Below are 52,735 nucleotides of genomic sequence, written 5' to 3' on the forward strand. Positions count from 1 at the left end.
ACAAGGCGGTGCAGCTGAAGGTGCCGGTCCTGGACGAGGACGGCTTCGCCGTCCTGCTGGAACAGGGGCCGGAGGCGGCGGCCGAAGTTGCCCTGTCCACGGAGCAGTAACGGTTGAACCCGGCCCGATGGGCGCATATCAGATGCATACGGGTGGCTGGGGCGCATTCGGGCAACCGTCGACGACCGCTGCCCGTACACGCCTTCAGCGGCCTACTGTTGAGATGTGCGCCTGCCGTGCCCAGCTGCGGTCGGGGCATCCCTTCGCTCCGAGGAGCAAGGAAGGGCGAGGGGAAGGGTTTTCCAGCGCGGGGCCGTCGAGGGCAGTCGTCGGGTGACGGACCGCGTGGCGTGGGCACCGCCGGCTGTGAGAGGGACGGAATGGAACCGACCGAGAGTGCCGCCCCGCACTCACGGCTGCGCCGGACGGCCGGCGCATGGCGCGGGTGGGCGGCACGGACCGCGGATCGCCCGGGCGCGGGCACCGGGCGGGAGACCACGGACGGCGGCGCCCGGCGCGACGGCGGGCACGCCGCGGGGCCGGCCGACCCCGACCAGGAACGGCACGCTTCCTGGCCCGCGTTGCCCGCGTCGGTGGTCGCGGCCGCCGCCTTCGTCCTCGGAGCCGGCTTCTACCGGGCGTTCACCGGCGGGCACGCCCTCTTCCCGTCCGGCACCGTGGGCTGGTCCCTGGCCGTGCTGACCGGCATCATCGTCGGCCACCTGGTGGCCCTGGGCCGCGCCCGCTGGTGGGGCGGCACCGGCTCCGGCGCCGCCCTCACCCTCGCCGTGCTGCTGCTGTACGGCTGGGTGCCGGCCGGCATGGTCAGCCTCACGGTCGTCGTCCTGGTCGGTGTCGCCCGCCGGGGCCGCTGGCGCCAGGGCGTGCTGCACGGCGCGGTGGACATCCTCGGCATCGCGTCCGGTGCCCTGGTGCTGGCCGCGTTCGGCCGGATCCCGAGCGTCGAGAGACCCTGGAGCCCCGACACCTGGACGCTCTACACCGCGCCGGGCGTGGTGCTGGTCGCGGTCGCCTACCTCCTCGTCACCCGCGTGCTGCACTGGTATCTGCACGCCCCGCGCGGCGGACTGCCCACCGTCGCCCGCACCGCCCTGGTCAGACAGGGACTGGTCGCCGTCGCCCTGCTGGGCATCGCCCCGCTGGTGTGCGTGGTGGCCGTCGCCAAGCCGCTGCTGCTGCCGCTGTTCTCCATTCCGCTGATAGCCCTCGACTCCACCCTGTGGATGGCCAGGGCCCGGGCGGAGGAGCAGTTGCGCGATCCGCTGACCGGGCTGCCGAACCGGCAGTGGCTGCAGGAGCGGATCTGGACCGCGCTGGACGACGCCGAACGCATCGGCGCCCGCTCCGCGCTCATGCTGATCGACCTCGACCGGTTCCGGTCGGTGAACGACACCCTGGGGCATCTCGCCGGTGACCGGCTGCTGTTGCAGATAGCCGACCGGCTGCGGCTCGCCCTGCCGCGCGGAGCGGAGGCCGCGCGGCTCGGGGGAGACGAGTTCGCCGTCCTGCTCCCCGTCGCCGACTCCACCACGTCCGCGACCCGCGTCGCCCGCGGCCTCGTCTCGGCGCTCAGCTCACCGCTCGACCTGGACGGCCTCACCCTGGTGCTGGAGGCCAGCGCGGGCGTCGCCGTCTTCCCGGACCACGCGCTCGACGCCGAGGGGATGCTGCGCCGCGCGGACGTGGCGATGTACCAGGCGAAGAGGGACCGCACGGGCGTCGAGGTCTACGAGTCCAAACGGGACTCCAACACCCCGGACCGCCTCGGCCTCCTCGGCGACCTGCGCCGCGCCCTCGACGCGCACGAGGTCGAACTGCACTACCAGCCCAAGGTCCGCTTCGACGGACAGGTCGCCGGACTGGAGGCGCTGGTCCGCTGGGTGCACCCCGAGCGCGGGAGGGTGCCGCCCGACGAGTTCATAGCGATAGCCGAGTCCTCGGGGCTGATGCCGCACCTCACCGAGTACGTGCTGGAGACCGCGCTCGGCCAGGTGGCGCGGTGGCGCTCCCAGGGCCTGTTCGTGCCGGTCGCCGTCAACGTCTCCCCGCGCGACGTGCACACCCCCGGATTCGCCGGCTCCGTCGCCGCGCGCCTCGCCCGCCACGGCGTCCCGGCGGGTGCGCTCCAGCTGGAGATCACCGAGCACGTCCTGCTGGAGGACCCGACCCGCGCCGCCGACACCCTCGCCGCCCTCACCGGGCACGGCGTGAAGATGTCCCTCGACGACTTCGGCACCGGCTACTCCTCCCTGGTGCATCTGCGGCGGCTGCCGGTCAGCGAGCTGAAGATCGACCGCTCGTTCGTGGCCCGGCTCGCGGTGGACGCCGAGGACGCGGAGATCGTGCGCTGCACGGTCGACCTGGCGCACTCCCTCGGCCTGCTGGTCGTCGCCGAGGGCGTCGAGGACGACGAGACGTGGGAGCGGCTGCGCGATCTGCGCTGCGACGCCGTTCAGGGCTGGCTGGTGGCCGCCGCCATGCCCCCCGAGGAGACGACCGCCTGGCTGCGGGCGCGCGGCTCGCGCGGCTGGCAGCGCCCGAGGGCGGCGCTCCCGGCCGCCGAGTGACCCGGTGACGCCCTGAGCAGCTCCCGCGGGTGCCGCACGGAAACCGATGCACGGGCACGGCCCCCCGACCCATAGGATTGGGGGCTAGTCGTCACATGCCCGTCTGTCGCGCGACGCCCGGCACGCACGCTCGCCGCGTTGCCGAATCGCCCACGTGGCTCCGCCACGAGGGCGCTCCGGCGCCTTGCGATCGCACGCACCGGACGACGCGCGACCCGCCCTTCGGGCGGACGACGGGAATGTGACGACTAGCCCCCCGCCAAACCACACACACTCACCCAGAGGATCGCTGCATGCCTGGCATCACGCGCGAGGAGGTCGCCCACCTCGCCCGGCTGGCGCGTCTGGAGCTGAAGCCCGAAGAGCTCGACCACTTCGCGGGACAGCTGGACGACATCATCGGCGCGGTCGCCCGCGTCAGTGAGGTCGCCGACCAAGACGTACCGCCGACCTCGCACCCGCTCCCGCTGACGAACGTCATGCGCGAGGACGAGGTCCGTCCCTCGCTCACCCCCGAGCAGGCGCTCTCCGGCGCCCCGGCCCAGGAGCAGCAGCGTTTCAAGGTGCCGCAGATCCTGGGGGAGGACTAACCGCCATGACGGACAACGTCAACATCATCAAGCTCACCGCCGCCGAGACCGCCGCGAAGATCGCCTCCGGCGAGCTGACGGCCGTCGAGGTCACCGAGGCCCACCTGGCCCGGATCGAGGCCGTCGACGAGAAGGTGCACGCCTTCCTGTACGTCGACCGCGAGGGTGCCCTCGCGCAGGCCCGCGCCGTCGACGAGAAGCGGGAGCGCGGCGAGAAGCTGGGCCCGCTGGCCGGCGTCCCCCTCGCGCTGAAGGACATCTTCACCACCGAGGGCGTGCCCACGACCGTCGGCTCGAAGATCCTCGAGGGCTGGATCCCGCCGTACGACGCGACGCTCACCAAGCGGCTGAAGGCCGCCGACGTCGTCATCCTCGGCAAGACCAACATGGACGAGTTCGCCATGGGGTCCTCCACCGAGAACAGCGCCTACGGCCCGACCGGCAACCCCTGGGACCTCACCAAGATCCCCGGCGGCTCCGGCGGCGGCTCCTCCGCCGCGCTCGCCTCCTTCCAGGCGCCCCTCGCCATCGGCACGGACACCGGCGGCTCCATCCGCCAGCCGGCCGCCGTCACCGGCACGGTCGGCGTCAAGCCGACGTACGGCGCGGTGTCCCGGTACGGCATGGTCGCCTTCTCCAGCTCGCTGGACCAGGGCGGTCCCTGTGCCCGTACGGTCCTCGACGCGGCCCTGCTGCACGAGGTCATCGCCGGGCACGACCCGATGGACTCCACCTCCATCGACGCCCCCGTCCCGCCGGTCGTCGAGGCCGCCCGCAACGGCAGCGTGCGGGGCATGCGCGTCGGCGTGGTCAAGCAGTTCCGCGGCGAGGGCTACCAGGCCGGCGTCATCCAGCGCTTCGACGAGTCCGTCGAACTGCTGAAGGAACTCGGCGCCGAGATCGTCGAACTGGACTGCCCGTCCTTCGACCTGGCGCTGTCGGCGTACTACCTGATCGCGCCCTCGGAGTGCTCCTCCAACCTCGCCCGCTTCGACGGCCTGCGCTACGGCCTGCGGACCGGCGACGACGGCACGCACTCCGCCGAGGAGGTCACCTCGCTGACCCGTGAGGCGGGCTTCGGCCCCGAGGTGAAGCGCCGCATCATGCTCGGCACGTACGCCCTGTCGAGCGGCTACTACGACGCGTACTACGGCTCCGCCCAGAAGGTCCGCACGCTCATCACGCGCGACTTCGAGAAGGCCTTCGAGCAGGTCGACGTGATCGTCTCGCCGACGACGCCGACCACCGCCTTCCCGATCGGCGAGCGCGCCGACGACCCGATGGCGATGTACCTCGCCGACCTGTGCACCATCCCGACGAACCTCGCGGGCAACGCCGCCATGTCGCTGCCCTGCGGTCTGGCCCCGGAGGACAACCTCCCGGTCGGCCTGCAGATCATCGCCCCGGCACTGAAGGACGACCGGCTCTACAAGGTCGGTGCGGCCGTCGAGGCGGCCTTCGTGGAAAGGTGGGGCCACCCGCTGATCGAGGAGGCTCCGTCGCTGTGAGCAAGGCAATGTCGAAGGCCAAGGGCTTCAAGAAGTCGAAGTCCGGTCTGTACCTGTCCATGGCCACCACCGCGTTCGGTGCGGTCAACGTCGTCAAGCAGGCCAAGAAGGCCCGCGGGGAGAGCGACACGCTGCGTCTGATCGACGCCGCCGTCTCCGCCACCGCGATCGTCACCGGCCTCGCCATCCTCTACCGCGAGCTGAAGCGGCTGGGCGACGACGACGTCCTGCTGGGCTGAGAGGGAAGTTTCACCGTGACCACCACGACCGACCTGGTGTCGTACGAGGACGCACTCGCGTCGTACGACCCCGTCATGGGCCTCGAGGTCCATGTCGAACTCGGCACCAAGACCAAGATGTTCTGCGGTTGCTCGACCGCGCTCGGCCAGGACGCCAACACGCAGACCTGCCCGGTCTGCCTCGGCCTGCCGGGCGCGCTCCCGGTCGTCAACGCGACCGGTGTCGAGTCCGCCATCAAGATCGGCCTCGCGCTGAACTGCGAGATCGCCGAATGGTGCCGTTTCGCCCGGAAGAACTACTTCTATCCGGACATGCCGAAGAACTTCCAGACCTCTCAGTACGACGAGCCGATCGCCTTCAACGGCTACCTCGACGTGCAGCTGGAGGACGGGGAGACCTTCCGCGTCGAGATCGAGCGCGCCCACATGGAGGAGGACACCGGCAAGTCGACGCACGTCGGCGGCGCCACCGGCCGTATCCACGGCGCGTCCCACTCCCTGCTGGACTACAACCGCGCCGGCATCCCGCTCATCGAGATCGTCACCAAGCCGATCGAGGGCGCCGGCGAGCGCGCCCCCGAGGTCGCCAAGGCGTACGTGCGTGAGCTGCGCGAGGTCATCAGGGCGCTCGGCGTCTCCGAGGCCCGTATGGAGATGGGCCAGATGCGCTGCGACGTGAACCTGTCGCTGCGCCCGCACGGCACCGAGAAGTTCGGCACCCGCTCGGAGACGAAGAACGTCAACTCGCTGCGGTCCGTGGAGCGCGCGGCCCGTTTCGAGATCCAGCGGCACGCGGCCGTGCTGTCGTCCGGCGGCACGATCGTGCAGGAGACCCGGCACTTCCACGAGGACACGGGGTCGACGACCTCGGGCCGCGTGAAGGAGGAGGCCGAGGACTACCGGTACTTCCCCGAGCCGGACCTGGTGCCGGTCGCCCCCTCGCGCGAGTGGGTCGAGAAGATCCGGGCGGCCCTGCCCGAACTCCCGCTGGCCCGCCGCACCCGGCTGCTGGCCGAGTGGGGCGTCTCCGCCACCGACATGCAGGCGATCCTCAACGCCGGCGCGCTGGACCTGATCGTCGCCACGATCGACGCCGGTGCCGACGCGGCCTCCGCCCGCAAGTGGTGGATGGGCGAGCTGGCCCGCAGCGCCAACGAGTCCGGCAAGGCGCTCGACGAGCTCTCCATCACCCCCGAGCAGGTCGCCCGGGTCACCGAGCTCGTCGCCAAGGGCGACCTGAACGACAAGCTCGCGCGTCAGGTCATCGAGGGCGTCCTCGCGGGCGAGGGCACCCCGGACGAGGTCGTCGACAAGCGCGGTCTGAAGGTCGTCTCCGACGAGGGCGCCCTGACGACCGCCGTCGAGGAGGCCATCGCCGGCAACCCGGGCATCGCGGACAAGATCCGCGGTGGCAAGGTCGCCGCCGCCGGCGCCCTGGTCGGCGCGGTCATGAAGGCCACCCGCGGTCAGGCCGACGCGGCCCGCGTCAAGGAGCTGATCCTGGAGAAGCTGGGCGTCACCGAGGGCTGAGCCCGCGGCAGGACACCCCGAGGGGGACGCACCGGCATCCGGTGCGTCCCCCTCGTCGTCACAGGCGGCGCCCCACCACACGGACGAAGCCCAGCGTGCGCCCTTCGTCCCGGCGCACCATCTCGGCGACCTGGCGGGCCATCGTGCGGTGGAACTCCTCGGGGCTCTCCTCGGCAACCACCTCGCACCACAGCAGCCAGTCCCGCCAGCCGTCGTCCAGCCAGTCGGCGGCCTCGACCTCCACGGCACCGCTGCGGGTCCAGTGGCGCCGCCACCAGGCCGCGCTGTGGAAGCACCAGTACGCGGGCTCCCAGTACGGCCGCAGGTGCTCCGGCGGCTCCACGCCGTCCAGCTCCTCGCGCAGCGCGGGGACGACGACGCCGATCCGTCCGCCGGGACGCAGCAGCCGGGTCAGGGTGGGCAGGTAGAGATCGTCGGTGCCGAAGTACTGGTAGGCGTCGACGCTCACGATCGTGTCGAAGCAGCCGTCGGCGAACGGCAGGTCGTGCGCCTCGGCCTTGACGGGCAGCACCCGGTCGGCGAAACCGGCCTCGGCGACGCGGCGCGCGTTGTCGCCGGGCTCGATCCACAAGTCGGCGGCGGTGACCTGAGCGCCGTACTCCCTGGCCAGGAAGACGGAGGTCATGGCCCGGCCGCAGCCCAGGTCGAGGACGCGGGCGTCCGGGCGCAGGGCGTCCAGGCCGAGGGCGGGCGCCAGCCACTCCAGCAGCCAGAGGGCGTTCGGCCCCATCTGGTTGTCGACGACCCAGCGGGGGTCGTAGTGGTTCGCGCGGGTGTAGCGGGGGTGGGTCAACCGTTCGGTGAGGTGCTCGCTCGAGGGGTCCATGTATTCCTGTCCAGAGAAGTTCCCGGTGTGCCAGGGCGATTCTGTGAGAGGCACCACCTGCGACGACACAATCGCCGTTACTGTGCTGTGACCTTCCTCCCATTGCTGTGAACAACCCCACGATCGCGGCAAACGATCATTTTCAACTGCAAGAGTTGCTTCACATCGCTCATGCGTTCTTTGCGGGCTGTTCACTCCATGAACGACTGTTCCCGGTCAAAGATCCACACATCGTCCCCCTGGGAGCACGTCCGTGGCAGCTCTTGCACGCTGGTGTGTCCAACGCCGCCTCGTCACCGTACTGCTCTGGCTTCTCGCCTTCGGCGGGGTGACCGCGGCCGCCGCCGTCACGGGCTCCGCGTACTCCAACGACTACGAGGTCCCCGGCACCGAGTCGGGCCGCGCCACCCAGCTGCTGCAGGAGGGCTTCCCCGGCCTCGGCGGCGACACCGACAGCATCGTCTGGCACACCACGTCCGGCACCGTCCGCGCCGGCGCCGTCGAACAGACCATGACCCGCACCCTGGACGACATCGCGCACCTGCCCGGCGTCGCGTCCGTGGACGGCCCCTACGGCAAGCAGGGCGCCGCCCGGATCAGCGAGGACGGGCACACCGCCTACGCCACCGTCACCTTCGACGACGGCGCCGAACACCTCGACGCGGGCGAGGCCCGCGCCGTCGTGGACACCGCGAAGGCCGCGGAGACCGACGGACTCCAGGTCGAACTCGGCGGGTCCGCCGTCGCCCTCACCGAGTCACCGGGCGGGCACACCGCCGAGATCGTCGGCGTGGCCGTCGCCGCCGTCGTGCTCTTCCTCGCCTTCGGCTCGCTCGCCGCCTCGCTGCTGCCCATCGCCACCGCCCTGGTGAGCGTCGGCACCGCCTACGCGGGGATCGCCCTCCTCGGGCACGCCATGACGGTCGCCGACTTCGCCCCCATGCTCGGCATGCTCGTCGGGCTCGGCGTCGGCATCGACTACGCCCTGTTCATCGTCACCAGACACCGCCGCGGCCTCAAACGCGGCCTGCCCGTGACCGAGTCGATCACCAACGCGGTGGCCACCACCGGGCGCGCGGTGGTGTTCGCGGGTGCCACGGTGTGCATAGCCCTGCTCGGCATGCTGATCCTGCGGCTGAGCTTCCTCAACGGCGTGGCGATCGCCGCCTCCCTGACCGTCGTCCTCACCGTCGCGGCCTCCGTGACCCTGCTGCCCGCGCTGCTGTCCCTCATCGGCATGCGCGCCCTCAGCCGCCGCGAGCGGCGCCGGCTGGCCGAGCACGGCCCCCAGCCCGAACTGCCCACCGGGCTCGCCGCCCGCTGGTCCGCCTTCGTGGAACGCCACCCCAAGGCGCTCGGCGCGCTCGCCCTCGCCGTCATCGCCGTCCTCGCCCTGCCCACCCTGGGGCTGCGCCTCGGCACCTCCGACCAGGGCAACAACCCGGCCGGCTCCACCACCCGCCAGGCCTACGACCTCCTCGCCGACGGCTTCGGACCCGGCGTCAACGGGCCGCTCACCCTCGTCACCGAGGTCGGCGGCGCCGAGGACAAGCTCGCCCTGGACAACCTCGACGCCACCCTGCGCGCCACCGAGGGCGTCGCCGCGGTGACCCCGGTGACGTACAACGCGCGCAGCGACACCGCCTATCTCACCGTGGTCCCCGAGTCGTCGCCGCAGTCCCACCGCACCAGCGACCTCGTGGACAGGCTGCGCGACGACGTCCTGCCACGCGCCGAGACCGGCACCTCCCTGGACGTGCAGGTCGGCGGGATGACGGCCGGTTACGACGACTTCGCCGACGTGATCGTCGGCAAGCTCCCCCTCTTCGTCGGCGCCGTCATCGGCCTCGGCTGTCTGCTGCTCCTGTTCGCCTTCCGGTCCGTCGGCATCCCGCTGAAGGCCGCCGTGATGAACGTGGCCGCCGTGGCCGCCGCCTTCGGTGTCGTCGTCACCGTGTTCCAGTGGGGCTGGGGGAGCGAGCTGCTGGGACTGGGCCGGGCCGGGCCGATCGAGCCCTTCCTCCCCGTGATCATGGTGTCCGTGCTCTTCGGGCTCTCCATGGACTACCAGGTCTTCCTGGTCAGCCGGATGTACGAGGAGTGGCTGGAGACCGGCGACAACCGGCGGGCCGTCCGCGTGGGCCTCGCCGAGACCAGCCGGGTGATCAACTCCGCCGCGGTCATCATGATCTCCGTGTTCCTCGCCTTCGTCCTCAGCGGCGACCGCGTGATCGCCATGTTCGGCATCGCCCTGGCGGCCGCCGTCGCCCTGGACGCGTTCGTGCTGCGCACCCTCCTCGTCCCCGCCCTCATGCACCTCCTCGGCGGCGCCAACTGGTGGCTGCCGCGCTGGCTCGACCGGCGCATGCCCCGCATCAGCATCGAGCCGCCCGAGTGCCGGGCCGCCCATGAGAGGCTCACCGACGTCGTGGCGGAACTCGAGAAGGAGCAGAGGGACGATGTACGCGATATCCCTGGGTGACGACGGAGCCGAGCTGAGGCCGCTGGAACCGTGGCACGCCGACGAGTTCCTGGCCCACCTGGAGCGCGGCCGGGAGTTCATCGGACGGTTCATCCCGTTCGGCTCGACCGCCACCGACCCGGCGTCCGCCCGCGCGACGCTCCAGCGGTACGCCGACCTGCGCGCCGCGGACAGTGCCTCGTACCACGGCATCTGGCTGGACGGGAAGCTCGTCGGCGGTGTCCTCACGCTGCACTTCGACGCCGCGGCCGGCACCTGCGAGGTCGGGTGCTGGCTGGAGCCCGCCGCGACCGGGCGCGGCCTCGTCACCCGCGCCATGCGGGTGCTCATCGACTGGGCCGTCGAGGAACGCGGCATCCACCGCGTCGAATGGGTCGCCGCCGCCGGCAACACCGCCAGCCTGGACGTCGCCCGCCGCCTCGGCATGACCCGGGACGGCGTCCGCCGTGAGGCCCACCTCTATGGTGGGATGCGCCACGACCTGGAGATCTGGTCGATCCTCGCCCCGGAGTGGCGCGAAGCACGCGTGCGTACCGCGCACAGCGATCATTAAGACACCTCTCAGGAAGCGTCCGTACGGTGCCAGACATGGGAACGAAGACAGTGGACGAGACCGTGGCCGCGGCCAAGACCGACGACGAGACCGTGGACGCCACCGAGGCGGCCGAGGCCCAGGCCGACGCCGTCGCCGGTGACGAGCCCGAGGAGGTGGCCGCCGAGGCGACGGAAGCGGCGCCCTCCTTCGTCGGCCAGGGCGCCGCCGCGGTGGTCTCCGCCGCGCTCGGCCTCGTGTCCCTGACCGGCGGCTGGATCGGCACGGTCGCCGCCGCCCGCGAGACGCTCATCGGCCAGCTGGAGACGTCGTCCCAGGCGAACGTGGCCACGCAGATCAAGGCGGTCTACGGGAACGCCTGGCAGACCTCCGCGCTGGTGGCCGGCCTGTTCGCGGTGGTCGCACTGGTCGTCGGCGTCGTGGTGCTCGCCCGGCCCGCGTTCGGGGCCCCCGGCCGGCCGCAGCCCGCCTGGATCAAGTCGGTCGCCTGGGGCGGTGTCGCCCTCGGCGTGATCGGCCTGCTCCTGGCCGTCCTCAAGTACACCGACGCGCTGCTCGGCCTGCCCTCGGCGGGCTGAGTCACCGCGGATCGAAGGGGCCTCAGGGGCCGCCGTAAGCACCTTAGACGGCGCCCTGAGGCCCCTTCGCCATGTCTAAGGCACCCGCAGGCCCGGCAAGATGCGGAACTCTCCCGATGTGGCGGACCCCCCTGGGAGACGAAGGTGGAGACATCGCAGAAAGCGATGACAGCCGGGATCCACCAGGGGGAGACCACCATGTTCGACCACGAGATGCACCACCTCCGCACCGACGATCTGATCCGCCAGGCCGAGCACGAGCGCCTGGTCCGCGAGGCCGTCCGGGTCCGCCGCGCCGAGCGGCGCGCCGCCCGGCGCCCCGCACGGAACGCGGAGGACACGCCCTCGCATACCGCCCACCCCGGCCACCGGCGAGCCGCACGCCCCGCGTGAGGCCGCCGGAGGCCGGGCCCGGGCCCGGCACCGGGAAAACCGGTGCCGTGCCACCCGCGCCGCGTGCGATGCTCGGGCCTGTGGAGAGCCGCTCCGTAAGTCCCGTGTTCGTCGGCCGCACAACCGAGTTGGAGACGTTGGACGACGCGCTCGCCCGTGCCACCACGGGCGAGCCGCAGGCGTTGGTCATCGGTGGTGAGGCCGGCGTCGGCAAGACCCGCCTCGTCGAGGAGTTCGCGACCGCGGCCGCCCGCGCGGGCGCCGTCGTGGCCCTCGGCGGCTGCGTCGAGATCGGCGCCGACGGCCTGCCGTTCGCCCCCTTCTCCACCGCACTGCGCGCCCTGCGCCGCCAACTGCCCGAGGAACTGGCCGCGGCCGCCGCCGGACAGGAGGACGAGCTGGCGCGCCTGCTGCCCGAGGTGGGGGAGACCCCCGCCGGGCTCGGCGCCGACCGCTCCGGCGAGGAGGGCATGGCCCGCCTCTTCGAACTGACTGCCCGCCTCCTGGAGCGCCTCGCCGCCCACCGCACGGTCGTCGTCGCCCTGGAGGACCTCCACTGGGCCGACGCCTCCACCCGGCACCTGCTCACCTACCTCTTCCGCACCCTGCGCACCGGCCGCCTCGTCGTCCTCGCCACCTACCGCAGCGACGACATCCACCGCCGGCACCCGCTGCGCCCGCTCCTCGCCGAACTCGACCGGCTGCGCACCGTCCGCCGCATCGAGCTGGGCCGCTTCACCCGCGACGAGGTCGGCTGCCAGATCGCCGGCATCCTCGCCCGCCAACCCGACCCGGCCCAGGTCGACGCGATCTTCGAACGCTCCGACGGGAACGCCTTCTTCGTCGAGGAACTCGCCGTCGCCGCCCACGAGGGCGGCTGCACCGGCCTCACCGACTCCCTGCGCGACCTGCTCCTCGTCCGCGTCGAACGGCTGCCCGAGAGCGCCCAGCGGATCGCCCGGCTCGTCGCCGAGGGCGGCTCCACCGTCGAGTACCGGCTGCTCGCCGCCGTCGCCGACCTCGCCGAGGACGATCTGATCGAGGCGCTGCGGGCCGCCGTCAACGCCAGCATCCTCACCGTCGCGCCCGGCGACGACGGCTACCGCTTCCGGCACTCCCTCGTCCGCGAGGCCGTCGCCGACGATCTGCTGCCCGGCGAACGCTCCCGTCTCAGCCGCCGCTACGCCGAGGCTCTCGAAGCCGACCCGACGCTCGTCCCGGCCGGCGAGCGCGTGATGCGGCTGGCCAGCTACTGGTACCACGCGAACGAACCGGCCAAGGCCCTGCCCGCCGTCCTCGACGCCGCCGTCACCGCCCGCCGCCGGCGCGCCCACTCCGAGCAGCTCCGGCTGCTGGAACGCGCGATGGAACTGTGGGACGCCACCCCCGCCGACATCCGCGCCACCCTGCGCCCCGTCGACTACACCGAGGCCTACCCGCCTCCCCTGGCCGCGCGGAGCGGCGCCTCCACCGAACCCGCCGCCGCCCCGCTGCGCTACCTCGACCTGATGGCCGAGGCGGCCGTCGCCGGACGCCGTTGCGGGGAGCGCGAACGCGCCCTGAAGATCACCAAGCGGGCCCTGCACCTGCTGGAGGAGGACCACGACCCGCTGCGCGCCGCCTGGTTCTGGATCCAGCGCTCCCGGCTGGTGCAGGCCCTGGCCCGTGGGGACGGCTGGAAGGAGATCGGCACCGCCCAGGACCTCGTCCGCGGCCTGCCCCCGTCCGAGGTGCACGCCGAGGTGCTCGCCACCGCCGCCAGCTGGTCCATGCTGCGCGACCCCGGCCCCGACGCCGTGTCCGCCGCCGAGCGGGCCGTGGAGTACGCGCGCATGGTGGGCGCCGAGGACATCGAGCTGAACGCCCGCCTGACCCTCGGCGGACTCATGGTCGAGGCCGGGGACGGCGCCGGGCTCGACCAGATGCACGAGGTCAAGGAAGCGGTACTGGAACGCGGCCTCATCTCCGTGGTGGGCCGCAGCCATGTGAACCTGCCGTCCGTCCTGGAAGGCGTCGGCCGCTCGGCGGAGGCCGTCGCCATCCTCCGCGAGGGACTGCGGCTCACCCAGGAGTGGGGCCTGCGCGACTCCGAGGCCTGGGTGTGGGTGAACCTCGCCGAGTCCCTGGTCTCCCTCGGCCGCTGGGACGAGGCGGCCGAGGCCGCCGTCGGCGCCCAGCGTGCCAGCCAGTCCGCCAAGCCGCGCGGCGGCGCCGCCAAACGCCTGGCCCAGCTCGCGCTCGACCGCGGCGAGACCGCCGAGGCCGCCCGCCACCTCGCCGCCGCGCGCGCCTCCTACGGCACCCACGACCCGATGCCCCAGCACAACCTCCCCATGTCCCACCTCGCCCTCGGGATAGCCGCCGCGGAGGGCCGCCTCCTCGACGCCCGCGCGGAGGCCGACCGGGTCCTCGACGCCGGCTTCCCGCCCGGCACCCAGCGCTACGTCTGGCCCTTGCTCCTGGACGCCGCCGTCGCCGAGGCCGACGCCCGCGCCGTGCCGTCGCCCGGTGGACGTGACGGACGCAGCGCCTTCCTGGGGCGCCTCTTCGACGCCGTCCGCACCCTCGCCACGGGGGCGCCCGTCTGGCTCGCCTACGACCGGTGGACCCGCGCGGAGCTCGCCCGGGCCGAGGACCGTACCGACCCCGACACCTGGTCCGACGTGGTCACCGCCTTCGAGTCCCTGGAACGCCCCTACGACCTCGCCCGGGTCCGCCACCGCCTGGCAGAGGCGCTGCTGAGCGCGGGCGGCGACGACGAGCGCGCCCGCGCCACGGAACTGCTCCGGCTCACCCGGGCCACGGCCGTCCACCTGGGCGCCCGCCCGCTCGCCGAGGCCACGACCCTGCTGGCCCAGCGGGCCCGCCTGAGCCTCACCACCGCCCCGCCCCCCGCCGGCCCGGCCGACACCCTCGGCCTCACCAGCCGCGAGCGCGATGTGCTGCGCCTGGTCTCCGCGGGCCGCACCAATCGCCAGATCGCCGAGGAGCTCTTCATCTCCCCGAAGACCGCGAGCGTCCACGTGTCGAACATCCTGGGCAAGCTCGGCGTCTCCGGCCGGGGCGAGGCCGCCGCGGTGGCGCACCGGCTGAGGCTGTTCCCGGTGGAGACGCTCACCTCCACAACGCGGGCCTGAGGCATACGCTCTAAAGGACGCCGGTCGTAGGAGGTCCTGTGTTCAACGCGTTCGAAGAGCTCTTCGCGCCGGGCCGGAAGCACGAGCGCGACGAACAGAAACGCCTGGAACTCTCCCGCGAGGACGTCGGGGACAACGACCCCGGCCGCGGGCCGATAGACCTCGCCTCCGGAAAGGTCGTCGTACGGCGTACGGAGCCGGCGCCCCCCGAGGAGGACGACGAGGACGGCGGTCGCCTCAGCTCACCTTGAGCTCCAGGATGCGGTCGTCACCGGCCTTGGGGTCGCCCCTTCCGTCGGTGTTGCTCGTCACCAGCCACAGCCTGTCGCCGCCCGCCGCCACGACCGTCCGCAGCCGGCCGTACTCGCCCTTCAGGAAGGGCTGGGGGTCGGCCGACGCCTTGACGCCGTCGAGCGGGACGCGCCACAGGGTCCGTCCCTTCAGCCCCGCCATCCACAGGGAGCCCTTGGCGTGGGCCAGCCCGCTGGGGGAGGCGTCGTCGGTGGCCCACTGGGCCAGCGGACTGTGGAAGTCCTTGTCGTCGGTCATGCCCTCGGCCTCGGGCCAGCCGTAGTTGTCGCCGGGCTTGATCGCGTTCAGCTCGTCCCAGGTGTCCTGACCGAACTCCGAGGCGAACAGGCGCTGTTCACGGTCCCAGGCCAGGCCCTGCACATTGCGGTGGCCGTAGGAGTACACCGGGGAGTCCGGGAACGGGTTGCCCGGGGCCGGCTCTCCCTCGGGGGTCATCCGCAGGATCTTGCCGCCCAGCGACTTCCTGTCCTGGGACAGCCCGGTGTCTCCGCTCTCGCCGGTGCCCGCGTACAGCATCCGGTCCGGGCCGAAGCCGATCCGACCGCCGTTGTGGATGTAGCCCTTGGGTATGCCCTTGAAGATCGTGTCCGGGGCGCCCAGCTGCTCGCCGGCGGGCCGCCCGGCGTCGTACAGCATCCGCACGATGCGGTTGTCCGAGGCGGAGGTGAAGCAGGCGTAGATCATGCGGTCGGCCGCGAAGTCCGGGGACAGCGCTATCCCCAGCAGCCCGCCCTCGCCGGCCGGCGACACCCCGGGCACCTCGCCCAGCTCGGTCTTCCTCCCGGTCTTCGGGTCGACACGGGTGATCGTGGCCTCGTCGCGGGAGGACACCAGCAGGTCGCCGCCCGGGATCGGGGCCAGGCCCCAGGGGGTCTTCAGGCCCTCGGTGACCGTGCGCACCACGGACACCGTGCCCTTCGCGGGCGGGGTCGCGGTCGCCCGCGCGCTCGGCGGCGCCCCGGAGCCGGCAGTGGCGCTCGGAGTCACGCCCCCGTTCTTCCCCGGCGCGTCACCGTCGCCGGACGAGCATCCGGCCGTCAGCAGGAGTGCGGCGGCGGCCAACACGGCCGACACGGCTCGATGTTGCACGATCACGGTCCCTTCGACGCGGCGGGTCTCACTCTTCATACACCGCCCGGGCCCCACGGGTTCCCGATCTCCTGGGACCGGTTCACCGATCATCGATCACGGGTTGCGGGGTTCGGCCCGCCGGGGCGGCCCCGCCGTCAGTCCCAGGATCCCCGTGCCCTGGGCAGCTCCGCCACCTCGGCCAGGTCCTCGCTCGTCAGCCGCAGCCCCTCGGCCCCGGCGTTCTCCGTGACCCAGCGCTCCCGCTTCGCCCCCGGCACCGGCACCACGTGCCGCCCCTGCGCCAGGACCCACGCCAGCGCCACCTGCGCCGGCGTCACCCCGTCGCCGTGCCGGGCCGCTATCCGGCGCAGCCCCACCACGATCGGCTGGTTCGCCGCCATCATCTCGGCGGTGAAGCGGGGGTGCCGGGCGCGCACGTCGTCGGGCTCGAAGCCCTGGCCCGGGGTGAGGGTGCCGGTCAGGAAGCCGTTGCCCAGCGGCATCGCGGCCAGGAAGCCGACCCCGCGGGCCTCGCACCACGGCAGCAGCGTCTCCAGCGCCTCGGGCGACCACACCGACAGCTCGGCCTGCACCGCGCTCACCGGGAAGACCTGCTGCACCCGCTGGAGCTGGCGGATCGTGGCGTCGTGCAGGCGTGCGCCGGACCGCCGTCCGCCGCGGGCGCCGACCGCGCACAGCCCCAGCGCCCGCACCTTGCCGGCCCGCACCAGCTCGGCCATCGCGCCCCAGGTCTCCTCGACGGGCACCTCCGGGTCGGCGCGGTGCAGCTGGTACAGGTCGATGACGTCCGTCTGCAGCCGGCGCAGCGAGGCGTCACACGCCCTTCTCACGTAGCCGGGGCGGCCGTTGGCCACGATGTGCTGCTCACCGACCAGCAGGCCGACCTTGGTCGACACGAAGGCGTCCGGCCGCCGCTCCTTCAACACCCGCCCCACCAGCAGCTCGTTGGTGAACGGGCCGTACATGTCGGCCGTGTCCAGCAGCGTCGTGCCCAGATCGAGAGCGCGGTGCGCCGTTCTCAGCGACTCCTCGCCCCGCTGCCGAGACGAGCTGTAGGCCCAGCTCATCGGCATGCAGCCGAGGCCGACGGCTCCCACCGCGAGTGCGCCCGCGCCGATCGTCCTGCGCTCCACCTGGCCGTGACCCTCCCTCTTCCGGCACCCCAACCTAACCTCTGCACACCAGTTCGCCTGACATAGCCTCCAGGCATGACTGCTGACGTGTGGCTCCCCTTCCGGCCGGACGACATCGACGGCCTTCCCGCAGGTCCGGCGTACCGCTTCTGGGACGGCGACAAGGACTACCCCGCCGATCCCGCGGACTGCGCGTTCTACGTCGTGCCCTATATGAAGGCGTCCGCGGTCGGGCAGCGCCCTCTGCCCGAGATGGCCGCCGTGGAGGTCGTGCAGACGCTGTCCGCCGGCACCGACCACGTGGAGCCGGGCCTCAAGCACCTGCGGCCCGGCGTGCGCCTGTGCAACGCGCGCGGGGTGCACGAGGCGAGCACCTCCGAACTCACGCTCGCGCTGATCCTCGCGTCCCTGCGCGGCATCCCCGACTTCGTGCGGGCGCAGGAGAAGGGGGAGTGGCGCGGCGGATTCCGGCCCGCGCTCGCCGACAAGAACGTGCTCATCGTGGGATACGGCTCGATCGGCGCCGCCATCGAGGACCGGCTCGTCCCCTTCGAGGTGGCGCGGGTGGCGCGCGTCGCGCGCTCGGCGCGCACCACGGCGCGCGGCCCCGTGCATCCACTCACCGATCTGTCCGCCCTGCTCCCCGACGCGGACGTCGTCATCCTGTCCACGCCCCTCACGGAGGCCACCCGGCACCTGGTCGACGCCGGTTTCCTCGCCCGCATGAAGGACGGCGCGCTCCTGGTCAACGTCGCCCGCGGCGGCGTCGTGGACACGAAGGCCCTGCTCGCGGAGGTGGAGACCGGCCGCATCACGGCGGCCCTGGACGTCACCGACCCCGAGCCGCTCCCGCCGGCGCACCCCCTGTGGCGGGCTCCCGGCGTCCTGATCAGTCCGCACGTCGGAGGACCCACCTCGGCGTTCCTGCCGCGCGCGAAGCGGTTGCTGGTGGACCAGTTGACTCGTTGGGTGAACCGGGAGCCCTTGCGGAACGTGATCCTTACGACGGGCGCGAACCGCGCGTGACGCCCACCGGCCGACCGCGCGCGGGGTGACGCGCACGCCGCCACGCAACAAGCCGGAAATCCGCTTCGAGTACCGTCCGCAACCCTTCGGAAGCGGTCCGTACGCGCATATGCGCTGGTCGTCACGGAGAGTAGAGATGCTATGTCCCTGAGTGACGAGACTGGTGTATCGTCCGGACAGGGGCTGCGCCGCGCACCGTTCGGCGCCGGGGACGGACAGACCAGATGTATGAGGGGGGCGACGGGCGATGCACGGCCTATGGACGATCGATCCGACGCTGCGGGAGCGCCGACGGCGACCCTGGCGGACGGCCGCCCGCGGACGCGGCCACCAAGGCGGTCACGGCTGCCGTCACGGTCAGCAACAACGCGGGCCCGGCGGCCGGAGGCGGCAGACCCGCCCGCCCCACCGGGACCCGCGGGACCCGCGAGCGGCGCACACCGGGAGGGACCGGTGAGCTCGCCACCGCCCTCCCCGACGCGCGTCGACGGAGTGCGGAACCGGCGCACACCGCGGCTGACCCTGCCGAGCCCTCTGTTCGGCTCGGCCCTCGCCCAGCAGTGCGTGCTGGCCCTGGTGTGCGCGGCCTACGCCGTCGGGGCCGCGGTCGGCTGGGGCTCGGAGCGACTCGCCCTGATCATGGGGGACTTCGGGCTGGCCGCGGCCGCGGCCGTGGCCGCTGTCTCCTGCTTCCGCTACGCCCGCAGCCGCCGCATCCGCTTCCGGCCCGCCTGGCTGCTGTTCGCGCTCTCCTCTGCGATGGCCGCCCTCGGCAACCTGGTCTGGGGGTGGTACGAGGTCGTCCTGGAGCGGCCCGTGCCGACCCCCTCGTACGCCGACGGGTTCTTCCTGTGCTTCGCGCCGCCCGCCATCGTCGGCCTCCTGGTGCTCGCCAAACGGCCCGTGACCAAGGCCGGCTGGGTCTGCCTGGGCCTGGACGCCTGGCTGATCGGCGGCTCGCTGCTGACGCTGGCCTGGAGCCTCGCCCTCGCCCAGGCCGCCAAGTCCGAGGGCCCGAGCGTCGCGCACACCGCGCTCTCGCTCGCCTACCCGCTGCTGGACATCGCCCTGGTCAGCATGGTGCTCGCCCTGCACTTCCGGCGCTCCTCGACCAACCGCACCGCGATCAACACCGCGATCGGCGCGCTGGCCCTGACCGTGATGTGCGACGCCCTCTTCACCTCACCGCTGCTCCACCACACGTACCAGTCGGGGCAGTTGCTCGACGCCGGATGGTTCGCGGGCTCCCTGCTCCTCGCCTACGCGCCCTGGGCGGCGCCCCGGCGCGGACCCGCCGACGCCGGGCGCGAGGAGGGTGCCGGGCACTCCCGCGTGGTCCACGAGCACCTGCCGGGGCAGCGGGGCGCCGGCCACCACCACCATCACCCTGCCCCGCAGCCGGCCCCGCAGCCGGGCGACCAGCCCCGGTACCCGCTCACCCGGCCCATCGCCGGCTCGCTGGCCGCGCTCACGCCCTACCTCGCCGCCGCCGTCTGCACCCTGGGCATCCTGTACAACGTCCTCAACGGCCGCAGCGTCGACCACGTGGTACTGATCACCGGCGGCACCGTGGTGCTCGCCCTCGTGGTGCGCCAGGGCATCATGCTGCTCGACAACATCACCCTCACCCAGGAACTGGCCCAGAAGGAGAACCACTTCCGGTCCCTGGTGCAGGGTTCCAGCGACGTCATCATGATCGCCGCGCCCAACGGCATCCTGCGGTACGTCTCCCCGGCCGCCGCCGGGGTCTACGGCCGCTCCGCCGAGGAGCTGGTGGGCTCGGAGCTGGCCGGCCTCATCCACCCGGAGGACCTGGGCTGCGTGGTGCACGAGGTGCGCCGCTTCCTCGCCGCCAGCCCGCTGGAGGAGCCCACCACGCGCATCGAGTGCCGGTTCCGCTCCGGCGACGGCGGCTGGCTCAACGTCGAGTCGACGGTCAACCGGCACCACGGCGGCCTGATCTTCAACAGCCGGGACGTCACCGAGCGCGTCCGCCTGCAGGCCCAGCTCCAGCACAACGCCGAGCACGACCCGCTCACCGACCTCCCCAACCGCGCCCTGTTCACCAAGCGCGTGCAGCAGGCCCTGTCCGGCCGCCGCGCCACCGACCGGGGCGCCGCCCTGCGCAACACGGCGGTGCTCTTCATCGACCTCGACGGCTTCAAGGGCGTCAACGACACGATCGGACACCAGGCCGGGGACGAGCTGCTCGTCCAGGCCGCCCGCAGACTCCAGGACGCGGTCCGCGGCGGGGACATCGCCTCGCGGCTGGGCGGCGACGAGTTCGCGGCCCTGATCACCGGGGACGGCACCCGCGACCGCGCCGCCCGGGAACGGCACATCCTGGAGCTCGCCGACCGCCTCAGGGTGACGCTGTCCCAGCCCTACCTCATCGACGGCAACGATGTCCGCGTCAACGCCTCCATCGGCGTCGCCTTCGCCGAACCGGGCCTGGGTGCGGGGGAGTTGCTGCGCAACGCGGACCTGGCCATGTACCGGGCCAAGGCGGGCGGCAAGGGGCGCGTCGAGCTGTACAAGCCGCAGATGCAGCAGGACGTCGTCCGCAAGGCGGAGCTGGCCACGCGTCTGCGGGCCGCGCTGCACGACGGCGAGTTCGCGCTGCTGCACCAGCCGGTGGTGTGCCTGGAGACCGGCCGGATCGCGTCGGTCGCCACGCAGGCGCGCTGGCGGTCCTCGCAGGGGGTGCTGTTCACGCCCGCCGAGTTCCTGCGGGTGGCCGAGGACAGCGACAAGACCGCCGAGCTGGGCCGCTGGATGCTGGAGGAGGCCGTCGAGCAGGCGGCCGAGCGCACCGCGACCGGCCACGCGGTCCCCGTCGCCGTACGGGTGGGCGCGCGCCGTCTGCTCGACCGGTCGATGCCGCTCGGCTCCGTGGAGACCCTCCTGACCCGCTACGGGCTGCCGTCCGGGTCGCTCGTCCTGGAACTGGCCGACCTCGACCCGCGGATCCCGCTGGAGGAGCTGGAGCGCCGGCTCAGCGGTCTGCGCCGGCTCGGCGTCCGGATCGCCCTGGACGGCTTCGGCAGCGGCTACGCGGCCATCACCGCCCTGCGCAGGCTCCCCGTCGACGTGCTCAAGCTCGACCGGGGCCTGGTCGAGGGCGTCGTCGAGTCCGCCCGGCTGCACAAGATCACCGGCGGGCTGCTGCGGATCGCGTGCGACCTCGGACTCCAGTCCGTGGCCGACGGCGTGGACCTCCCCGAGCAGGTCGTCGCGCTGCGCTCGATGGGCTGCACCCACGGGCAGGGCATGGCCTTCTCCGGTCCGCTGGACGAGTACCGGCTGCGCCGGGCGCTCACGGCCGGCCACTACCCGGTACCGAACGGCCCCGTCGAACCCGCGTTCGTGGGCGGCGCGCGTGAGCCCGCCGAACGGGGTACGGGGAGGTACACCGGAGGGGTGCCCGCCGTCCTCGGGGGCGGGACGGGGCTGCGCTCACATAATGAGACTCCCGTCCCACCCACTTGACACCGGGTGCGCGCCGGGGGGAGGGTCAGTGCCATGCGCACCCGAATTCTCGTACTTGGAAAGCGCGTCGGCTGAAGCTGGTGACGTCCGGACCGACCCGGAATCCCAGCGACCCACACCCGGCGCGCTCCCCTCGCTTGCCTTATGGCACGAGGGGTTTTTTGTTGCACCAGCACCTGTGATGCAACGCCGAAACTCCGCCTAAACCTCGCCAAAACCCTCAGCATCGAGAAGAGAATGCCGATGACCGAGCAGGCCTCCGGGGCTCACCCACAGCCCCGGCCCCGATCCGGAGGACAGCAGTCCATGCCCGAGCACGTCACGGGTGCGCAGTCCCTCATCCGCTCGCTCGAGGAGGTCGGCGCCGACACCGTGTTCGGCATCCCCGGGGGCACCATCCTGCCGGCGTACGACCCCTTGATGGACTCCACCCGCGTCCGCCACGTGCTGGTCCGCCACGAGCAGGGCGCCGGCCACGCGGCCACGGGGTACGCGCAGGCCACCGGCAAGGTCGGGGTGTGCATGGCGACGTCCGGTCCGGGCGCCACCAACCTGGTCACGCCGATCGCCGACGCGCACATGGACTCGGTGCCGCTCGTCGCGATCACCGGTCAGGTCGTCTCCAAGGCGATCGGCACGGACGCCTTCCAGGAGGCGGACATCGTCGGCATCACCATGCCGATCACCAAGCACAGCTTCCTCGTCACCAAGGCGGAGGACATCCCCCGGACGATCGCGCAGGCGTTCCACATCGCCTCCACCGGCCGCCCCGGACCCGTCCTGGTCGACATCCCCAAGGACATCCTCCAGGCGAAGACCACCTTCACCTGGCCGCCCGTCATGGACCTGCCCGGCTACCGGCCCGTCACCAAGCCCCACGCCAAGCAGATCCGGGAGGCCGCCAAGCTCATCACCTCCGCGAAGCGCCCCGTCCTCTACGTCGGCGGCGGCGTCCTCAAGGCCGGCGCCACCGCCGAGCTGAAGGTCCTCGCGGAACTCACCGGAGCGCCCGTCACCACCACCCTGATGGCGCTCGGCGCATTCCCCGACAGCCACCCGCTGCACGTGGGAATGCCGGGCATGCACGGTTCGGTCACCGCCGTCACCGCGCTGCAGAAGGCCGACCTGATCGTCGCCCTCGGAGCCCGCTTCGACGACCGCGTCACCGGCAAGCTGGACAGCTTCGCCCCGTACGCCAAGATCGTCCACGCCGACATCGACCCCGCCGAGATCGGCAAGAACCGCGCCGCCGACGTGCCGATCGTCGGTGACGCCCGCGAGGTCATCGCCGACCTCGTCCAGGCCGTGCAGAAGGAGCACGCCGACGGCCACCGGGGCGACTACACGGCCTGGTGGAACGACCTCAGCCGCTGGCGCGACACCTACCCGCTCGGCTACGACCTGCCCCAGGACGGCTCGCTCTCCCCGCAGCAGGTCATCGAGCGCATCGGCCGCCTCGCCCCCGAGGGCACCGTCTTCGCGGCGGGCGTCGGCCAGCACCAGATGTGGGCCGCGCACTTCGTCCAGTACGAGAAGCCCGCCACCTGGCTGAACTCCGGCGGCGCCGGAACGATGGGCTACGCGGTGCCGGCCGCCATGGGCGCCAAGGCCGGCGTCCCGGAGCGGACCGTCTGGGCGATCGACGGCGACGGCTGCTTCCAGATGACCAACCAGGAGCTCACCACCTGCGCCCTGAACAACATCCCGATCAAGGTCGCCATCATCAACAACGGCGCCCTCGGGATGGTCCGCCAGTGGCAGACGCTGTTCTACAACCAGCGCTACTCCAACACCGTGCTGCACTCCGGCCCGGACGACGTCAACCCGCAGGCCAAGGGCACGCGCGTGCCGGACTTCGTCAAGCTCGCCGAGGCCATGGGCTGTGTCGGCCTGCGCTGCGAGTCGCCGGACGAGCTCGACAAGGTGATCGAGGAGGCGAACTCCATCAACGACCGCCCCGTCGTCGTCGACTTCATCGTCCACGAGGACGCCATGGTGTGGCCGATGGTCGCCGCCGGCACCTCCAACGACGAGATCATGGCCGCCCGGGACGTCCGCCCCGACTTCGGCGACAACGAAGACGACTGAGCGAGAGAGACGTAAAAGATCATGTCCAAGCACACGCTCTCCGTCCTGGTGGAGAACACGCCGGGCATCCTGGCCCGGATCGCCGCCCTGTTCTCCCGGCGCGGCTTCAACATCGACTCGCTCGCGGTCGGTGTCACCGAGCACCCCGACATCTCCCGCATCACCATCGTGGTCAGCGTCGAGGACTTCCCGCTCGAGCAGGTCACGAAGCAGCTCAACAAGCTCGTCAACGTGCTGAAGATCGTGGAGCTGGAGCCCGGTTCGGCCGTTCAGCGTGAACTCGTTCTGGTGAAGGTCCGCGCCGACAACGAGACCCGCTCCCAGATCGTCGAGATCGTCCAGCTGTTCCGCGCCAAGACCGTCGACGTCTCCCCGGAGGCCGTCACGATCGAGGCCACCGGCTCCAGCGACAAGCTGGAGGCCATGCTGAAGATGCTGGAGCCGTTCGGCATCAAGGAGCTCGTCCAGTCCGGCACGATCGCCATCGGCCGCGGCGCCCGATCGATCACGGACCGGTCGCTGCGCGCCCTGGACCGGTCGGCGTAGGACGCCGTCCGGGCGGCCGGGTCAATCCGGCCGCCCGCATTCCGAGACCCCGAGACCTCCCTCACCCCCACCGTCATACGGTGGGACGCAACACCTGCACCCAAGGAGAGAACCCAAAGTGGCCGAGCTGTTCTACGACGCCGACGCCGACCTGTCCATCATCCAGGGCCGCAAGGTCGCGGTCATCGGTTACGGCAGCCAGGGCCACGCCCACGCGCTGTCGCTCCGCGACTCGGGTGTCGACGTCCGCGTCGGTCTGCACGAGGGCTCCAAGTCCAAGGCGAAGGCCGAGGAGCAGGGCCTGCGCGTGGTGACCCCCTCCGAGGCCGCCGCCGAGGCCGACGTCATCATGATCCTGGTCCCGGACCCGATCCAGGCCCAGGTCTACGAGGAGTCCATCAAGGACAACCTCAAGGACGGCGACGCCCTGTTCTTCGGCCACGGCTTCAACATCCGCTTCGGCTTCATCAAGCCCCCGGCCGGCGTGGACGTCTGCATGGTCGCCCCCAAGGGCCCGGGCCACCTGGTGCGCCGTCAGTACGAGGAGGGCCGCGGCGTCCCGTGCATCGCGGCCGTCGAGCAGGACGCCTCCGGCAACGCCTTCGCGCTCGCCCTGTCGTACGCCAAGGGCATCGGCGGCACCCGCGCCGGCGTCATCAAGACGACCTTCACCGAGGAGACCGAGACCGACCTGTTCGGTGAGCAGGCCGTCCTCTGCGGTGGTACGGCCGCGCTGGTCAAGGCGGGCTTCGAGACGCTGACCGAGGCCGGCTACCAGCCGGAGATCGCGTACTTCGAGTGCCTGCACGAGCTGAAGCTGATCGTGGACCTCATGTACGAGGGCGGCCTGGAGAAGATGCGCTGGTCGATCTCCGAGACCGCCGAGTGGGGCGACTACGTCACCGGCCCGCGGATCATCACCGACGCCACCAAGGCGGAGATGAAGAAGGTCCTCGGCGAGATCCAGGACGGCACCTTCGCGCAGCAGTGGATGGACGAGTACCACGGCGGCCTGAAGAAGTACAACGAGTACAAGCAGCAGGACTCCGAGCACCTGCTGGAGACCACAGGCAAGGAGCTGCGCAAGCTCATGAGCTGGGTGAACGAGGAGGCGTAAGCCTCAGGGCGACAGGGCCGGAGCAGCCGCTCCGGCCCTCTTGTCCATCTCGTCCGACCACGGACGGGTGATCCTTCCACAGGGGCGTGAGACCGCCCCCGTCACGGCACTACACTGCCGTACTACATACGCGTCAGGCCCACAGCGTCGTGCGTCTTCCACGCGGCTAGCAACCCTCCACCGCCTGCGGCCGTCGGGACGGCCGTCCGCAATGGACTTGTGAGGACTCACGTGAGCTCGAAACCCGTCGTACTCATCGCTGAAGAGCTTTCGCCCGCGACCGTGGACGCGCTTGGTCCGGACTTCGAGATCCGGCACTGCAACGGCGCGGACCGGGCCGAGCTGCTGCCCGCCATCGCCGACGTGGACGCGATCCTGATCCGCTCCGCGACCAAGGTCGACGCCGAGGCGATCGCCGCCGCGAACAAGCTGAAGGTCGTCGCACGAGCCGGCGTCGGCCTGGACAACGTCGACGTCTCCGCCGCCACCAAGGCCGGCGTGATGGTCGTGAACGCCCCGACCTCCAACATCGTGACCGCCGCCGAGCTGGCCTGCGGTCTGCTGCTCGCCACCGCCCGGAACATCCCGCAGGCCAACGCCGCGCTGAAGAACGGCGAGTGGAAGCGCAGCAAGTACACCGGCGTGGAGCTGGCCGAGAAGACGCTCGGCGTCGTCGGCCTCGGCCGCATCGGCGCGCTCGTCGCCCAGCGCATGTCCGCCTTCGGCATGAAGGTCGTCGCCTACGACCCCTACATCCAGCCGGCCCGCGCCGCGCAGATGGGCGTCAAGGTGCTGTCCCTGGACGAGCTGCTGGAGGTCTCCGACTTCATCACCGTCCACCTGCCGAAGACCCCCGAGACGGTCGGCCTGATCGGCGACGAGGCGCTGCGCAAGGTCAAGCCGAGCGTGCGCATCGTCAACGCCGCGCGCGGCGGCATCGTCGACGAGGAGGCGCTGTACTCCGCCCTCAAGGAGGGCCGCGTCGCCGGCGCCGGTCTCGACGTGTACGCCAAGGAGCCGTGCACGGACTCCCCGCTGTTCGAGTTCGACCAGGTCGTCAGCACCCCGCACCTGGGCGCCTCCACCGACGAGGCCCAGGAGAAGGCCGGCATCGCCGTCGCCCGCTCGGTGCGCCTCGCGCTCGCCGGTGAGCTGGTCCCGGACGCGGTGAACGTCCAGGGCGGCGTCATCGCCGAGGACGTCAAGCCGGGCCTGCCGCTCGCCGAGCGCCTCGGCCGTATCTTCACGGCGCTGGCCGGTGAGGTCGCGGTCCGTCTCGACGTCGAGGTGTACGGCGAGATCACCCAGCACGACGTGAAGGTCCTGGAGCTGTCGGCCCTCAAGGGCGTCTTCGAGGACGTCGTCGACGAGACCGTTTCGTACGTCAACGCCCCGCTGTTCGCGCAGGAGCGCGGCGTCGAGGTGCGGCTGACGACCAGTTCGGAGTCGGCCGAGCACCGCAACGTGGTCACCGTGCGCGGCACGCTCGCGAACGGCGAGGAGGTCTCGGTCTCCGGCACGCTGGCCGGCCCCAAGCACCTCCAGAAGGTCGTCGCGGTCGGCGAGTACGACGTGGACCTCGCGCTGGCCGACCACATGGCGGTCCTGCGGTACGAGGACCGGCCCGGTGTCGTCGGCACCGTGGGCCGCATCCTCGGCGAGGCCGGTCTCAACATCGCCGGCATGCAGGTCTCGCGGGCCGTCGCCGGCGGCGAGGCGCTGGCCGTCCTCACCGTCGACGACACGGTGCCCGCCGGCGTGCTGGCCGAGGTCGCGGCCGAGATCGGCGCGACGTCCGCGCGTGCGGTGAACCTGACCTGAGCCGACGGGCCGGGACGGCTGTCCCGGCCCGCCCCGGCGCCCCGGAAGGGCTGCGTCCTCATACGCCGGACGGGCTGAGCGTGCTCGGCTCGTCCGGCGTTTCGCATGCCCGCTCCCGGGGCTCGACCCGCCGCAGGGTGAGGGCCGCCAGCACCGCCGCCCCGGCCAGCACCACGGCCCCGGCGATCGCCGCGCCCTGCATCCCGCTGGTGAACGCCTCCCGCGCGGCCGCCGCCAGTCCCGGCACCCGGTCCGCGACGGTGAGTGCGCCGCCCAGCGTCTCCCGGGCCGTGTCCGGCGCCGACGCGGGGACCTCGTGGCGGTAGACCGCGGCACCGACGGAACCGAGCACGGCCATGCCCATCGCCCCGCCGAACTCGCTGGACGTCTCCATCAGGGAGGACGCGGCGCCCGCCCGCTCCACCGGAACGGTGCCCAGCGCCAGGTCCATGATCTGGGACATCACGACGACGGCGCCGACGGCGAGGATCGCGCTGGACGCGAGCACCACGGCCATCGAGTCGGTGCCGGCCAGGGACAGCACCCCGAAGCCCGCCGAGGCCACCGCGAAGCCGACCGTGACGACATGGGCCCGGGGCACGCCCCGGCTCACCAGCGCCCCGGCGACGGGGGCGGCCGCGCCGATCGGCACGGACGGCAGCAGCGCCCACAGGGCGGCCTCCAGGGCGCTCTTGCCGAGCACCGACTGCAGGTACTGCGTGGTGAAGTAGGCGGACCCCATCACACCGAACGCCGAGAGCAGGTTCAGGGCGACCGAGGGCGCGAAGCCCCGCCCCCGGAACAGCGCGGGGGAGATCATCGGCGCGGCGGCCGTGCGCTGGCGGTGCACGAACAGGGCGGCGAAGAGCAGGCCGACGGTGATCGAGACGACGTAGCGGACGTTCCAGCCCTCGGAGGGGATCTCCTTCAGCCCGTAGATCACGGGCAGCACCGCGGCCAGCGACAGGGGAACGCTCAGCAGGTCGAAGCGGCCGGGGCGGGCCGTCCGCGACTCGGGGAGCAGCAGCGGGCCGAGGACCAGCAGCAGGGCCATCGCGGGCAGGTTGACCAGGAAGACCGACCCCCACCAGAAGAACTCCACCAGCACACCGCTCAGCACGGAGCCCAGGGCGATGCCCGCCGTCATCACGCCCGACCACAGCCCGATCGCCTTCGCGCGCTGGCCGGGGTCGGTGAACATCGCGCGCAGCATGGCCATGGTGGACGGCATGAGGGTCGCGCCGCCGACGCCGAGGACCGCGCGCGCCGCGATCAGCAGCTCGGCGCTGTCGGCGTAGGCCGCCGTCAGCGAGGCCGCGCCGAAGGCGGCGGCGCCGATGAGGAGCAGCCGGCGATGCCCGACGCGGTCGCCGAGCGAGCCCATCGTCATCAGCAGTCCGGCGAGGACGAAGGCGTAGATGTCGAAGATCCACAGCTGCTGGGTGCCGCTGGGCCGCAGGTCCGCGCTGATCGCCGGGATGGCGAAGTAGAGGACGGAGACGTCCATGGAGACCAGCAGCAGCGGCAGCATCAGGACGCCCAGGGCGGTCCATTCACGGCGCCCGGCACGGGCGGGAGCAGGGGTGGTGCTCTTCGGTTCGGAAGTCATGACCGTGAATGTACGCACGTCTTAAACGCTTGTCTAGAACGAATGTATAGGACGGTCGTATAGGACACCTGTATGGATCGGCTGTAGGGTGAGCCGCATGGGACACCGTGAGGATCTGCTCGAAGGCGCCAAGCGCTGCCTGCTGGCGAAGGGGTTCGCGCGCACGACGGCGCGCGACATCGTCAAGGAGTCGGGGACCAACCTGGCCTCGATCGGCTACCACTACGGCTCGAAGGAGGCGCTGCTGGCGGAGGCGTACCTGGCCCTCGTAGGTGAGCTGTCCGACGCCTTCGACGGGCAGGGGAGCGGGGGCGTCACGGCCCCGCCGGGCTCCCTGGAGCGGTTCCGCGAGGTGTGGCACAACATCATCGGCACCATGCGCGGGCCCGGATCGATGTGGCGGCTCAGCATCGAGATCGTGGCCATGGGGGACCAGATGCCCGCCGTGCGCGAGCATCTCGCACAGCAGCAGCGGGAGGCCGAACGGGCCCTCGTCGCCCTGTTCATGGGCCTGCCCGAGAAGGACATCCCCGACCGGACCCTGGACACGGTCGGCCGCTTCTACACCACCTTGATGACCGGCCTCATCGCCCAGTGGCAGTTCGACCCCGACCGCGCCCTCGACGCCGACGCGCTCACCGAAGGGCTCGGCATGGTCATCGAAGCCGCCGGCCAGGCGGTGCCGGACACCGCCTAGAGCCGCACCGCCTTCAAGGCCATGTGCAGCAGCAGCCGGTCCTCGCCGTCGTCCAGGTCGAGGCCGGTGAGCTGTTCGACGCGGGAGAGGCGGTAGTACAGGGTCTGGCGGTGGATGCCGAGTTCGGCGGCCGTGCGGCCCGCCTGGCCCGCGCGGTCCAGGTAGACCTCGGCGGTGTGGGCCAGTTCGCGCTGGGCGGGGGAGAGGAGCGGGGCGATCGCCGCGTCGCGGGACGCCTCCGGGGCCAGTGCCGTCAGCAGGCGGTACGGGCCGATGCGCGACCACTCGGCCACCGGGCCCAGCCGCGGTTCCGCCAGCGCCGCGCGGGCCGCCGCCGACGCCTCCCGCCAGGACGCGGCCAGCTCGGCGAGCCCGGTGCGCGGTTCGCCGAGGCCGGCCGCCGGGCGGGCCGGACCCGTGCCGTCCTTCAGCAGCCGGGCCGCCGCCGCGTGCGCCGCCGTCCGCACGTCCGCCGAGCGCAGCCGGACGAGCACGGCGAGGCTGTGCCCGGCCGAGCCCCAGGGGACCGTGCACAGCGCGGTCGCGTGCGGGACCGTCCGCACCGACGGGGCGTCGTCCGGGTCCGCCGAGGCCCAGGGGGCCACGCAGACCACCGTGTGGACGCCGTCCGCGCGCGAGCCGAGCGCCGTGCGCAGCTCGGCCACCGCCATGTCGCTCTGCCAGCCGCGCTCCGCGGTCAGCACCGCGCGCAGCTCCCGGCTGAGGTCGGCCCCGTGCTGCGCCTCGTCCGCGAGCAGCGCGCCGATCCGGGCGGTCACCGCCATCGCGTCGTCGAGCTGCCGGTCGGTGGGGCCGGGATCGCCGTCCAGCAGCCACACATAGCCGAGGACGACACCCCGATGGCGTACCGGGAGGCAGATCCGTGCCCGGTAGACCCCGGCCTCCGGGGTGCGCGGGATACGCACCGGACCACTCGCACGGGTGATGCCGAACCCCTCGAACCAGGTCCGGACGGCCGCCGTGGAACGCCGGGTCAGGATCGAGCGGGTGCGCACGGGATCCAGGGCCGACGCGTCGAGCTCCCCCTCGCTGTCGTACGCGCCGAACGCGATCAGCTCGAAGTCGCGGTTCTCCAGCGTCGCGGGGGCGCCCAGGAGCTCCGAGATCTCGTCCACGAGCTCCTGGTAGTCGGCCTTGTCTGCGGGCGTCACCCAGGCATTCTCCCTCATCCGTCCCTAGCCTTCATACATCTGTCTGAGATCTCCGGCACGGATGCGTGACAGCTGTCGATGGCCGACGATCGGAGGGATCCCTAGGTTTCACGGTGGTTCTCCGTGCCGTACCCGAATGGTCGGGTAGCGGCCGCCTTTCGTTGTCTGTGGAGGTGCCCCGTGCTGGGTCCCGTGATTCTCGCCGCGTCTCGCAGCGACCGGATGCGACGCCTGATCTCGGCGGCCCCGGTGACGAAGCAGGTCGTCGACCGGTTCATCCCCGGCGAGACCGTCGACGAGATCGTGCCGATCGTCCAGGAGCTCACCGGCAAGGGCCTGGAGCTGACCATGGACGTCGTCGGCGAGGACATCACCCGCCCCGAGCAGGCCGCCGCCGCCCGGGACGCCTATCTGCGCCTCATCGACCGGGTCAAGGACCTGGAGCTCGGCGAGCGCGTCGAGATGTCCGTGAAGCTCTCCATGTTCGGCCAGGCGCTCGAAGACGGCCACGAGCTCGCCCTGGCCAACGTCCGCCCCGTCGTCGAGGCCGCCGCCGCCATCGGCACGACGGTCACACTGGACGCGGAGGACCACACCACCCTCGACTCGATGTTCGCCATCCACGAGGAGCTGCGGAAGGACTTCCCGGGGACCGGCTGCGTCATCCAGGCCTACCTGTTCCGCACCGAGGACGACGCCCGCCGCCTCGCCGCGAACGGCAGCCGGGTGCGCCTGGTCAAGGGCGCCTACAAGGAGCCCGCCGAGGTCGCCTTCCAGCGCAAGCAGGACATCGACAAGGCGTACGTCCGGATCCTGCGGATCCTGATGGAGGGCACCGGGTACCCGATGATCGGCTCCCACGACCCGCGACTGATCTCCATCGGACAGGAGCTCGCCCGGCGCGCGGGGCGCAAACTGGACGAGTACGAGTTCCAGATGCTGTACGGCATCCGCGGCGACGAGCACCTGCGGCTGGCCGCGGAGGGCCACCGCATGCGCGTCTACACGGCCTACGGCACCGACTGGTACGGCTACTTCATGCGGCGGCTCGCGGAGAAGCCCGCCAACCTGCGGTTCTTCGTCCGCTCCATGGTCAGCAAGGGCTGAGCCACCGCACCGCGGCCCCACCCCCGGCCCCTGCACAACGGCTCGATATACACGCTCAGTAAGGAGTTACGGAACCCATGGACGCTGTGACCCAGGTCCCCACCCCCGTCAACGAGCCGGTGCACGGCTACGCCCCCGGCTCGCCCGAGCGCGCCCGGCTGGAGGCCAAGCTCAAGGAGCTGGCCGAGAACCCGATCGACCTGCCGATGACCATCGGCGGTGAGAAGCGGATGGGCGGCGGCGAGCGGATCGACGTCGTGCAGCCGCACAACCACAAGGCCCGCCTCGGCACCTTCGGCACCGCCACCCAGCAGGACGCCCAGGACGCCATCGACGCGGCCCTCGCCGCCGCCCCGGCCTGGCGCGCGATGTCCTTCGACGACCGCGCCGCGATCATCCTGCGCGCCGCCGAGCTGCTGGCCGGCCCGTGGCGCGAGACGCTGGCCGCCTCCACGATGCTCGGCCAGTCCAAGACCGCCCAGCAGGCCGAGATCGACACCCCCTGCGAGCTCGTCGACTTCTGGCGCTTCAACGTGAAGTACGCCCGCGACCTGCTCGCCGAGCAGCCCCCGGCGAACTCCCCGGGTGTGTGGAACCGCCTCGACCACCGCCCGCTGGAGGGCTTCGTCTACGCGATCACGCCGTTCAACTTCACGGCGATCGCGGGCAACCTGCCGACCGCGCCCGCGCTCATGGGCAACGTCGTCGTCTGGAAGCCGTCCCCGACGCAGACCCACGCCGCCGTGCTGCTGATGCAGCTCCTGGAGGAGGCCGGGCTGCCCAAGGGCGTCATCAACCTCGTCACCGGCGACGGCATCGAGGTCTCCAAGGTGGCGCTGGAGCACCGCGACCTCGCGGGCATCCACTTCACCGGCTCGACCAAGACCTTCCAGTACCTGTGGAAGACGGTCGGCAACAACATCGAGAAGTACCGCTCCTACCCGCGCATCGTCGGCGAGACCGGCGGCAAGGACTTCGTCGTCGCCCACCCGAGCGCCGACCGCGCGGTCCTGAAGACCGCCCTGACCCGCGGCGCCTTCGAGTACCAGGGCCAGAAGTGCTCGGCGACCTCCCGGGCGTACATCCCGGCGTCGATCTGGAACTCGGGCTTCAAGGAGGAGTTCGCGGCCGAGGTCGACTACCTCACCATGGGTGACGTCACCGACCTGTCGAACTTCATCGGCGCCGTCATCGACGAGCGCGCCTTCGCCAAGAACAAGGCCGCCATCGACCGCGCCCAGGCCGACCCGTCCTGCACGATCGTCGCGGGCGGCTCCTACGACGACTCGGTCGGCTACTTCGTCCGCCCGACCGTCATCGAGTGCTCCGACCCGGAGAACGAGGTCTTCACGACCGAGTACTTCGGCCCGGTCCTCGCCGTCCACGTCTACGAGGACGACAAGTACGAGGAGATGCTGGACCAGATGGAGTCGGTGTCCGCATACGCGCTGACCGGCTCGGTCATCTCGACCGACCGCGCGGCGACCGCGCACACCATGGAGAAGCTGCGCTACGCGGCCGGCAACTTCTACATCAACGACAAGTCGACCGGCGCCGTCGTCGGCCAGCAGCCCTTCGGCGGCGGCCGTGCCTCCGGCACCAACGACAAGGCCGGCGCCCCGCAGAACCTGATGCGCTGGACGCTCACCCGTGCCATCAAGGAGACGCTGGTCCCGCCGACCGACTACGGGTACCCGCACATGGGCTGACCGTCCGAGGTGCGTGACGAGGGGCCGGGCGCCATGCGCCCGGCCCCTTCGCGTCTCCGTCCCGCTAGCCGGGCATCTCCGTGCGCTCCCACCACTCGTACACCGGCAGATCCCCCTGCGGTGTGTCCGTGCGGCGCGAGGTCGGCCGGAAGTGCTCGTAGCCGCCTCGCAGTTCGACTTTCACGTCCGGGCCGGGGGACGGGGCCGGGACGATGCGGTCGGGCAGATCGTCCGGGCCGCCTTCCAGGAACACCTTCGCCGTGTCGTTCATGCACCCAGCGTTCCCCGGGGCGCGGCGCCACCCCCCGGACCGCCCGGAGGATCAGCCCTCTGGCTGACGTGCTCTGCCGGGCGGACCAGGAAATCGCAGCTCAGCGCGGTGTGGCCCGATTCGCCGTCTCAGATAGTAGGAAGTCCGAGTAATTGTGGAGACAGACGCGCCCGGCTCCCTTAGCTTTGTAGGAGCCGAACGTCTCGCTCGATCAAGCGAATGGCGGTCGTGAGCCGGGCCCCGTGCAGGCAACCCCTGCGGCACCGCTCCCCGCCCCTTCCGGCGTCTCGTAACCCCTCCCCGCACTCCCGTGCTTGCCGAAGGAGTCGATTTCCCATGGCCGAGACGACCGCCCGCCGTCGAGTCCGTCACCTCTCCCGCACCAGCGACAGCGACCGCAAGAACGCCGCGGCCGCCCTCCAGCGCGCCCTCGACCGCAGGGACAACGGCGGCGCCACCGGCCACCAGGCCGCCTAGGGGGTGTCTGACACGCGTTGTCCGTATGGCGGACAGCGTGTGTCATCCCATGGGACGAGCAGTAGGGTGCCGACATGTCTCGCAGCATCGATCTCGCAGTGATCCCCGGTGACGGCATCGGCCAGGAGGTCGTGGCCGAAGGCCTGAAGGTCCTCTCCGCCGTCCTCCCGCAGGATGTGAAGCTGGAGACCAAGGAGTACGACTTCGGCGCCCGGCGCTACCACGCCACCGGTGAGACCCTCACCGACGCCGACCTCGACGCCCTCAAGGGTCACGACGCCATCCTGCTCGGCGCGATCGGCGACCCGTCCGTGCCGTCCGGCGTGCTGGAGCGCGGCTTCCTGCTGAAGCTCCGCTTCGCCTTCGACCACCACGTCAACCTGCGTCCCTCGAAGCTGCTTCCGGGCGTGGCCACCCCGCTCGCCGGTGAGCCGAGCATCGACTTCGTCGTGGTCCGCGAGGGCACCGAGGGCCCGTACACCGGCAACGGCGGCACCATCCGCAAGGGCACCGAGCACGAGGTCGCCACCGAGGTCTCCGTCAACACGGCCTTCGGTGTCGAGCGTGTCGTCCGGGACGCCTTCGCCCGCGCCCAGGCCCGGCCGCGCAAGAAGCTCGCGCTGATCCACAAGAACAACGTGCTGACCTTCGCCGGTCACCTGTGGACCGACGTCTTCAACAAGGTGGCCGAGGAGTTCCCCGAGGTCACCACCGAGTACATGCACGTCGACGCGGCCACCATCTACCTGGTGACCCAGCCCGAGCGGTTCGACGTGATCGTCACCGACAACCTCTTCGGCGACATCATCACCGACCTCGCCGCGGCCGTCTCCGGCGGAATCGGCGTCGCCGCGAGCGGGAACATCAACCCCTCCGGCGCGTACCCCTCGATGTTCGAGCCGGTCCACGGTTCCGCGCCCGACATCGCCGGCCAGGGCAAGGCCGACCCCACCGCCACGGTCCTGTCCGTCGCCCTGCTCCTGCGCCACCTCGGCTACGAGGCCGAAGCCGCCCGGATCGACGAGGCGGTCTCCGCCGACCTGGCCGACCGCACCGGCAAGCCCGCGCGCAGCACGTCGGAGATCGGCGACGCGCTGGCCGTACGAGTAGCCGGCTGACCCGCGCCGCTCGCACACCTCGAAGCCGCCGGGTCACATCGCACCCGGCGGCTTCCGCATGTCCGCCGCCGGGTGACACCATCGACCCCTGGGTCGCACTCCACGCCGATCACACCGAACAGGCCGATTTCGTCCACGGCTCGCTCTTGCGATAATCGAACAAGGAGCCGCGGAATGAGGGAATGCTCGGACGTCCTAGCACTGGCCACGGGCAGTACAGGCGTGAGCGCGGCCCGTCACACACAACCGGTGAAGGACAACCACTCATGACGACGCCCACGATCGAGCTCAAGCCCTCCGCCAGCCCGCTCTCCTCCGCCGAGCGCGACGCCATCCTGACCAACCCGGGATTCGGCCGCCACTTCACCGACCACATGGTGACCATCAAGTGGACCGAGGGCCGCGGCTGGCACGACGGGCAGCTCGTGCCGTACGCGCCGCTCTCCCTGGACCCGGCGACCATGGTCCTGCACTACGCGCAGGAGATCTTCGAGGGCCTCAAGGCGTACCGCCGGCCCGACGGGACCGTCGCCACCTTCCGTCCCGAGAAGAACGCCGAGCGCTTCCAGCGCTCGGCCCGCCGGCTCGGCATGCCCGAGCTTCCGGTCGAGACGTTCATCGAGGCGTGCGACGCGCTGGTGAAGCAGGACCAGGCGTGGGTCCCCGCGCACGGCGGCGAGGAGTCCCTGTACCTGCGCCCGTTCATGTTCGCCACCGAGGTCGGCCTGGGCGTCAAGCCCGCCGGCGAGTACCTGTTCATCGTCATCGCCTCACCGGCCGGCGCCTACTTCCCGGGCGGCGTCAAGCCGGTGTCGATCTGGGTCTCCGAGGACCACGTCCGCGCGGTGCCCGGCGGCATGGGCGACGCCAAGACCGGCGGCAACTACGCGGCCTCCCTGCTGGCCCAGGCCGAGGCGGCCGCTGAGGGCTGCGCCCAGGTCTGCTACCTCGACGCGGTCGAGCGCAAGTGGGTCGAGGAACTCGGCGGCATGAACCTGTACTTCGTCTACGGCGACCGGATCGTCACCCCGTCCCTCACCGGCTCCATCCTGGAGGGCGTCACCCGTGACTCCCTGCTCCAGGTCGCCCGCGACCTCGGCTACACGGCGGAGGAGGGCCGGGTCTCCGTCGACCAGTGGCAGCGCGACTCGGAGAACGGCAGCCTCACCGAGGTCTTCGCCTGCGGCACCGCCGCGGTGATCACCCCCGTCGGCACCGTCAAGCGCACCGGCGCCCAGTGGCAGCAGAGCGGGGGCGAACCCGGCGAGGTGACGCTGAAGCTGCGCCAGGCCCTCCTCGACATCCAGCGCGGCACGGCCGAGGACCGGCACGGCTGGATGCACAAGCTCGCCTAGGGTCTTTCGTTCGGGTCAGGCCGGATCAGGGCGCGGCACCAGACCCCGCGAGCCCGGCAGGACCCAAACGAGAGGCCCTACCCCTCGGACGGGACCCTCACGGCCGCCGCGGACCTCGAGTCCACGGCGGCCGCCCCGTCGGCGTTCGCGCTGCCGCCACCGGTCAGCAGCGCGTACGCCACGCCCCCGACCAGCCCCGACAGCAGGAAGCTGCAGTCCACCCCGCCGGTCAGGCCCAGCAGCGGCCCCTCATACGTGGGCAGGGCGACCGCCAGCACGCCCACGACCGCGCCGAGCGCCCAGGACACCGTCGCCCGTACGTTCCAGCCGGCCCGGTACCAGTAGATCCCGCCCCGCGCCCGGCGGTTGAACACCTGGAGCGCCTCGGCGTCGTACACGCCCCGGCAACGGACGAAGCCGATGAGGGTGATCACCGCCCACGGCGTCCCGATCGCCGTCAGCAGCAGTACGAACGAGGTCATGGCGTCCTGGGTGCTGGAGGCGTAGTGACCGGCGAAGACGCACACGGTGGCGACCACGGCGACCGCGTACGTGGCCGTCGCCCGGGAGGCGCGCGGCAGGATCGCGTCCAGGTCCAGTCCCATGGAGTAGAGCATCAGGCCCGCGTTGCCGACCGAGCCGGCCGAGGCCGCCAGCAGCAGCGGCAGCAGGTACCAGCCGGGAGAGGCGTCGACCAGCGGCCCGGCGTAGTCGAGGGCCGCGCGCGCCGCGTACGCCGTGAAGGTCCCGAAGAGCTGCGGCACCAGCAGGCCCAGGATCAGGCCGAGCCAGGTCGCGTGCAGCACCCGGCGCGCGGAGTGGCGGGCCGGTGAGATGTAGCGGGTGTAGTCGCCGAGCAGGGTGATGAAGGCGATCGGCCCCGACAGGCCGGCCGCGACCGCCGCCAGCAGCCACGTCGGCCAGAAGCCGCCCAGCAGATAGCCGCCCGCCTCCGGCAGCGCGGCCGTCGTGAAGTGCGGGGCGTAGGCGACCACGCCGAGGACCAGCAGGGCCGTCATGCCGAACGCGAGGACACGGGACATGGCGAGCAGCACGCGGTAGCCGTACACCGCGCCCGCGACGGTCGCGGCGGCCAGCAGCGCGTAGATCACGCCGTACGAGACGTCGTTCGCCGGCACGCCGGTCAGGCGGCCGAGGACGCCGATCATCACGTCGCCGCCGATCCACACGGTGAGCGCGGAGTACCCGAGCGCCAGCAGCAGTCCGACCACCGACCCGACCAGGCGGCCGCGCACCCCGAACTGGGCGCCGGAGGAGGTCGACAGGTTGGTCGCCGTGCGCAGCGAGACGAGGGCCAGCGGGGCGGTGAGGGCCGTGCCGGCCAGGGTGCCGAGCACGATCGAGCTGACCGAGGCCCACCAGCCGAGTCCGAAGGACGGGGGCAGCCAGCCGAAGACGATCACGCCGAGGCAGAGGTTCGATCCGAGCAGGATCGAGACGAGGTCCTTCGGCCCACTGGTGCGTTCCTCCTCCGGGATGGTGTCGACTCCGCGCTGTTCCCTCGGCATGGCTGATCTCCCTCAGTTAGAGTGGCGTTCAATCTGAGGGAGGAGCACTCGTCCCGTCAACCCTTGGATTGCAGGCAATCCGATGTTTAGAGTGTCGGTCTAACATTCGTCCGGCGAGGAGAGGTCGCGGCATGAGACTGACGCCCACGGAACGTGACCGGCTGCTGCTCTTCGGCGCCGCGGAGCTGGCGCGGGCCCGCCGCGCCCGCGGACTGCGCCTGAACGTCCCCGAGGCGACCGCGATCATCGCGGACACGGTGTGCGAGGCCGCCCGCGACGGCGCCCGGCTCGCCGAGGCGGTCGAGCGGGCCCGCTCCGTGCTCGGCCCGGACGACGTGCTGCCCGGCGTCGCGGACGTCGTCACCGAGGTGCACGTCGAGGCCGTCTTCGACGACGGCTCCCGGCTCGCGGTGGTCACCGCCCCGATCGGCGGCGGCCTCGGCGACCGCGCCCCCGGCGCCCTGCTGCCCGGGCCCGGATACGAGGAACCCGCGCCCGCCCTGCGGCTGACGGTCACCAACACCGCCGACGTGCCGGTCTCCGTCACCTCCCACTTCCACTTCTTCGAGGCCAACCCGCGCCTCGACTTCCCCCGCGCGCGGGCCTACGGGATGCGGCTCGCCGTACCCGCCGGGTCCTCCGTCCGCTTCGGGCCGGGGGAGAGCGCCGAGGTCGGCCTGGTTCCCCTCGGCGGTGACCGGATCGCCATCGGCTTCGCCGGCCTCGTCGACGGGCCGCTGGACGCGCCCGGCGCCCGCGAGGAGGCCGTGCGCCGCGCCGCCGCCTGCGGCTACCTGGGCGTGCACGAGAAGGAGGCCGGCCGATGAGCCGTCCCGGAGGACACCCCGCAGAGGCCCGCCACCTCACCCCGCACGAGTACGCCGCCACCCACGGCCCCCGCGCCGGCGACCGCGTCCGGCTCGGCGACTCGGGGCTGACCGTCCGCGTCGAGTCCGACTCCCAGCGCCCCGGCGACGAGTTCCTCGCCGGTTTCGGCAAGACCGCCCGGGACGGACTGCACCTCAAGGCCGCGTCGGTCCGGGAGACGTGCGACGTCGTCATCAGCAACGTCGTGGTCGTCGACGCCGTCCTCGGCATCCGCAAGGTGTCCATCGGCATCCGGCAGGGGCGCATCAGCGCCATCGGGCGGGCCGGCAACCCGGACACCCTCGACGGGGTCGACGTCGTCGTCGGTACCGGCACGTCGATCGTCTCCGGCGAAGGGCTGATCGCCACCGCCGGCGCCGTCGACACCCATGTCCACCTGCTGTCGCCGCGCGTCATGGAGGCGTCGCTCGCCTCCGGCGTCACCACGATCATCGGCCAGGAGTTCGGACCGGTGTGGGGTGTCGGCGTCAACTCGCCCTGGGCGCTGCGGCACGCGTTCGGCGCCTTCGACGCCTGGCCCGTCAACATCGGCTTCCTCGCCCGGGGTTCGTCCTCCCACGAGGCCCCACTCGTCGAGGCCCTGGCCGAGGGCGGCGCCTCCGGCTTCAAGGTGCACGAGGACATGGGCGCCCACACCCGCGCCCTGGACACCGCGCTGCGCGTCGCCGAGGAGCACGACGTCCAGGTCGCCCTGCACAGCGACGGCCTGAACGAGTGCCTGTCCGTCGAGGACACCCTGCGGGTCCTTCAGGGCCGCACCATCCACGCCTTCCACATCGAGGGCTGCGGTGGCGGGCACGTCCCGAACGTACTGAAGATGGCCGGCGTCCCGAACGTCATCGGCTCCTCCACCAACCCCACGCTGCCGTTCGGCCGGGACGCCGTGGCCGAGCACTACGGCATGATCGTCTCCGTCCACGACCTCAAGACGGATCTGCCCGGCGACGCCGCCATGGCCCGCGACCGCATCCGCGCCGGGACCATGGGCGCCGAGGACGTCCTGCACGACCTGGGTGCCATCGGCATCACCTCGTCCGACGCACAGGGCATGGGCCGGGCCGGCGAGACCGTCCGGCGCACCCTCGCGATGGCCGGGAAGATGAAGGCCCAGTTCGGGGCACCCGAGGACCACGACAACGAGCGCGTCCTGCGCTACATCGCCAAGCTGACGATCAACCCCGCCATCGCCCACGGCCTCGCCCACGAGGTGGGCTCCCTGGAGCCCGGCAAGCTCGCCGACATCGTGCTGTGGCGGCCCGAGTACTTCGGCGCCAAACCGCAGCTCGTCCTCAAGGCCGGCTTCCCGGCGTACGGGGTGGTCGGCGACCCCAACGCGGCCACCGACACCTGCGAACCCCTCGTGCTCGGCCCGCAGTTCGGGGCGTACGGCGCCACGCCCGCCGACCTCTCGGTCGCCTTCGTCGCGCAGGCCGCCCTCGACCAGGGCGGCGACTCGATGCCGACCCGCCGGCGCCGGGTCGCCGTGCGCGGCACCCGGGGCATCGGACCCGCCGACCTGCGCCTGAACACCCGTGTCGGAGCCGTCGACGTCGACCGGCGCACCGGCCTGGTCACCCTCGACGGGGAGCCGCTGCGCTCGGAGCCCGCCGACTCCGTCTCCCTCAACCGCCTGTACTTCCTCTAGGGGGTGTCGTGTCGATCAGGCCGGGCTCCCGGCGTCCGGCACCGCGCCTCGCCGCGTTGTCGTCGGTCCCCGATTCCCCCACTCTCGGCCTCGCTCGAGCGGGAGGGACCCCCATCGCATCGACTCCCTCCTCCGCCTTGCGACGCACGGCATCAGACGCCGCTCGCTGATCCGCCCTGACCGACAAGACACCCCCTAGGACGTGGTGATGACCTTCCGCATGCCCCCCGAGTGGGCCCCGCACGAGCGCACCTGGATGGCCTGGCCCCGCCCCAACCCGACCTTCACCACCGACGCCGAACTCGCCGACGCCCGCACCGCGTGGGCCGAAGTCGCCCGTGCCGTGCGCCGGTTCGAGCCGGTGACGATGGTCCACGCCGCCGGCGAGGCCGACTCGGCCCGCGAACTGCTGGGCGCAGACGTGGACCTGGCTGAGGGCGACCTCGACGACGCGTGGATGCGGGACATCGGCCCGACCTTCGTCCAGGACGAGGACGGCCGACTGGCCGCCGTGGACTGGGTGTTCAACGGCTGGGGCGGCCAGGACTGGGCCCGCTGGGAGCACGACGCCGGGATCGCCCGGCATGTCGCCGGCCTCGCGGGCGTCCCCGTCCACTCCTCGCCGCTCGTCAACGAGGGCGGCGCGATCCACGTCGACGGCGAGGGCACCGTCCTGCTGACCGACACCGTCCAGCTCGGCGCCGGACGCAACCCCGGCTGGACCCGCGAGCAGGTCGAGGCGGAGATCCACGCCCGGCTCGGCACCACCAAGGCGGTCTGGCTCCCGCACGGCCTGTCCGGCGACTACGGGACGTACGGCACCCAGGGCCACGTCGACATCGTCGCCGCCTTCGCCGGACCCGGCACCGTGCTCGTGCACAGCCAGCGGAACCCCGACCACCCCGACCACGCCCGCTCCCTGGAGTACCTGGAGATCCTGCGCGGCGCGACCGACGCCCGGGGGCGCCGCCTGGAGGTCGTCGAGGTGCCGGCGCCGACCGTGCTGCGGGACGAGGACGGCCACTGGGTCGACTACTCCTACATCAACCACTACGTCTGCAACGGCGGCGTCGTGCTGTGCGCCTTCGACGACCCGCACGACGAGGTCGCGGCCGGCATCCTGCGCCGCCTGTACCCCGGGCGCGCGGTCACCCTGGTGGACGCCCGTACCATCTTCGCGGGCGGTGGAGGCATCCACTGCATCACCCAGCAGCAGCCGAAGATCTAGGAGTCCGACCCATGGCCGGTGCGCGCCGGAACGCCCCGCCGCGCGAGCGGGTCCTCGCCGCCGCCATGGAGATGATCGCCGAGCGCGGCCTGGAGAAGCTGACCATGGCCGCGCTGGGCCGCGAGGTCGGCATGAGCAGCGGCCACCTCCTGTACTACTTCCGCTCCAAGGACGAACTCCTGCTGCGCACCCTGGAGTGGAGCGAGGGCCGGCTCGGCACCGAACGCGGCCGGCTGCTCGCCCGGGACTCCTCCGCGCGGGACCGGCTCGACGCCTTTGTCGACCTGTACGTGCCCGACGGCCAGGGCGACCCGCACTGGACCCTGTGGCTGGAGGTCTGGAACCGTTCGCAGAACGCCGACGACGACGCCCGGGACCGGCAGGCCGCCATCGAGGGCGCCTGGCACCGGGACCTCGTGGCGCTCGTCGCCGAGGGCATCTCGCGCGGGGAGTTCCGGCCGGTCGACCCGGACCGCTTCGCCGCCCGGCTGCGGGCCCTCCTCGACGGCTTCTCCATCCATGTGGCGATCGGCCTGCGCGGCACCGACCGCGACCGGATCCTGCGCCACGTGCGGGAGTTCCTCGACGACAGCCTGCTCGCGGACACCTGAGACGGCGTCCCGGCCGCACGCGAGATGATCAGCACAGTGTTCGCATCCTGAGACGGACGGTGAGCACGGGGTGCGGGTGTGCCAGACTGCCCCCGTGCTCTCGTTCGCCATGATTATTGGCAGCAGGCGCGCCGGTCCGCAGTGACCACCACGTACGACCAGGTACGGGTGGACACCGTCGTCCTCGACCCGCGCGCAGACCTCTCGCACCCGCGAGGGGTTTTTCTGTTTCCCGGCCCACCCGCAGCCGGGCGGAGAGCGTGAGGGACCATAGGTGGGGGCGGTGGAGCCGGTCATTCCGGTAGACCGAGATCCAGTTACAGGAGCCTTACGACCATGACGCCGACCAACGAGCTCGACGACTCGTTCCACGTCTTCGACACCACCTTGCGCGACGGCGCCCAGCGGGAGGGCATCAACCTCACCGTCGCCGACAAGCTGGCCATCGCCCGGCACCTGGACGACTTCGGCGTGGGATTCATCGAGGGCGGCTGGCCCGGCGCCAACCCGCGCGACACCGAGTTCTTCGCCCGCGCCCAGCAGGAGATCGAGTTCCGGCACGCGCAGCTCGTCGCCTTCGGCGCCACCCGGCGCGCGGGCGGCAAGGCGTCCGAGGACCCCCAGGTCAAGGCGCTGCTGGAGTCCGGCGCCCCGGTGATCACGCTGGTCGCCAAGTCCCACGACCGGCACGTCGAGCTGGCGCTGCGCACCACCCTCGACGAGAACCTGGAGATGGTCCGCGACACCGTCTCGTACCTGGCCGGCGAGGGCCGCCGCGTCTTCGTGGACTGCGAGCACTTCTTCGACGGCTACCGCGCCAACCCCGAGTACGCGAAGTCCGTCGTACGGACCGCCTCCGAGGCCGGCGCCGACGTCGTCATCCTCTGCGACACCAACGGCGGCATGCTCCCCGCCCAGGTCCAGGCGGTCGTCTCCACCGTCCTCGCCGACACCGGCGCCCGGCTCGGCATCCACGCCCAGGACGACACCGGCTGCGCGGTCGCCAACACCCTCGCCGCCGTCGACGCGGGCGCCACCCACGTCCAGTGCACGGCCAACGGCTACGGCGAGCGGGTCGGCAACGCCAACCTCTTCCCGGTCGTCGCCGCGCTGGAGCTCAAGTACGGCAAGCAGGTCCTGCCCGAGGGCCGGCTGCGCGAGATGACCCGGATCTCGCACGCCGTCGCCGAGGTCGTGAACCTCACCCCCTCCACGCACCAGCCGTACGTCGGCGTCTCCGCCTTCGCCCACAAGGCCGGACTGCACGCCTCCGCGATCAAGGTCGACCCGGACCTGTACCAGCACATCGACCCCGAGCAGGTCGGCAACACCATGCGGATGCTCGTCTCCGACATGGCCGGCCGCGCCTCCGTGGAGCTCAAGGGCAAGGAGCTCGGCATCGACCTCGGCGGCGACCGCGAGCTGGTCGGCCGGGTCGTCGAGCGCGTCAAGGAGCGCGAGCTCAAGGGGTACACCTACGAAGCCGCCGACGCGTCCTTCGAGCTGCTGCTGCGCGCCGAGGTCGAGGGCAGGCCGCTGAAGTACTTCGACGTCGAGTCCTGGCGCGCGATCGTCGAGGACCGCCCCGACGGCAGCCACGCCAACGAGGCCACCGTCAAGCTCTTCGCCAAGGGCGAGCGGATCGTCGCCACCGCCGAGGGCAACGGCCCGGTCAACGCGCTCGACCGGGCGCTGCGGGTCGCGCTGGAGAAGATCTACCCGCAGCTCGCCGCCCTCGACCTCGTCGACTACAAGGTCCGCATCCTGGAGGGCGTCCACGGCACCCAGTCCACCACCCGCGTCCTGATCTCCACGTCCGACGGGGCGGGCGAGTGGTCCACGGTCGGCGTGGCGGAGAACGTCATCGCCGCGTCCTGGCAGGCCCTGGAGGACGCCTACACCTACGGACTGCTGCGGGCCGGCGTCGCACCGGCCCAGTAGACCGCGGCAGGCGGTCCCGGACGCCCGGGACCGCCTCATCGGGTAGCGTCTAAGGCATGAGGACGCCGCGCTTGAGGGGCCTCATGCGCTCGCTGCTCGTGCCGGTCGCCGCCACCGCGATGGTGCTCCTGACCGGTTCGCCCGGCGCACATGCGGCCACGGACCTTTCCACGGTGGCCGAGGCGCTCCGCGAGGATCCCGTGTACGTCGATCCCGCCGCCTCGGACCAGCTGTCGTCGGCGGACGCCCAGGCGCTGTCCGACAAGATCAGGGACGCCGGAAAACCGGTGTTCGTGGCCGTCCTGCCCGCCGACCAGCCCGAGCGGGACATCTTCCTGAACCTGCGGACGGAGACCGGCATCACCGGCCTGTACGCGATCCGCAGCGGCGACCGCTTCGGCGCGCGGGCCGACACGGCCGTCCTGCCGCCACGCGGGGTCCAGAACCTCGTCACGGCCGTCCGGGACGTCGACGACCCCAAGGCCCAGCTGAACGACTTCGTCGACGCGGCGCTGCGCAGCGCCCGGGGCACGGCCCCCGCCTCCTGGGGCGACGGCGGGGGAGGCGGCGTGGACACCACCGGCCTCGTCGTCGCCGGGGCCGTGGTCGCGGCGGGCGGCGCGGGCGCCTACGCCCTGGTCCGGCGCAACCGGCGGCGCCACGAGGAGGTGCAGCGGACGGCGCTGGAGAAGCTGCGGGTCGTCGTCGACGAGGACATCACCGCCTACGGCGAGGAACTCGACCGTCTCGAATTCCACCCGGCCGAGCCCGGCGCCGACGACGCGATGCGCGGGGACTACGAAGGCGCCCTCGACTCCTACGAGGAGGCCAAGCGCCTGATGGACGCCGCGCGCAAGCCGGAGGACGTCAAGGCGGTCACCCAGGCCCTGGCGGACGGCCGCTTCTCCCTCGCCCTGCTGGCCGCCCGCCGGGAGGGCCGGCCGCTCCCCGAACGCCGGCCACCCTGCTTCTTCGACCCCCGCCACGGCCCGGCGGTGGCCGACGAGACGTGGACGCCGCCCGCCGGCGCCCCGCGCGAGGTGCCGGTGTGCGCGGCGGACCGGGCCCGGCTGGCCGACGGCCGTGATCCCCAGGTCCGCGAGGTCGACACCGAGTACGGCCGGCGGCCGTACTGGGACGCCGGACCGGCCTACGGCCCCTGGGCGGGCGGCTACTTCGGCGGCGGCATCCTCCCCGCCCTGCTCGTCGGCACGCTCCTCGGCAGCGTGATGGCGGGCCCGGCCTACGCGGCCGACTACGGCGCCGGGTACGGCGACTTCGGGGGCTACCAGGGCGGTGACGTCTCCGGCGCGGACTTCGACTCGGGTTCCTTCGACGGCGGTTTCGGCGACGGCGGCTTCGGGGGCGGCGGGGACTTCGGCGGGGGAGGCGGCTTCGACGGCGGAGGTTTCTGACACGCGGGGGCCCGGCGTCCCCGGGACACCGGGCCCTTCGAGCGGAACGGGCGCGCGGAGGGCCGGTCAGAGGCCGGCCGCCGCCGAGGCGATGGCGGAGGCGAAGGTGGAGACCTCGGTGTAGACGCCGGGCGCGTTCGGCCGGGCGCATCCTATGCCCCAGCTGACGATGCCTACCTGGACCCAGGCGTTGCTCGCGTCGCGGCGGAACATGGGGCCGCCGGAGTCGCCCTGGCAGGTGTCCACGCCGCCGGAGGGCAGCCCGGCGCAGATCTCCTCGTTCGCGACGAGCCCGCTGTACCCGCTGTAGGAACGGCACTGGGCGTCGCTCACGAACGGCACTTCGGCCTTGAGCAGATAGCGCTGCTGGGCCCCGCCCTCGCGGTTGGCGCCCCAGCCGGCGACGGTGAAGGTGCCGGTGTTGTACTGCGTGGTCGTGGCGATCTTCAGCGTCGGCAGATTCACGGGCTGCGCGAGCTTGATGAGCGCCCAGTCCTTGCCGGTGCCGTTGTAGCCCGGCGCCCGGTACACGTAGGTGGAGCGGACCTGGACGCGGCCGCTGCTGCTCTGGAGGTCCACGACACCGGCGGTGGCCGTGATGCTGGTGTTCCGGCCGGTCGAGCCGACGCAGTGGGCGGCGGTGAGGACGATCTGCTGGGTGTAGAGCGCGCCGCCACAGCCCATGGAGAGCCGGACCATGAACGGGAACTCGCCCTGCGCGGCCCGGGTGCCGCCGACGACACGCGAGTCCGCGGCCTGCGCGGCCGACACGGGCTGGAGACTGACGATCGCGAGAGCGGCGGCGCCGAGGACCGCGCATCTCTTGAGCGCGGTGAGGAGCTTCTTCAACGTGATGCCTTCCGTGGGGGGTTCGACATACGAACGCGAGAAGTGCAACTGACAGGGGCATGTCAATCCAACCGGCCTGACACGCCCGGGCCATATCCGTTGCTGGATTATGAGAACCGTGTGACGCCCCCCACAAGAGCCTGATTCCGGCCATCCGTCCCCGGCCAGGGCCGGCCCTCTACTCCAGGAAGAACCCCGCCGGCCGGGGCAGCCGCCGCGCCATCTCACCGCGATCGTCGAAGTCCCAGCCGGGAGCCAACGCGGGATATCGAAGGGTGAACGCACCGTCGGGCAGCTGCTCACCGGTCGCGGCGAGATGCGCGTTCCAGGCGATGCTTCGAGCGGGCGATCGCCGACCCTGACACCTTGGCGGAGCTTCCCGTCGTGCGGGCGCGTGCGGCCGGCGGCGGTTGTCTCGAGGACGAGGACGTTCTGGGCCTTGTCCATGATGGCAGAGCATGCCGTCCGGGTCCGACAGCGACGTGCGAGGAGCGTGCCCCTCACCAGAGCACCCGCCCACCCGGCGCGAAGCCGGGGGACGGGTGTGCTCGGAAAAGATGACCCGGAGGTCGCGGCGATCAGGCGTTCTTGATCGCCGAGATGTCGAAGTTCAGTTTGATCTTGTCGGAGACCAGCACGCCGCCCGTCTCCAGCGCGGCGTTCCAGGTCAGGCCCCACTCCGAGCGGAGGATCTCGGCCTTGCCCTCGAAGCCGACGCGCTCGTTGCCGAACGGGTCCTTCGCGGCGCCGTTGAACTCCAGGTCGATGGTGATCGGCCGGGTGGTGCCGAGGATGGTGAGGTCGCCGGTGATGCGGTAGTCCTCGCCGCCCAGGGCCTCCGCCTTGGTGGAGCGGAACGTCATCGTCGGGAACTCGTCCGTCTTGAAGAAGTCCGCGCTCTTCAGGTGCCCGTCGCGGTCCGCCGACCCGGTGTCGATGCTGTCCATCGTGATGTCCAGGGACGCCGTGGACGCGGCCGGGTTCGTGCCGTCCAGGTGCAGGGAGCCGCTGAAGTCGAGGAACTTGCCCTTGACGTTGGTGACCATGGCGTGCCGGGCGACGAAGCCGAGCGTGGAGTGCGCCGGGTCGATCGTGTAGTCGCCGGTCAGCGCGGCCAGCTCCGGCGCGACGGCGACGGCGGTGGCGGCGGCCGGAGCGGCGGCGGAGTCCTTGCGGTTGAAGATGCCCATGACGTTCTCCTCGGAGGGTGTCGTTGAATGTTTAACTACCTAACACCGACCACCGTAGACGCATTCCCTTCAACTTTCAACATCATCCGGGGCGTGTTCCTGGTGTCACCGCGCGTGACGTGGTAGGGCATGGACATGACCCCTTCGCGCCGAACCCTGCTGACCGCCGCCGCCCTCGCCGCGGCCCTCGGCCGCACCGCCGCGACCCCGGCCCGCGCCGGGGCGGCCGACCCCTACGACACCCTCCGCGCCCGCTGGTCGGCCATCGCGCTCGGCACCGGCTACGACCCCGCCGCCGAGCCGTACGCCGGGCGCCTCGCCGAGACCGGCGCGCTGGCCCGGGGGTTCCAGGCGGCCATGGAACCAACGCCGGTCTCCCTGTGGCCGGGCCATCCCTTCGACCCGCCCGCCGGCATCACCCAGAGCCACAGCCGCCTGTGGACCATGGCCCAGGCCTACCTCCAGCCCGGCACCGGAGCCACCGCCGACCCCGCCCTGCTCGCCGACGTCCTGCGCGGCCTCGACCACCTCTCCGCGACCGTCTACCACCCCGGCACCACCCCGTACGGCAACTGGTGGGAGTGGCAGATCGGCAGCCCGCGCCCGCTCATGGACATCACGGCCGCCCTGTACGACCACTTCGGGCAGGACCGGATCGACGCCGCCTGCGCCGCCGTCGACCACTTCGTCCCCGACGCCCTGCTCACCGACTACTCCGGCACCTCCACCGGCGCCAACCGCGTCGACCTGTGCCGCTCCGTCGCCCTGCGCGGCATCCTCGGCCGCGCCCCGGACCGGATCGCGCTCGCCCGGGACGCGCTCTCCCCGGTCTTCCCGTACGTCAGCGCGGGCGACGGCCTGCACGCCGACGGCTCCTTCGTGCAGCACACATGGGTCGCCTACTCCGGCACCTACGGCCAGGTGCTCCTCGACGGACTCGGACGCCTCTTCGCCCTGCTCGCGGGCTCCGACTGGGAGGTCACCGACCCAAACCGGCGGATCGTCCTCGACGCCGTCGAACGCGCCTTCGCCCCGCTGATCCACGACGGACTGGTCATGGACGCCGTCAACGGACGCGCCATCAGCCGCGGGTACCTCAAGAACGACGACCGGCGGGTCATGCGCGGCGACCACTACCACGGGCACGCGCTCATCGCCGCGATCGCCCTCCTCGCCGCCGGCGCGAGCGCGGCCGAACGCGACCGGTGGCACGCCCGCGTCAAGGGCTGGATCGAACGGGACACCGTCAGCCCGGTTCTGACCTCACGACAGTTCGGGGTGGCCGACCTCGCCCGTCTGCACGCCGTCGCCGGGTCACAGGTGCCCGCCGCGCCCGAGCCCGTCGGGCACCACCTCTTCGCCGCGATGGACCGAGCCGTCCACCGCCGCCCGCGCTTCGTCGCGGCCATCGCCATGGCGAGCGACCGGATCGCCCACTACGAGTGCGGCAACGGCGAGAACCCGCGCGGCTGGCACACCGGCGCCGGCATGGTCTCCTGGTGGGCCGACGGCCTCGGCGACCAGTACACCGACTGGTACTGGCCGACCGTCGACTGGTACCGCCTGCCCGGCACGACCGTCTCCACCCGCCGCCTGCCCGACCGGGCGGGCGGCGAATGGGGCGAGGCCCGGCCCGCCGCACGCTGGGTCGGCGGCACGACCGACGGCGTGTACGCGGCGATCGGCCAGCAGCTGGAGGGCCTGGGCTCCACGCTCCGCGCCCACAAGGCGTGGTTCTGCCTGGCGGACGCCGTGGTCTGCCTCGGCGCCGGGATCAGCTGCGCGGACGGCGTTCCCGTGGAGACCGTCGTCGACAACCGGAACCTGGGGGAGAACGGCACCCAGGCCCTCGTGCGCGGCCCCGGCTGGGCCCATCTGGAGGGCCACGGCGGCTGGATCGTCCCGTACGGCCGGCTGCGCACCCTGCGCGAGGACCGCACCGGAGCGTGGGCCGACATCAACACCACCAGCACCACCGAGCGCCGCACCCGCCGCTGGCAGACCCTCTGGCTGGACCACGGCACCGACCCGCGCGACGCGACCTACCAGTACGTGCTCATGCCGGGCGCGAGCCGCCGGGAGGTCGCCGCGCGGGCGGCCGCCCGCGGCTGGCTGACGGTCCTCGCCAACGACCCGGCCCGCCAGGCCGTCCACGTCCCCTCCCTCGGCGTGACGGCGGCCCTGTTCCGGCAGCCCGGCACCGCGGGCCCCCTCACGGCCGGTGCCGGAGCGAGCGTGCTGCTCCGGCGCCGGGGCCGGACCGCTACCCTCTGTGTGAGCGAGCCGCCCCGTACGGGCGAGCCCCTGGAGATCGTCCTCGACCACCCCGTACGGCACGTGTCCCGCGCCGACGAGACGGTCGAGATCCTCGCCACCGGACCCCGGCTCAGGCTCCGCGTCACTCCGGGGACGGTATGCCGGACCCACCGATGTGAGGTGGTTCTCGCCTGACGGCTTTGTGCGACCCCCACAACGCACACGCCCTCTGAGCAGTCGGAATGGCTGCATGTCGCTGTGGTTCTGTTCAGTGCTACCAGGAAAACGCTCCGGAGACTGTGAGGAGTCGACGGCTCGCATTGCGCCGGGTCCTTCGTAAGGTCACTACATGACCGTTTTGGATGAGGCACCGGGTGAGCCGATCGACGCCCGTGGACGGACCGCCGAGCTGCACGAGATCCGTGCCCAGGCGCTGGCCGGCCCGAGCGAGAAGGCCACCGCGGCGCAGCACGCCAAGGGGAAGCTGACCGCCCGGGAGCGCATCGAGCTGCTCCTGGACCCCGGCACCTTCCGGGAGGTCGAGCAGCTGCGCCGGCACCGGGCCCAGGGCTTCGGCCTGGAGGCCAAGAAGCCGTACACCGACGGTGTCATCACCGGCTGGGGCACGGTCGAGGGCCGCACGGTCTTCGTGTACGCGCACGACTTCCGGATCTTCGGCGGCGCGCTGGGCGAGGCCCACGCCACCAAGATCCACAAGATCATGGACATGGCCATCGCGGCCGGTGCCCCGCTGGTCTCCCTGAACGACGGCGCCGGCGCCCGTATCCAGGAGGGCGTCTCCGCCCTCGCCGGGTACGGCGGCATCTTCCAGCGCAACACCAAGGCGTCCGGCGTCATCCCGCAGATCAGCGTGATGCTCGGCCCGTGCGCGGGCGGCGCGGCCTACAGCCCCGCCCTCACGGACTTCGTGTTCATGGTCCGCGACACCTCGCAGATGTTCATCACCGGCCCCGACGTGGTGAAGGCGGTGACGGGGGAGGAGATCACCCAGAACGGCCTGGGCGGCGCCGACGTGCACGCCGAGACCTCCGGCGTCTGCCACTTCGCGTACGACGACGAGGAGACGTGCATCGCCGAGGTGCGCTACCTCCTGTCCCTGCTCCCGCAGAACAACCGCGAGAACCCGCCCCGGGTGGAGCCGTCGGACGCCGCGGACCGCCGCAGCGAGACGCTCCTCGACCTGGTGCCGGCCGACGGCAACCGGCCGTACGACATGACCAAGGTCATCGAGGAGATCGTCGACGACGGCGAGTACCTGGAGGTCCACGAGCGCTGGGCGCGGAACATCATCTGCGCGCTGGCCCGGCTCGACGGCCAGGTCGTCGGCATCGTCGCCAACCAGCCCCAGACGCTGGCGGGCGTGCTCGACATCGAGGCGTCCGAGAAGGCCGCCCGCTTCGTGCAGATGTGCGACGCCTTCAACATCCCGATCATCACCTTCCTGGACGTCCCCGGCTTCCTCCCGGGCGTCGACCAGGAGCACGGCGGCATCATCCGCCACGGCGCCAAGCTGCTGTACGCCTACTGCAACGCGACCGTGCCCCGGATCTCCCTGATCCTGCGCAAGGCGTACGGCGGCGCGTACATCGTCATGGACAGCCAGTCCATCGGCGCCGACCTCACCTACGCCTGGCCGACCAACGAGATCGCCGTGATGGGCGCCGAGGGCGCCGCCAACGTCATCTTCCGGCGGCAGATCGCCGAGGCCGAGGACCCCGAGGCCATGCGGGCGCGCATGGTCAAGGAGTACAAGTCCGAGCTGATGCACCCGTACTACGCGGCCGAGCGGGGCCTGGTCGACGACGTGATCGACCCCTCCGAGACCCGCGAGGTCCTCGCCCGCTCCCTGGCGATGCTGCACACCAAGCACGCCGACCTGCCGTCCCGCAAGCACGGCAACCCTCCGCAGTAACCCACCGGTATCCGTGCGGAAACCTCATCCATGGAGACTGAGCCCATGAACGTCCCTGACATCCGCGTCGAGAAGGGCCACGCCGAGCCCGAGGAAGTCGCCGCCATCACGGCGATCCTCCTGGCCCGCGCCGCCGCCCGGCCCGCCGCCGCCCCGGCCCACCGGGGCCGCCCGAAGGCCGGCTGGCGCCGCCTGGAGCGCGAGGGCGGCTTCCGCGCCCCCCACAGCTGGCGCTGAGCCCGCGAAACCAACCGAAGGGCCCCTCTCCCGGAGAGGGGCCCTTCGGCGTCCCTGAGGGGCGTCTGGGGCCGCGCGGCGGGCGAGGCCGGCACAAGGGCGGCCGCCGCAGCGCGAAAGGGCTGCCCCGGACGGTGAGGAACCGTCCGGGGCAGCCCTTTGCCTGTCGTGTCCCGTGTCTAGCGCAGCCGCGCCATCAGCGCGTGCTCCACGAGCGTGATCAGCGCCGACTTGGCGTCCGCGCGGTGCCGGGCGTCGGTCGTGATGATCGGGGTGTCGGGGCCGATCTGCAGCGCCTCGCGCACCTCGTCCGGGTTGTACGGCTGGTTGCCGTCGAAGCCGTTGAGGGCGATGACGAAGGGCAGGCCGCTGTTCTCGAAGTAGTCGACCGCGGGGAAGCAGTCGGCGAGACGGCGGGTGTCCACCAGC

Annotated in this window: 42 protein-coding genes and 1 pseudogene (1 of these 43 running past the window's edge); 33 read left to right on the forward strand and 10 right to left on the reverse strand. The window is 72.0% G+C overall.

Features of this window, described 5'->3' with window-relative positions; genetic code table 11:
* The 6 genes from ligA to gatB form a co-directional block, all read left to right on the forward strand.
* A protein-coding gene (ligA, locus tag ADL34_RS12440) for an NAD-dependent DNA ligase LigA (protein WP_062666536.1) crosses the window boundary here: on the forward strand, positions 1-110 show its 3' end. The gene continues 2,086 nt to the left of window position 1, outside the view; the window shows 110 of its 2,196 coding nt (coding positions 2,087-2,196); the start codon falls outside the window, past its left edge; it ends in the stop codon at positions 108-110.
* Positions 111-380: 270 nt separating this feature from the next.
* Positions 381-2,588, forward strand: coding sequence for a putative bifunctional diguanylate cyclase/phosphodiesterase (locus tag ADL34_RS12445; RefSeq protein ID WP_062666537.1), 2,208 nt, complete (start codon positions 381-383; stop codon positions 2,586-2,588).
* A 293-nt stretch (positions 2,589-2,881) separates the two neighbouring features.
* A complete protein-coding gene (gene gatC, locus ADL34_RS12450; RefSeq protein WP_019754397.1) occupies positions 2,882-3,178 on the forward strand; it encodes an Asp-tRNA(Asn)/Glu-tRNA(Gln) amidotransferase subunit GatC in 297 nt (98 codons plus the stop codon).
* A 5-nt stretch (positions 3,179-3,183) separates the two neighbouring features.
* Positions 3,184-4,686 carry an Asp-tRNA(Asn)/Glu-tRNA(Gln) amidotransferase subunit GatA gene (gene gatA, locus ADL34_RS12455; RefSeq protein ID WP_062666540.1) on the forward strand — a complete coding sequence of 501 codons (1,503 nt, stop codon included), beginning with the start codon at positions 3,184-3,186 and terminating at the stop codon, positions 4,684-4,686.
* Positions 4,683-4,925: a hypothetical protein gene (locus tag ADL34_RS12460; protein WP_062666542.1), complete on the forward strand. Its 243-nt coding sequence runs from the start codon at positions 4,683-4,685 to the stop codon at positions 4,923-4,925. Before gatA ends, ADL34_RS12460 begins: the two co-directional genes overlap by 4 nt.
* Before the next feature lie 15 nt (positions 4,926-4,940).
* Entirely contained in the window at positions 4,941-6,455 is a 1,515-nt protein-coding gene (gene gatB / locus ADL34_RS12465; protein WP_062666544.1) for an Asp-tRNA(Asn)/Glu-tRNA(Gln) amidotransferase subunit GatB, read from the forward strand.
* A gap of 58 nt (positions 6,456-6,513) precedes the next feature.
* On the opposite strand, the gene ADL34_RS12470 is transcribed toward gatB, so the two are convergent.
* Positions 6,514-7,302 carry an SAM-dependent methyltransferase gene (locus ADL34_RS12470; protein ID WP_062666546.1) on the reverse strand — a complete coding sequence of 263 codons (789 nt, stop codon included), beginning with the start codon at positions 7,300-7,302 and terminating at the stop codon, positions 6,514-6,516.
* A 253-nt stretch (positions 7,303-7,555) separates the two neighbouring features.
* On the opposite strand from ADL34_RS12470, the gene ADL34_RS12475 reads away from it, so the two are divergent.
* The 6 genes from ADL34_RS12475 (at position 7,556) to ADL34_RS12500 (ending at position 14,696) form a co-directional block, all read left to right on the forward strand.
* Complete coding sequence (locus ADL34_RS12475; RefSeq protein ID WP_062666548.1) at positions 7,556-9,784, forward strand: MMPL family transporter; 2,229 nt, start codon at positions 7,556-7,558, stop codon at positions 9,782-9,784.
* Complete coding sequence (locus ADL34_RS12480; RefSeq protein ID WP_062666550.1) at positions 9,762-10,337, forward strand: GNAT family N-acetyltransferase; 576 nt, start codon at positions 9,762-9,764, stop codon at positions 10,335-10,337. Before ADL34_RS12475 ends, ADL34_RS12480 begins: the two co-directional genes overlap by 23 nt.
* Positions 10,338-10,372: 35 nt before the next feature.
* Positions 10,373-10,915 (forward strand): hypothetical protein, encoded by a 543-nt coding sequence (locus ADL34_RS12485; protein WP_062666552.1) that lies wholly within the window; start codon positions 10,373-10,375, stop codon positions 10,913-10,915.
* Positions 10,916-11,080: 165 nt separating this feature from the next.
* The gene (locus ADL34_RS12490) at positions 11,081-11,308 is read left to right on the forward strand and encodes a hypothetical protein (protein ID WP_324610556.1); all 228 of its coding nucleotides are present in this window, start codon (positions 11,081-11,083) and stop codon (positions 11,306-11,308) included.
* Between the two features lie 68 nt (positions 11,309-11,376).
* On the forward strand, positions 11,377-14,445 hold the full coding sequence (locus ADL34_RS12495) for a helix-turn-helix transcriptional regulator (RefSeq protein ID WP_062666553.1): 3,069 nt from the start codon (positions 11,377-11,379) through the stop codon (positions 14,443-14,445).
* A gap of 38 nt (positions 14,446-14,483) precedes the next feature.
* On the forward strand, positions 14,484-14,696 hold the full coding sequence (locus ADL34_RS12500; protein WP_062666555.1) for a DUF6191 domain-containing protein: 213 nt from the start codon (positions 14,484-14,486) through the stop codon (positions 14,694-14,696).
* On the opposite strand, the gene ADL34_RS12505 is transcribed toward ADL34_RS12500, so the two are convergent.
* Positions 14,683-15,885 (reverse strand): PQQ-dependent sugar dehydrogenase, encoded by a 1,203-nt coding sequence (locus tag ADL34_RS12505; RefSeq protein WP_062666557.1) that lies wholly within the window; start codon positions 15,883-15,885, stop codon positions 14,683-14,685. The genes ADL34_RS12500 and ADL34_RS12505 overlap by 14 nt on opposite strands.
* Positions 15,886-15,983: 98 nt before the next feature.
* Positions 15,984-16,982 carry an aldo/keto reductase gene (locus ADL34_RS12510; RefSeq protein WP_062666559.1) on the reverse strand — a complete coding sequence of 333 codons (999 nt, stop codon included), beginning with the start codon at positions 16,980-16,982 and terminating at the stop codon, positions 15,984-15,986.
* Positions 16,983-17,057: 75 nt separating this feature from the next.
* Here ADL34_RS12510 and ADL34_RS12515 point away from each other — a divergent pair, with 75 nt between their 5' ends.
* The 6 genes from ADL34_RS12515 to serA all read left to right on the forward strand — a co-directional run bounded on the left by ADL34_RS12515 (position 17,058) and on the right by serA (position 27,069).
* Positions 17,058-18,008: a 2-hydroxyacid dehydrogenase gene (locus ADL34_RS12515; protein ID WP_107115593.1), complete on the forward strand. Its 951-nt coding sequence runs from the start codon at positions 17,058-17,060 to the stop codon at positions 18,006-18,008.
* Between the two features lie 453 nt (positions 18,009-18,461).
* Positions 18,462-21,497 (forward strand): putative bifunctional diguanylate cyclase/phosphodiesterase, encoded by a 3,036-nt coding sequence (locus ADL34_RS12520; protein WP_079034076.1) that lies wholly within the window; start codon positions 18,462-18,464, stop codon positions 21,495-21,497.
* A 243-nt stretch (positions 21,498-21,740) separates the two neighbouring features.
* The gene (locus ADL34_RS12525) at positions 21,741-23,585 is read left to right on the forward strand and encodes an acetolactate synthase large subunit (RefSeq protein ID WP_199835562.1); all 1,845 of its coding nucleotides are present in this window, start codon (positions 21,741-21,743) and stop codon (positions 23,583-23,585) included.
* Between the two features lie 21 nt (positions 23,586-23,606).
* Positions 23,607-24,131 (forward strand): acetolactate synthase small subunit, encoded by a 525-nt coding sequence (ilvN, locus tag ADL34_RS12530; RefSeq protein ID WP_055624315.1) that lies wholly within the window; start codon positions 23,607-23,609, stop codon positions 24,129-24,131.
* A gap of 118 nt (positions 24,132-24,249) precedes the next feature.
* Positions 24,250-25,248, forward strand: a complete 999-nt coding sequence (gene ilvC / locus ADL34_RS12535; RefSeq protein WP_062666567.1) for a ketol-acid reductoisomerase — start codon at positions 24,250-24,252, stop codon at positions 25,246-25,248.
* A gap of 231 nt (positions 25,249-25,479) precedes the next feature.
* The gene (serA, locus tag ADL34_RS12540; protein WP_062666569.1) at positions 25,480-27,069 is read left to right on the forward strand and encodes a phosphoglycerate dehydrogenase; all 1,590 of its coding nucleotides are present in this window, start codon (positions 25,480-25,482) and stop codon (positions 27,067-27,069) included.
* A 58-nt stretch (positions 27,070-27,127) separates the two neighbouring features.
* On the opposite strand, the gene ADL34_RS12545 is transcribed toward serA, so the two are convergent.
* The gene (locus tag ADL34_RS12545) at positions 27,128-28,678 is read right to left on the reverse strand and encodes an MFS transporter (RefSeq protein ID WP_062666576.1); all 1,551 of its coding nucleotides are present in this window, start codon (positions 28,676-28,678) and stop codon (positions 27,128-27,130) included.
* Positions 28,679-28,775: 97 nt separating this feature from the next.
* Between ADL34_RS12545 and ADL34_RS12550 the strand changes: the two genes are divergently transcribed.
* Entirely contained in the window at positions 28,776-29,375 is a 600-nt protein-coding gene (locus ADL34_RS12550; RefSeq protein ID WP_062666578.1) for a TetR/AcrR family transcriptional regulator, read from the forward strand.
* Here the strand turns inward: ADL34_RS12550 and ADL34_RS12555 are convergent.
* Positions 29,372-30,565 (reverse strand): PucR family transcriptional regulator, encoded by a 1,194-nt coding sequence (locus ADL34_RS12555; protein WP_086868854.1) that lies wholly within the window; start codon positions 30,563-30,565, stop codon positions 29,372-29,374. The two genes, ADL34_RS12550 and ADL34_RS12555, sit on opposite strands and share 4 nt — an antisense overlap.
* A gap of 162 nt (positions 30,566-30,727) precedes the next feature.
* Here ADL34_RS12555 and ADL34_RS12560 point away from each other — a divergent pair, with 162 nt between their 5' ends.
* Together ADL34_RS12560 and pruA are read left to right on the forward strand one after the other, a co-directional pair.
* The gene (locus ADL34_RS12560) at positions 30,728-31,654 is read left to right on the forward strand and encodes a proline dehydrogenase family protein (protein WP_062666582.1); all 927 of its coding nucleotides are present in this window, start codon (positions 30,728-30,730) and stop codon (positions 31,652-31,654) included.
* 77 nt (positions 31,655-31,731) lie between these two features.
* The gene (gene pruA / locus ADL34_RS12565) at positions 31,732-33,363 is read left to right on the forward strand and encodes an L-glutamate gamma-semialdehyde dehydrogenase (RefSeq protein ID WP_062666583.1); all 1,632 of its coding nucleotides are present in this window, start codon (positions 31,732-31,734) and stop codon (positions 33,361-33,363) included.
* A 64-nt stretch (positions 33,364-33,427) separates the two neighbouring features.
* Here pruA and ADL34_RS12570 read toward each other — a convergent pair whose 3' ends face one another.
* Positions 33,428-33,634: a DUF5988 family protein gene (locus ADL34_RS12570; protein WP_062666585.1), complete on the reverse strand. Its 207-nt coding sequence runs from the start codon at positions 33,632-33,634 to the stop codon at positions 33,428-33,430.
* Between the two features lie 336 nt (positions 33,635-33,970).
* Between ADL34_RS12570 and ADL34_RS35625 the strand changes: the two genes are divergently transcribed.
* The 3 genes from ADL34_RS35625 to ADL34_RS12580 all read left to right on the forward strand — a co-directional run bounded on the left by ADL34_RS35625 (position 33,971) and on the right by ADL34_RS12580 (position 36,584).
* Positions 33,971-34,111: a hypothetical protein gene (locus ADL34_RS35625; RefSeq protein WP_107115595.1), complete on the forward strand. Its 141-nt coding sequence runs from the start codon at positions 33,971-33,973 to the stop codon at positions 34,109-34,111.
* A gap of 74 nt (positions 34,112-34,185) precedes the next feature.
* The gene (locus tag ADL34_RS12575) at positions 34,186-35,229 is read left to right on the forward strand and encodes a 3-isopropylmalate dehydrogenase (RefSeq protein ID WP_062666587.1); all 1,044 of its coding nucleotides are present in this window, start codon (positions 34,186-34,188) and stop codon (positions 35,227-35,229) included.
* 266 nt (positions 35,230-35,495) lie between these two features.
* Positions 35,496-36,584, forward strand: coding sequence for a branched-chain amino acid aminotransferase (locus ADL34_RS12580; RefSeq protein WP_062666589.1), 1,089 nt, complete (start codon positions 35,496-35,498; stop codon positions 36,582-36,584).
* Positions 36,585-36,661: 77 nt separating this feature from the next.
* Here the strand turns inward: ADL34_RS12580 and ADL34_RS12585 are convergent, their stop codons facing one another.
* Positions 36,662-38,113 carry a cytosine permease gene (locus tag ADL34_RS12585; protein WP_062666591.1) on the reverse strand — a complete coding sequence of 484 codons (1,452 nt, stop codon included), beginning with the start codon at positions 38,111-38,113 and terminating at the stop codon, positions 36,662-36,664.
* Positions 38,114-38,244: 131 nt separating this feature from the next.
* On the opposite strand from ADL34_RS12585, the gene ureA reads away from it, so the two are divergent.
* The 6 genes from ureA to ADL34_RS12615 all read left to right on the forward strand — a co-directional run bounded on the left by ureA (position 38,245) and on the right by ADL34_RS12615 (position 45,841).
* A complete protein-coding gene (ureA, locus tag ADL34_RS12590; protein ID WP_062666593.1) occupies positions 38,245-38,940 on the forward strand; it encodes an urease subunit gamma in 696 nt (231 codons plus the stop codon).
* Entirely contained in the window at positions 38,937-40,646 is a 1,710-nt protein-coding gene (locus ADL34_RS12595; RefSeq protein ID WP_062666594.1) for an urease subunit alpha, read from the forward strand. The genes ureA and ADL34_RS12595 overlap by 4 nt, the downstream gene beginning before the upstream one ends.
* A 208-nt stretch (positions 40,647-40,854) precedes the next feature.
* Positions 40,855-41,874 (forward strand): agmatine deiminase family protein, encoded by a 1,020-nt coding sequence (locus ADL34_RS12600; protein WP_062666596.1) that lies wholly within the window; start codon positions 40,855-40,857, stop codon positions 41,872-41,874.
* 11 nt (positions 41,875-41,885) lie between these two features.
* Positions 41,886-42,485 (forward strand): TetR/AcrR family transcriptional regulator, encoded by a 600-nt coding sequence (locus ADL34_RS12605; protein ID WP_062666598.1) that lies wholly within the window; start codon positions 41,886-41,888, stop codon positions 42,483-42,485.
* 336 nt (positions 42,486-42,821) lie between these two features.
* Positions 42,822-44,426, forward strand: a complete 1,605-nt coding sequence (gene cimA, locus ADL34_RS12610; RefSeq protein ID WP_062666600.1) for a citramalate synthase — start codon at positions 42,822-42,824, stop codon at positions 44,424-44,426.
* Between the two features lie 56 nt (positions 44,427-44,482).
* Positions 44,483-45,841 carry a hypothetical protein gene (locus ADL34_RS12615; RefSeq protein WP_062666602.1) on the forward strand — a complete coding sequence of 453 codons (1,359 nt, stop codon included), beginning with the start codon at positions 44,483-44,485 and terminating at the stop codon, positions 45,839-45,841.
* Between the two features lie 66 nt (positions 45,842-45,907).
* On the opposite strand, the gene ADL34_RS12620 is transcribed toward ADL34_RS12615, so the two are convergent.
* Positions 45,908-46,690 carry a S1 family peptidase gene (locus ADL34_RS12620; protein ID WP_062666604.1) on the reverse strand — a complete coding sequence of 261 codons (783 nt, stop codon included), beginning with the start codon at positions 46,688-46,690 and terminating at the stop codon, positions 45,908-45,910.
* 578 nt (positions 46,691-47,268) lie between these two features.
* Positions 47,269-47,880, reverse strand: coding sequence for a YceI family protein (locus ADL34_RS12625; RefSeq protein ID WP_062666606.1), 612 nt, complete (start codon positions 47,878-47,880; stop codon positions 47,269-47,271).
* 129 nt (positions 47,881-48,009) lie between these two features.
* Here ADL34_RS12625 and ADL34_RS12630 point away from each other — a divergent pair, with 129 nt between their 5' ends.
* The 3 genes from ADL34_RS12630 (at position 48,010) to ADL34_RS12640 (ending at position 52,306) form a co-directional block, all read left to right on the forward strand.
* Entirely contained in the window at positions 48,010-50,331 is a 2,322-nt protein-coding gene (locus ADL34_RS12630) for a polysaccharide lyase 8 family protein (protein ID WP_107115596.1), read from the forward strand.
* A 154-nt stretch (positions 50,332-50,485) separates the two neighbouring features.
* Complete coding sequence (locus ADL34_RS12635; protein ID WP_062666608.1) at positions 50,486-52,069, forward strand: acyl-CoA carboxylase subunit beta; 1,584 nt, start codon at positions 50,486-50,488, stop codon at positions 52,067-52,069.
* A 45-nt stretch (positions 52,070-52,114) separates the two neighbouring features.
* Complete coding sequence (locus ADL34_RS12640; RefSeq protein ID WP_062666609.1) at positions 52,115-52,306, forward strand: acyl-CoA carboxylase subunit epsilon; 192 nt, start codon at positions 52,115-52,117, stop codon at positions 52,304-52,306.
* Between the two features lie 179 nt (positions 52,307-52,485).
* Here the strand turns inward: ADL34_RS12640 and ADL34_RS12645 are convergent.
* Positions 52,486-52,735, reverse strand: a pseudogene (locus ADL34_RS12645) (ATP-binding protein); the annotation flags it as partial.

Origin of the sequence: Streptomyces sp. NRRL WC-3605, assembly GCF_001509795.1 — a bacterium.
GTDB lineage: Bacteria > Actinomycetota > Actinomycetes > Streptomycetales > Streptomycetaceae > Streptomyces > Streptomyces viridochromogenes.

Excerpts from the sequence above, each read along its gene's own strand:
- ureA (WP_062666593.1), top strand. The coding sequence starts at position 38,245 with ATGAGACTGACGCCCACGGAACGTGACCGGCTGCTGCTCTTCGGCGCC.
- ADL34_RS12515 (WP_107115593.1), top strand. The coding sequence starts at position 17,058 with ATGACTGCTGACGTGTGGCTCCCCTTCCGGCCGGACGACATCGACGGC.
- cimA (WP_062666600.1), top strand. The coding sequence starts at position 42,822 with ATGACGCCGACCAACGAGCTCGACGACTCGTTCCACGTCTTCGACACC.
- ADL34_RS12580 (WP_062666589.1), top strand. The coding sequence starts at position 35,496 with ATGACGACGCCCACGATCGAGCTCAAGCCCTCCGCCAGCCCGCTCTCC.
- ADL34_RS12505 (WP_062666557.1), bottom strand. The coding sequence starts at position 15,885 with ATGAAGAGTGAGACCCGCCGCGTCGAAGGGACCGTGATCGTGCAACAT.
- ADL34_RS12635 (WP_062666608.1), top strand. The coding sequence starts at position 50,486 with ATGACCGTTTTGGATGAGGCACCGGGTGAGCCGATCGACGCCCGTGGA.
- ADL34_RS12630 (WP_107115596.1), top strand. The coding sequence starts at position 48,010 with ATGGACATGACCCCTTCGCGCCGAACCCTGCTGACCGCCGCCGCCCTC.
- ADL34_RS12545 (WP_062666576.1), bottom strand. The coding sequence starts at position 28,678 with ATGACTTCCGAACCGAAGAGCACCACCCCTGCTCCCGCCCGTGCCGGG.
- ADL34_RS12615 (WP_062666602.1), top strand. The coding sequence starts at position 44,483 with ATGAGGACGCCGCGCTTGAGGGGCCTCATGCGCTCGCTGCTCGTGCCG.
- ilvN (WP_055624315.1), top strand. The coding sequence starts at position 23,607 with ATGTCCAAGCACACGCTCTCCGTCCTGGTGGAGAACACGCCGGGCATC.
- ADL34_RS12585 (WP_062666591.1), bottom strand. The coding sequence starts at position 38,113 with ATGCCGAGGGAACAGCGCGGAGTCGACACCATCCCGGAGGAGGAACGC.
- ADL34_RS12550 (WP_062666578.1), top strand. The coding sequence starts at position 28,776 with ATGGGACACCGTGAGGATCTGCTCGAAGGCGCCAAGCGCTGCCTGCTG.
- ADL34_RS12470 (WP_062666546.1), bottom strand. The coding sequence starts at position 7,302 with ATGGACCCCTCGAGCGAGCACCTCACCGAACGGTTGACCCACCCCCGC.
- gatA (WP_062666540.1), top strand. The coding sequence starts at position 3,184 with ATGACGGACAACGTCAACATCATCAAGCTCACCGCCGCCGAGACCGCC.
- ADL34_RS12555 (WP_086868854.1), bottom strand. The coding sequence starts at position 30,565 with ATGAGGGAGAATGCCTGGGTGACGCCCGCAGACAAGGCCGACTACCAG.
- pruA (WP_062666583.1), top strand. The coding sequence starts at position 31,732 with ATGGACGCTGTGACCCAGGTCCCCACCCCCGTCAACGAGCCGGTGCAC.
- ADL34_RS12570 (WP_062666585.1), bottom strand. The coding sequence starts at position 33,634 with ATGAACGACACGGCGAAGGTGTTCCTGGAAGGCGGCCCGGACGATCTG.
- ADL34_RS12525 (WP_199835562.1), top strand. The coding sequence starts at position 21,741 with ATGACCGAGCAGGCCTCCGGGGCTCACCCACAGCCCCGGCCCCGATCC.
- ADL34_RS12575 (WP_062666587.1), top strand. The coding sequence starts at position 34,186 with ATGTCTCGCAGCATCGATCTCGCAGTGATCCCCGGTGACGGCATCGGC.
- ADL34_RS12640 (WP_062666609.1), top strand. The coding sequence starts at position 52,115 with ATGAACGTCCCTGACATCCGCGTCGAGAAGGGCCACGCCGAGCCCGAG.
- ADL34_RS12605 (WP_062666598.1), top strand. The coding sequence starts at position 41,886 with ATGGCCGGTGCGCGCCGGAACGCCCCGCCGCGCGAGCGGGTCCTCGCC.
- gatC (WP_019754397.1), top strand. The coding sequence starts at position 2,882 with ATGCCTGGCATCACGCGCGAGGAGGTCGCCCACCTCGCCCGGCTGGCG.
- ADL34_RS12595 (WP_062666594.1), top strand. The coding sequence starts at position 38,937 with ATGAGCCGTCCCGGAGGACACCCCGCAGAGGCCCGCCACCTCACCCCG.
- ADL34_RS12625 (WP_062666606.1), bottom strand. The coding sequence starts at position 47,880 with ATGGGCATCTTCAACCGCAAGGACTCCGCCGCCGCTCCGGCCGCCGCC.
- ADL34_RS12600 (WP_062666596.1), top strand. The coding sequence starts at position 40,855 with ATGACCTTCCGCATGCCCCCCGAGTGGGCCCCGCACGAGCGCACCTGG.
- ADL34_RS12485 (WP_062666552.1), top strand. The coding sequence starts at position 10,373 with ATGGGAACGAAGACAGTGGACGAGACCGTGGCCGCGGCCAAGACCGAC.
- ADL34_RS12445 (WP_062666537.1), top strand. The coding sequence starts at position 381 with ATGGAACCGACCGAGAGTGCCGCCCCGCACTCACGGCTGCGCCGGACG.
- ADL34_RS12490 (WP_324610556.1), top strand. The coding sequence starts at position 11,081 with ATGACAGCCGGGATCCACCAGGGGGAGACCACCATGTTCGACCACGAG.
- ADL34_RS12480 (WP_062666550.1), top strand. The coding sequence starts at position 9,762 with ATGTACGCGATATCCCTGGGTGACGACGGAGCCGAGCTGAGGCCGCTG.
- ADL34_RS12495 (WP_062666553.1), top strand. The coding sequence starts at position 11,377 with ATGCTCGGGCCTGTGGAGAGCCGCTCCGTAAGTCCCGTGTTCGTCGGC.
- ADL34_RS35625 (WP_107115595.1), top strand. The coding sequence starts at position 33,971 with ATGGCCGAGACGACCGCCCGCCGTCGAGTCCGTCACCTCTCCCGCACC.